Source organism: Thiococcus pfennigii, from assembly GCF_016583835.1.
Classification (GTDB): Bacteria; Pseudomonadota; Gammaproteobacteria; order Chromatiales; family Chromatiaceae; genus Thiococcus; species Thiococcus pfennigii.
This window is the reverse complement of the sequence record NZ_NRRW01000005.1, coordinates 1-57,671: the sequence shown is the minus strand read 5'-3', so window position 1 is coordinate 57,671 and position 57,671 is coordinate 1. Positions and strand designations below refer to the sequence as shown.

Annotated in this window: 46 protein-coding genes and 1 tRNA gene (1 of these 47 running past the window's edge); 20 read left to right on the top strand and 27 right to left on the bottom strand. The window is 67.4% G+C overall.

The genetic code is table 11. The features are described from left to right. A protein-coding gene (locus CKO41_RS02940; RefSeq protein WP_200381212.1) for an error-prone DNA polymerase crosses the window boundary here: on the top strand, positions 1–477 show its 3' end. The gene continues 2,634 nt to the left of window position 1, outside the view; the window shows 477 of its 3,111 coding nt (coding positions 2,635–3,111); the start codon falls outside the window, past its left edge; it ends in the stop codon at positions 475–477. Between the two features lie 76 nt (positions 478–553). On the opposite strand, the gene CKO41_RS02935 is transcribed toward CKO41_RS02940, so the two are convergent. Further along, positions 554–838, bottom strand: a complete 285-nt coding sequence (locus tag CKO41_RS02935; protein ID WP_200251278.1) for a hypothetical protein — start codon at positions 836–838, stop codon at positions 554–556. A 428-nt stretch (positions 839–1,266) separates the two neighbouring features. Then, complete coding sequence (locus CKO41_RS02930) at positions 1,267–6,723, bottom strand: PAS domain S-box protein (protein WP_200381211.1); 5,457 nt, start codon at positions 6,721–6,723, stop codon at positions 1,267–1,269. Between the two features lie 384 nt (positions 6,724–7,107). Between CKO41_RS02930 and CKO41_RS02925 the strand changes: the two genes are divergently transcribed. From CKO41_RS02925 to CKO41_RS02915, 3 genes are read left to right on the top strand one after another with little or no spacing between them, the layout of a single operon-like run. Beyond that, positions 7,108–7,791: a hypothetical protein gene (locus tag CKO41_RS02925; RefSeq protein ID WP_200381210.1), complete on the top strand. Its 684-nt coding sequence runs from the start codon at positions 7,108–7,110 to the stop codon at positions 7,789–7,791. Further along, positions 7,788–8,816: a hypothetical protein gene (locus CKO41_RS02920; RefSeq protein ID WP_200381209.1), complete on the top strand. Its 1,029-nt coding sequence runs from the start codon at positions 7,788–7,790 to the stop codon at positions 8,814–8,816. The genes CKO41_RS02925 and CKO41_RS02920 overlap by 4 nt, the downstream gene beginning before the upstream one ends. Beyond that, positions 8,771–9,916, top strand: coding sequence for a discoidin domain-containing protein (locus CKO41_RS02915; RefSeq protein WP_200381208.1), 1,146 nt, complete (start codon positions 8,771–8,773; stop codon positions 9,914–9,916). The genes CKO41_RS02920 and CKO41_RS02915 overlap by 46 nt, the downstream gene beginning before the upstream one ends. Here the strand turns inward: CKO41_RS02915 and CKO41_RS02910 are convergent. From CKO41_RS02910 to CKO41_RS02885, 6 genes are all read right to left on the bottom strand, one after another. Continuing rightward, positions 9,913–10,524: a hypothetical protein gene (locus tag CKO41_RS02910; RefSeq protein ID WP_200381207.1), complete on the bottom strand. Its 612-nt coding sequence runs from the start codon at positions 10,522–10,524 to the stop codon at positions 9,913–9,915. The two genes, CKO41_RS02915 and CKO41_RS02910, sit on opposite strands and share 4 nt — an antisense overlap. A gap of 307 nt (positions 10,525–10,831) precedes the next feature. Next, entirely contained in the window at positions 10,832–13,426 is a 2,595-nt protein-coding gene (gene clpB, locus CKO41_RS02905; RefSeq protein WP_200381206.1) for an ATP-dependent chaperone ClpB, read from the bottom strand. A gap of 219 nt (positions 13,427–13,645) precedes the next feature. Next, the gene (locus CKO41_RS02900) at positions 13,646–14,125 is read right to left on the bottom strand and encodes a hypothetical protein (RefSeq protein ID WP_200381205.1); all 480 of its coding nucleotides are present in this window, start codon (positions 14,123–14,125) and stop codon (positions 13,646–13,648) included. A gap of 501 nt (positions 14,126–14,626) precedes the next feature. Further along, positions 14,627–15,634 (bottom strand): RidA family protein, encoded by a 1,008-nt coding sequence (locus CKO41_RS02895; protein WP_200381204.1) that lies wholly within the window; start codon positions 15,632–15,634, stop codon positions 14,627–14,629. Positions 15,635–16,013: 379 nt separating this feature from the next. Beyond that, complete coding sequence (locus CKO41_RS02890; RefSeq protein WP_200381203.1) at positions 16,014–17,366, bottom strand: YncE family protein; 1,353 nt, start codon at positions 17,364–17,366, stop codon at positions 16,014–16,016. A 533-nt stretch (positions 17,367–17,899) separates the two neighbouring features. Further along, the gene (locus tag CKO41_RS02885) at positions 17,900–20,038 is read right to left on the bottom strand and encodes a molybdopterin-dependent oxidoreductase (protein ID WP_200381202.1); all 2,139 of its coding nucleotides are present in this window, start codon (positions 20,036–20,038) and stop codon (positions 17,900–17,902) included. 585 nt (positions 20,039–20,623) lie between these two features. Between CKO41_RS02885 and CKO41_RS02880 the strand changes: the two genes are divergently transcribed. The 8 genes from CKO41_RS02880 (at position 20,624) to CKO41_RS02845 (ending at position 27,498) form a co-directional block, all read left to right on the top strand. After that, positions 20,624–20,699 (top strand) — tRNA-Ala (locus CKO41_RS02880). Between the two features lie 276 nt (positions 20,700–20,975). After that, positions 20,976–21,788, top strand: coding sequence for an enoyl-ACP reductase FabI (locus CKO41_RS02875; protein ID WP_200250990.1), 813 nt, complete (start codon positions 20,976–20,978; stop codon positions 21,786–21,788). Continuing rightward, a complete protein-coding gene (locus CKO41_RS02870) occupies positions 21,785–22,519 on the top strand; it encodes an enoyl-CoA hydratase/isomerase family protein (protein WP_200381201.1) in 735 nt (244 codons plus the stop codon). The genes CKO41_RS02875 and CKO41_RS02870 overlap by 4 nt, the downstream gene beginning before the upstream one ends. Beyond that, complete coding sequence (locus CKO41_RS02865; RefSeq protein ID WP_200250988.1) at positions 22,504–23,193, top strand: 4'-phosphopantetheinyl transferase superfamily protein; 690 nt, start codon at positions 22,504–22,506, stop codon at positions 23,191–23,193. Before CKO41_RS02870 ends, CKO41_RS02865 begins: the two co-directional genes overlap by 16 nt. Beyond that, positions 23,190–23,564, top strand: a complete 375-nt coding sequence (locus tag CKO41_RS02860; protein ID WP_200381200.1) for an acyl carrier protein — start codon at positions 23,190–23,192, stop codon at positions 23,562–23,564. Before CKO41_RS02865 ends, CKO41_RS02860 begins: the two co-directional genes overlap by 4 nt. 203 nt (positions 23,565–23,767) lie before the next feature. Further along, positions 23,768–25,003 carry a beta-ketoacyl-[acyl-carrier-protein] synthase family protein gene (locus CKO41_RS02855; RefSeq protein WP_200250983.1) on the top strand — a complete coding sequence of 412 codons (1,236 nt, stop codon included), beginning with the start codon at positions 23,768–23,770 and terminating at the stop codon, positions 25,001–25,003. 99 nt (positions 25,004–25,102) lie between these two features. After that, positions 25,103–26,263, top strand: coding sequence for a 3-hydroxyacyl-CoA dehydrogenase family protein (locus tag CKO41_RS02850; RefSeq protein WP_200250981.1), 1,161 nt, complete (start codon positions 25,103–25,105; stop codon positions 26,261–26,263). Positions 26,264–26,409: 146 nt separating this feature from the next. Beyond that, positions 26,410–27,498 (top strand): sulfotransferase family protein, encoded by a 1,089-nt coding sequence (locus CKO41_RS02845; RefSeq protein ID WP_200250978.1) that lies wholly within the window; start codon positions 26,410–26,412, stop codon positions 27,496–27,498. Between the two features lie 100 nt (positions 27,499–27,598). Here CKO41_RS02845 and CKO41_RS02840 read toward each other — a convergent pair whose 3' ends face one another. After that, positions 27,599–28,471 (bottom strand): SDR family NAD(P)-dependent oxidoreductase, encoded by an 873-nt coding sequence (locus tag CKO41_RS02840; RefSeq protein WP_200250975.1) that lies wholly within the window; start codon positions 28,469–28,471, stop codon positions 27,599–27,601. A gap of 294 nt (positions 28,472–28,765) precedes the next feature. Between CKO41_RS02840 and CKO41_RS18885 the strand changes: the two genes are divergently transcribed. The 3 genes from CKO41_RS18885 (at position 28,766) to CKO41_RS02825 (ending at position 32,896) form a co-directional block, all read left to right on the top strand. Next, complete coding sequence (locus CKO41_RS18885; protein ID WP_274607558.1) at positions 28,766–29,593, top strand: LbetaH domain-containing protein; 828 nt, start codon at positions 28,766–28,768, stop codon at positions 29,591–29,593. Positions 29,594–30,312: 719 nt separating this feature from the next. Then, positions 30,313–31,506 (top strand): sulfotransferase family protein, encoded by a 1,194-nt coding sequence (locus tag CKO41_RS02830; protein WP_200250972.1) that lies wholly within the window; start codon positions 30,313–30,315, stop codon positions 31,504–31,506. Between the two features lie 244 nt (positions 31,507–31,750). Continuing rightward, positions 31,751–32,896, top strand: a complete 1,146-nt coding sequence (locus tag CKO41_RS02825; RefSeq protein WP_200381199.1) for a 3-oxoacyl-ACP synthase III family protein — start codon at positions 31,751–31,753, stop codon at positions 32,894–32,896. A gap of 281 nt (positions 32,897–33,177) precedes the next feature. On the opposite strand, the gene CKO41_RS02820 is transcribed toward CKO41_RS02825, so the two are convergent. From CKO41_RS02820 to CKO41_RS02785, 8 genes are all read right to left on the bottom strand, one after another. Continuing rightward, on the bottom strand, positions 33,178–34,029 hold the full coding sequence (locus CKO41_RS02820) for a hypothetical protein (protein WP_207143668.1): 852 nt from the start codon (positions 34,027–34,029) through the stop codon (positions 33,178–33,180). Between the two features lie 83 nt (positions 34,030–34,112). Beyond that, complete coding sequence (locus CKO41_RS02815) at positions 34,113–35,621, bottom strand: class I adenylate-forming enzyme family protein (RefSeq protein WP_200250966.1); 1,509 nt, start codon at positions 35,619–35,621, stop codon at positions 34,113–34,115. A gap of 25 nt (positions 35,622–35,646) precedes the next feature. Further along, positions 35,647–36,378 (bottom strand): enoyl-CoA hydratase/isomerase family protein, encoded by a 732-nt coding sequence (locus tag CKO41_RS02810; RefSeq protein WP_200381197.1) that lies wholly within the window; start codon positions 36,376–36,378, stop codon positions 35,647–35,649. 18 nt (positions 36,379–36,396) lie between these two features. Further along, a complete protein-coding gene (locus CKO41_RS02805) occupies positions 36,397–37,158 on the bottom strand; it encodes an enoyl-CoA hydratase/isomerase family protein (protein WP_200250962.1) in 762 nt (253 codons plus the stop codon). Between the two features lie 32 nt (positions 37,159–37,190). Then, positions 37,191–38,300 carry a 3,5-dihydroxyphenylacetyl-CoA synthase DpgA gene (gene dpgA / locus CKO41_RS02800; RefSeq protein WP_200250961.1) on the bottom strand — a complete coding sequence of 370 codons (1,110 nt, stop codon included), beginning with the start codon at positions 38,298–38,300 and terminating at the stop codon, positions 37,191–37,193. 17 nt (positions 38,301–38,317) lie between these two features. Continuing rightward, entirely contained in the window at positions 38,318–39,049 is a 732-nt protein-coding gene (locus tag CKO41_RS02795; RefSeq protein ID WP_200250960.1) for an enoyl-CoA hydratase/isomerase family protein, read from the bottom strand. Beyond that, positions 39,049–39,981: an ACP S-malonyltransferase gene (locus tag CKO41_RS02790; protein WP_200381196.1), complete on the bottom strand. Its 933-nt coding sequence runs from the start codon at positions 39,979–39,981 to the stop codon at positions 39,049–39,051. The genes CKO41_RS02795 and CKO41_RS02790 overlap by 1 nt, the downstream gene beginning before the upstream one ends. Positions 39,982–40,029: 48 nt before the next feature. Further along, entirely contained in the window at positions 40,030–41,226 is a 1,197-nt protein-coding gene (locus CKO41_RS02785; protein ID WP_338115530.1) for a beta-ketoacyl-[acyl-carrier-protein] synthase family protein, read from the bottom strand. Positions 41,227–43,104: 1,878 nt separating this feature from the next. Between CKO41_RS02785 and CKO41_RS02775 the strand changes: the two genes are divergently transcribed. The 3 genes from CKO41_RS02775 to CKO41_RS02765 are packed head-to-tail and all read left to right on the top strand — an operon-like array spanning position 43,105 to position 46,294. Next, a complete protein-coding gene (locus CKO41_RS02775) occupies positions 43,105–44,373 on the top strand; it encodes an efflux RND transporter periplasmic adaptor subunit (protein WP_200381193.1) in 1,269 nt (422 codons plus the stop codon). Further along, complete coding sequence (locus tag CKO41_RS02770; RefSeq protein WP_200253466.1) at positions 44,370–45,089, top strand: ABC transporter ATP-binding protein; 720 nt, start codon at positions 44,370–44,372, stop codon at positions 45,087–45,089. The genes CKO41_RS02775 and CKO41_RS02770 overlap by 4 nt, the downstream gene beginning before the upstream one ends. Continuing rightward, positions 45,089–46,294 (top strand): ABC transporter permease, encoded by a 1,206-nt coding sequence (locus CKO41_RS02765; RefSeq protein WP_200381192.1) that lies wholly within the window; start codon positions 45,089–45,091, stop codon positions 46,292–46,294. Before CKO41_RS02770 ends, CKO41_RS02765 begins: the two co-directional genes overlap by 1 nt. Before the next feature lie 22 nt (positions 46,295–46,316). On the opposite strand, the gene CKO41_RS02760 is transcribed toward CKO41_RS02765, so the two are convergent. The 9 genes from CKO41_RS02760 to CKO41_RS02720 all read right to left on the bottom strand — a co-directional run bounded on the left by CKO41_RS02760 (position 46,317) and on the right by CKO41_RS02720 (position 54,648). Further along, entirely contained in the window at positions 46,317–46,949 is a 633-nt protein-coding gene (locus tag CKO41_RS02760) for a V-type ATP synthase subunit D (protein WP_200381191.1), read from the bottom strand. 2 nt (positions 46,950–46,951) lie between these two features. Beyond that, entirely contained in the window at positions 46,952–48,334 is a 1,383-nt protein-coding gene (locus CKO41_RS02755; protein ID WP_200381190.1) for a V-type ATP synthase subunit B, read from the bottom strand. A gap of 15 nt (positions 48,335–48,349) precedes the next feature. Beyond that, a complete protein-coding gene (locus tag CKO41_RS02750) occupies positions 48,350–50,134 on the bottom strand; it encodes a V-type ATP synthase subunit A (protein WP_200381189.1) in 1,785 nt (594 codons plus the stop codon). Beyond that, positions 50,131–50,787 carry a hypothetical protein gene (locus CKO41_RS02745; RefSeq protein ID WP_200253476.1) on the bottom strand — a complete coding sequence of 219 codons (657 nt, stop codon included), beginning with the start codon at positions 50,785–50,787 and terminating at the stop codon, positions 50,131–50,133. Before CKO41_RS02745 ends, CKO41_RS02750 begins: the two co-directional genes overlap by 4 nt. Continuing rightward, positions 50,784–51,080 (bottom strand): V-type ATP synthase subunit F, encoded by a 297-nt coding sequence (locus CKO41_RS02740; protein ID WP_200253478.1) that lies wholly within the window; start codon positions 51,078–51,080, stop codon positions 50,784–50,786. The genes CKO41_RS02745 and CKO41_RS02740 overlap by 4 nt, the downstream gene beginning before the upstream one ends. A gap of 1 nt (position 51,081) precedes the next feature. Beyond that, positions 51,082–51,432, bottom strand: coding sequence for an ATP synthase subunit C (locus CKO41_RS02735; protein WP_200253480.1), 351 nt, complete (start codon positions 51,430–51,432; stop codon positions 51,082–51,084). A gap of 266 nt (positions 51,433–51,698) precedes the next feature. Further along, positions 51,699–53,540, bottom strand: coding sequence for a V-type ATP synthase subunit I (locus tag CKO41_RS02730; RefSeq protein ID WP_200381188.1), 1,842 nt, complete (start codon positions 53,538–53,540; stop codon positions 51,699–51,701). Beyond that, positions 53,540–54,298: a hypothetical protein gene (locus CKO41_RS02725; protein ID WP_200381187.1), complete on the bottom strand. Its 759-nt coding sequence runs from the start codon at positions 54,296–54,298 to the stop codon at positions 53,540–53,542. The genes CKO41_RS02730 and CKO41_RS02725 overlap by 1 nt, the downstream gene beginning before the upstream one ends. Further along, positions 54,295–54,648 carry a hypothetical protein gene (locus CKO41_RS02720; protein ID WP_200381186.1) on the bottom strand — a complete coding sequence of 118 codons (354 nt, stop codon included), beginning with the start codon at positions 54,646–54,648 and terminating at the stop codon, positions 54,295–54,297. Before CKO41_RS02720 ends, CKO41_RS02725 begins: the two co-directional genes overlap by 4 nt. A 218-nt stretch (positions 54,649–54,866) precedes the next feature. Between CKO41_RS02720 and CKO41_RS02715 the strand changes: the two genes are divergently transcribed. Next, positions 54,867–55,475 (top strand): hypothetical protein, encoded by a 609-nt coding sequence (locus tag CKO41_RS02715; protein WP_200381185.1) that lies wholly within the window; start codon positions 54,867–54,869, stop codon positions 55,473–55,475. 343 nt (positions 55,476–55,818) lie between these two features. On the opposite strand, the gene CKO41_RS02710 is transcribed toward CKO41_RS02715, so the two are convergent. After that, entirely contained in the window at positions 55,819–56,256 is a 438-nt protein-coding gene (locus tag CKO41_RS02710) for a Fur family transcriptional regulator (RefSeq protein ID WP_200254630.1), read from the bottom strand. Between the two features lie 650 nt (positions 56,257–56,906). Between CKO41_RS02710 and CKO41_RS02705 the strand changes: the two genes are divergently transcribed. Next, positions 56,907–57,515 (top strand): hypothetical protein, encoded by a 609-nt coding sequence (locus tag CKO41_RS02705; protein ID WP_200381184.1) that lies wholly within the window; start codon positions 56,907–56,909, stop codon positions 57,513–57,515. Positions 57,516–57,671: the final 156 nt, after the last annotated feature.

The window sequence follows — 57,671 nt, the reverse complement described above, 5'->3', positions numbered from 1 at the left end:
CCGGCGTTCGAACTCACCCCGCGCGAGCCACCGGTCGTCTTCGCCGCCCTCGATGCGAGCGAGACGATCCGCTGGGACCACCGCACGAGCGCCCACAGCACCCTCGCCCACCCGCTCGCGCCACTGCGCACGCAGCTGCGGTCGCGCGGCCTCCCCGACAGCGCCGAGGTCCGGGCGATGCGCGACGGCCGACGCACCCGCTACGCTGGGCTGGTGATCTGCCGCCAGTGCCCGGCCACCGCCTCGGGCGTCCTCTTCATGACGCTGGAGGACGAGCACGGCCTGGTCAATGTCGTCGTCTGGCAGCGGGTCCTCGAACGCCATGGGCGGCTGATCCGCGGCCGGAACTTCCTCGGTCTGAGCGGTCGCATCCAACGCCGCGATGGCATCGTGCACCTGATCGCCGAGTCCGTCTGGGATCCGCGGGGGCTGATCGCGAGCCGACCCGCGGCGACCCTCAGTCGCGATTTCCACTGAGAGGCCGCACATCGGCCCCGCGCCCGAGACCTGGCAGAACCGCCGCGGCTCGCCGGGCGATGCCGATCGCGGGCGCTTACGCCCTGGGTTCGGACAGCGAGCGATGACGACCCACCAGATCGACCAGATGGGCCACCAGGGACAGGACGAGCGGCAACGCGATCCAGATCCAGGACAGGTCGGCGATCGCCGCCCGCAGCGCCAGCATCAGCATGGCCCCGGAGGTCAACGTCGGCGCGACGGCGGCCAAGGTCAGGCCGCGCCCCGTGCGGCGTCGGTAGAACCAGACCAGCAACGCCTCGACGACGACCATGATGAGGATCAGGTCGATGATTCGGCCACTCGCGAACAGTTCCGCCATGGGACCCTCCAATCTTGGCGCAGACGCCGGTTGAGGAATGCGATACCTGGTCATCTGGGGGCACTGAGTCGAACTTCGCCCCCTGGGGGCCGCCCGACCGAAGCGTCCGACGCACGATCGGCGGACATCCTCACCCGCCACGGCGGATCCGTTCCGACCAGCCGGCCGGGTCAGGTGCGCCGTAACCCGACAGCGGCCTCCGCAGGCGCCGCCTTGCCGGCCGTCGGGTCATGCGCCACGGGGCTCACCCGACCGACGGCCCCGGCGAACATCGGCACGCCCCGTAGCCCCGTAGGTCGGGTTAGGCGCGCTGGCACGGCGGTCCTGACAAAACAAAGGATTGCGCGCGCCGTAACCCGACAGGGGCCTCGGCAGGCGCCGTCTTGCCGGCCGTCGGGCTACGCCCCAGGGGCTCACCCGACCTCGGCCTAGGGCCAAGTCCGATAGGTGGCCAGGCGTCCATCGCCGGCACGCCAGCCGTCGGCCGGAACCCCGACAGGGGCGACTCCAATGACCGAGAGGGGGTCGCCATCGGCGATCGCCTGGCCCAAGCGGGTATCGGCTGCCGCCAGTCGCTTGATCCCCGCGATCAAGTCATCGCTGGCGCGGTGGAGTTCGCGCAACGAGCGGTCTTTGCCCCGCGTATCGAGCAGGTCGGTGCTGCGCAACAACCGCTCGGCGGCCGCCTGCGCCCGCGCTTGGCTGTGACCGATCTCCCGAAACGCCTGCCTCCCGCCATAGCGCCGGGCGGCGGGCCCCTCGTACCAGCGCTGGAAGGGACTGCCCCCGGGTTCGAGGCAGGGGGGCCAAGAAGAGCCCGGCTGCGCGTTGGACTCGACGACCGAGTGCAGCCAGAAGAGATGATTCTGAACAGCGACCATGAGCGCGATCTCCTCATGCTGCGTCCCCTCGTCGAGGTCGCCCCAGCCATTCTGCCCGGACCAGCGCGCGAGCCACTCGGGCAGCGCCGAGGCCGGCATGGGCCGGGCGATGCCGCACCCCTGGGCCGAGCGACAGCCGAGCCAGGTCAGCAGTGCCGCATGCGCCAAGGTCTCGACGCCTTCGGCGATCACCGAGCGATCGAACGCACGCGACAGCTGCACCACGCTTCGCACGATGTCCATCGCGCACGGGTCATCGAGCATGTCGCCGACGAAGCTCTTGTCGATCTTGAGTACGTCGAGCGGCAGGAGGCGGAAGTAGGCGAGCGACGAATAGCCAGTGCCGAAATCATCGAGGGCGACGCGCACGCCGAGCGCCTGCGAGTCGGCCAACGCGCGCTGCGCCTGTTCGAAGTCGCTGAGCGCGGCCGTCTCGAGGATCTCGAGGGCCAGATCCCCGACCCCCACACCCGGGTGCGCAGCGATCAGATCCCCGAGACGGCGCGTGAAATCGGGCCGCAGCAGGTGGTAGGCGCCGATGTTGACGCTGACCCGCAGACGCCGTCCCGCGCGTCTCCACTGCTCGCATTGGCGCATCGCGTTGCGCAGCACCCATTCGCCCACTGCGACCTCGAGCTCGGTGCCTTCGCTGTCGGGCAGAAAATCCCCAGGTTCCAACAGGCCGGCGTCCGGATGCTGCCATCGCAACAGGGCCTCGACGCCGAGGACCTTGCGGCTGATCAGATCGACTTGCGGCTGGAAGTGGAGCCTGAGTTCATCCTCGCGCACGGCGCGCCAGAGCTCATCGACCCTCAGCCGGCGCACCCTGAGCAGGCGATCCTGTTCCGCATCGTAGAGATGATAGGCGTCCCCGCCGGTCTCCTTGGCCCGGTACATGGCCTGGTCGGCGTGACGCAACAGGCCATCCGGGTCGGGGACATCGGGCGGGCAGAGCGTCACGCCGATGCTCGCGGAGACGCGGTGATCGGCGTCCATCACCCTGATCGGCTCGCGCACCCTGGCGAGGATGCGGTCGAGCAGGCCGAAGCAGTCCTCGGGCCGCGCGAGCCCGGTCAGGAGCAGCACGAATTCGTCCCCGCCGAGGCGCGCGATCGTATCGCCTTCCCGCAGCGTCTGCCGCAGCGCCTTGGTCATGCGGACCAGGAACTCATCGCCGACGGCGTGCCCATAGCGGTCGTTGAGCGGCTTGAATCCGTCGAGATCCAGGTAGCAGACGGCCAAGGCGGAACCATCGCGATGGGTGCCCGCGATGGCCTGATCGAGGCGCTCCGTCAGCAGCCGCCGGTTCGCGGCCCCCGTCAGGTGGTCATAGTTGGCGATGTGATTGAGCTGTGCCTCGTGCGCCTTGGCCTCGGTGATGTCGGCGAAGACGCCGATATGGTTGTGCAGCCGACCGGCCGGATCGCGGACGGTCGAGATGGAGAGCATCTCCGGAAAGACCTCGCCATTCTTGCGCCGGTTCCAGATCTCGCCATGCCAGAATCCGTCGTCTTCGAGGGCCTGCCACATGGCCGAGTAGAAGGCCTTGTCGTGGCGACCGGAGGCGAGGAATTTGGGGTCGCGCCCGACGGCCTCCTCCTTGGTGTAGCCCGTGACCGCAGTGAAGCTCGGGTTGACGTCGAGGATGCGATTGTTGCGGTCGGTGATGATGATGCCCTCGATGCTGTGGGCGAAGACGTTCGCCGCCAGCCGCAGCTGCGTCTGCGCGCGCTGCTGCTCGGTGATGTCCTGCATGGATCCGAAGAGCCTGACGACGCGCCCGTCGTCACGGCGCTCCGGATAGCCTCGGGCGAGACAGACGCGCCGCGTCCCATCGGGTCGGATCGCTTGCAGCTCGAGCTCGTAGGCCGTCCCAGTATCGACTGCGGCGGCCACCGCTCGATCGATCCGCTCCCTGTCTTCCGGAGGAAACAGGGACGCCTGCTCCGCATAGGTCGGCGCGCCGGAACCGGCATCGAGGCGGAAGAGCCGGAAGAGCTCATCGGACCAGGTGACGGTGCCGGACTCGAGGTCCCATTCCCAGCTGCCGATGCGCGAGATGCGCTCGGTACGGGCCAACATGTCTTGCAGATGCCGTCGCTGCCCCTCGGCGCGTTTGCGCTCGGTGATGTCGCGGCCGGTGACGACCGAGCCGACGATCTGGCCGGTGGCGTCGCGAATCGGCGCCAGATTGTAGCTGCCGACCCAGGACTCGTTCGTGTCCTTGCGCCGCAGACGATACTCCTGATCCACGGCCGTCTCGCCTGCCAGCGCGCGCGGGATGGCCCATTGCGACAGGGGTGCCAAGGATCCGTCGGGCAGGGAGACTTCGAGTATGTCCGGATAGGCGTCGAGACGCTCGGCGCATTCCTGCACGCTGGCGAACCGATGGAAGGTCGCGAAGGCCTCGTTGACGTGAACCAGGTTGCCAGCCGCATCGCTGATGAAGACCGCGTCGCTCATCGCGGCCAGCGCCGACTCCAGCTTCGCGCGCATCGCCTGCGCCTCGGATTCGGCCTGCTTGCGGCCGGTGATGTCCTGGCACACCCCGAAGACCTTGGTCGCCCCGTCCAGCGTGCGCACGATCCAGCCATCCGTCTGGACATGGATGACCGCGCCGTCCTTGCGGATGAGACGGTATTCGTTCGAGTCCAGCGTCTCGGCCCCGGAGGCGATCGCCTCACGGAGCCATTGCATCACGCGCGCCCCGTCTTCGGGGTGATGGATGGCGGCGTTCACCGTAGCGAGGTCGATCGCCTCGCCGGGGGCGTATCCGAGCAGCCGGTACATCCCGTCGGACCAAGACACGCGCCCGGTCGCGACGTCCCATTCGAAGTCGCCCATCCGGGCGATGTACTGGGCCTGCAGCAGCTTCTGCCGGCTCTCGCGCAGATCGTCTTCCGCCTGCCTGCGCTCGGTCACGTCTCGGATGTAGCCGTGCCAGAGGACGCTCCCATCGGCTTGCCGCTCCGGCGAGGACTCCCCCTCGACCCAGATCGTCCGCCCGTCGGGCAACCGCGCGCGGTACTGCTCATGCCAGGTCGCGAGTGCCTTCATCGATTCCCCGATCGATGCCGTCACCCGCGCCAGATCCGCCGGGTGGATCGCACTGAACACCGGCGTCGCATCCTCGACGACCTCGCCCGGCGTGACGCCATAGATGGCCTCGATGCCCCGGCTGGCATAGGGAAAGGCGGCGCGCCCATCAGGCCATTGGCGATACTGGTAGATGACCCCGGGGATGTGCGCCGCGAGCTTCTCGATGCGCTCGTGCAGCTCCTCTCGCTCGGTGACATCCTCGCCGGCCGACAAGGTCCCGATGATCTGGCCCGCGTCATCGCGCAGCAGGCTGTTGCGCCAGGAGATCCGTCGTTCGCGACCATCACGGGTGCGAATCGAGGTCTGGTAGGGCAGCGAACCTTCGCCGTCGGCCCCGAGTGCCGCCTGATGGGCGGCGCGCGCCGTGCTCGGCGACAGTCCGCTCGGCGTGCTGACCTCGAACCAGTCCTTGCCGCGAAGCTCTTCGGCCGTGTGGCCCAGCGTCTGGCACCCCTTGCGGTTGATCAACTCGATGCGGCCATCGAGGTCGAGCGCCAGGATGAAGGCCTCGACGGTCTCGAGGATCGCGTGGATGCGGTCCCTTTCCCGCCGCAACGCCTCTCTCGCCTCGTGCTGCGGCCCGATGTCGCGCCCGATGCCTAAGATGCCGATCAGGCGCCCATCGGCATCGTGCATCGGCGTCTTGATCGTCTCGAGACGCTCTCGATGGCCATCGGCGGCGAAGGTGATGGTCTCCTCGTTGCTCGTCGGGCCGCCCGCCGACAGTGCATTCAGATCGTGCTGACGAAAGAGCGCGGCCTGCTCGGACGAGACGAAATCGTGATCGGTGCGACCCTTGATCCGCGCCTCGGTCGCGCCGAAGAAGCGCTCGAACCGCGGATTGCAGGCCAAATAGACCCCGTCCGGGTCCTTCAGCCAGACGAGGTCCGGAATGGCCTGGATCAAGGTCGCGAGAAAGCCGCGCTCGCGGGCCAGGGCGTCGCTGACCCTCTTGCGCTCGGTGGAATCCTGCATCGTCCCGCGCAATAGGGCGATCTCGCCCGAGCGCTCACGCACCGCCTCCCCGCGAACCGTCGCCCAGCGGCGGCTGTCGTCGGGGCGGATGACCTCGGCGTCGCACTCGAAGGCTTGGCCGTCGGCACGGGCCGCGTCCAGCGCGGCGGACAGGCGCGCCCAGCTGTCGGCAGTGAAGTAGCCGCTGACCTCCGGTGAGCGAGCCGGCGGCGAGGTCGGGTCTCGCCCGAGGAGGGCAACGATCTCCTTGGACCAGTGATGCGTATCCGCGCGCAGGTCCCACTCCCAGTAGCCGAGTCGCGCGATGCGCTGCGCCTCGTCGAGACGCGCCCGACTCTCGCGCAAGGCCAGCGCGGCGTCGATGCGCTGCTCCTGCATGCGCAGCAGCAGCCCGAGGAGCACCCCGAGCGAGGGCAGGACGACGAGAAACGGCAGTGCCACCTGGCTCAGCACCTGGGCGCGCGCGACCGCGGGCAGCACGGCCGTCCAGGCCATCGCCAGGACGTGAACAACCAGGCCGAGGGCGGCCAGGGTCCGGATGTCGATCTCGACCTTGCCGCGCTGGCGCAGCCGATGGAAGGCGGCGCCGAGGACGGCGGCGGTGACGATCGTCCCGACCCCCATCGCGGCACCGGCACCACCGAGCCAGCTGCGGTAGCCGGCTGCGATCAGGGCCGCGACCGCACCGGCGGCCGGACCACCGAACAGCCCGGCCATGGAGACGATCACGGTGCGCGCATCGAAGAAGACGCCCGGCAGCAAGGTCACCGGGTAGATCATGCCCACCACCGCGGTGGCACCGAACAGCGCCCCGCTCAGAAGCCGGGTGGTCAGCCGCCCGCGGGGCAGCCGCTCGACGAACAGGCTGTGCGCGAACACCAACGCGAGCAAGAAGGAGGCGTTCTGAATCAGCCCGCCAAGGATGGTCATGCCGTCGTGCCTCGGTTCTCGTCACTGCGCAACCGCCGGGGAGGCTCCATTCTATGCCGAGAACGGTGTAGCGGCTCGGTTGCGCGGTACGTCCCTACGGCGGACCCGTTCCGATCGGTCGGGGCATGCCGAAGAGGCCTATCGGCGAACCCTGCCGGCGCTCTGAATTCGAAGGCCGCACCCTTGCCTTGGATCCGAATGCACGAGTGCCTATATCACCGCCGAGGGAGTTGTCGACGACCCGACATCCCTCCTCAGGCGGCACGGCGGTCGCGGGCTGTCATTCGACCACGCGGGGCGTGGTTCACTGTCACATCGCCGATGTCTGCGGGCACGGCGCGCCACGAGGATCGCCGGCCCGACCCGGCATTCAGGAGACACGACATGCATCGGATCGTCTTCCTGTTCGCTTTCCCGCTCGCCGCCGCGGCCCAAGGACCCGGCACCGCGAGTCTGCTCAGCAACCCATTCGCAGAATCCTATCAGCCGGAAGTCTCCGTGAGCGGCAGCGTCATCGTCGGCATCATGGTGGGCGCCGCCGCCGCGGCCGTGGTCGAGGACGCGATCGCAGTGAACGCAACCGCACGGCGGGGAGAGGGCTTCATCTGCCTCGAGGCGGCCTCGCGCGACGGCATCTACACATCGAAGAACGAGTACCAGGTCCCCAGCGAGGCCGCGGGCCTCGTGCGGCTGCCCTACCGGTCGCAGCTCGGCGACGTCCTGCGCGAGTACGCATCCGAGCGCCTCGCACTGCTGGCCAGCGCCGGCCGCTGCGACAGCGGCAGCAGCGACTACTACCTCGTGCGCCCGTCGAGCCCAAACGCCACGGACGACGTCGCGATCTTCATCAACTCGTTCGGCGCGACCGACGTGTTCTACGCACTGGATGGCGACGCCGACGTCAGCGCCTGCGAATACATCTCGCAGGGACGCCGCACGACCTACGACTTCGTCTGCAGGCCAAGGATCGCCTCGACCGCGGATGCGGTCGGCGTAACGATCATTCGCGAGCGATTCGGCCGCGAACAGCCATCGGTGGCGATCAACATCATCGGTACCGGCGAATGACCGACGGGGCGACGGAGGACAGCACCGAGGAACCGCGCGCCCGGCTGTCGTGGTGGAAGGTGGCCGTCGCGACCATGATCGCGGCGATCGTCGCCTTCATCCTGTTCGCTGGCGGGCAACTCGTGCTGCCGACCAAATGGGAATTCAGCGTCGAGGTCGCGACCCAGATCGTCGAGATCCAGCTGCCACGAGGCACCGAGACGCGCTGGCAGGTCGATGGTGCAGTGCTGTGCGCGCGCGAGCGACTGGACCTCCCCGATGACAGTCGCGTGACGAGCGGCGCCAATCCCTGCGGCAGCCGTACTTGGCAGGCCTGGCGGTTCGAGGAGCCCGAGCAGGTCGTGCGGCTCGACGGCGACCTGGCGGTCATGCTCCAGACCAACCCGGGTGGCGGATTCGCGATCTCATTGCGGGCCAACCACGCCGGCAGTGTCGGCACCTTCTCGATCGTCGGGCTGATCGAGGACGCCGCGCTCGGTCCCGCCGTCAACTTGGTCTGGCCGACCGCACCGGTCGACACGCGGATCTTCCCGTTCTACGGCGCGACCACGCTCGGCCGCGCCGTCAGCTGGTCCGGCTCGCACATGCTGGAATCGGGCCGCGTGATCGTCTACACGGGCGACGAATCGGCCGACCGGCGCACGAAGGTCGACGAGGCGGCACTGATGCTGGGCGACCAGGTGCGACTCGGCGAGCCAGAGCCCGAGCCCGGGCACAGACAGCCCGGGCCCAAGGGTTTCGTGCGCGTCACCCCAGGGGGCAGCCTGATGCAGGTGGTTGCGTTCGGCCGCGCCGACAGCCTGACCATCGAACGCTACGGCGAGAGCGGCTACGACTTCCGGCCAGGGCCGCTCGCGAGGCTCTCGGCGAATCCGGCGATTGGGTTCTGGGGCTCGCTGCTCGCCGCCTACATGACACTGATCGTGAGCCTGCACCCGTTCGTCGGCAAGGATCACGATGCACCGCCGCCGGCCGACCTGTGGCGGCGCGTCATGCGCTGGTTCACGAAGGCACCAACATCATGAAGGCACACCGGATCGGCACCGCCGTGCTGGCCGCCTGTCTCGCCTTCCCACACGCAGCGGTCGCTCACCAGGCACTCGTGCGTTCCTACGACGACCCGGCGCTGGAGATCGGCCAGGCCTACCTCGCGCACTTCGGCGATCGCTGCCTTGCCATCCTGCCCATGCACGTTGCCGACGAGGCGGGTGACATGGCGGCCCTGCTCGGGGAAGGTAGGACGCCGCTGCTCGGCGAGGCCGCAGGCTACACGGATCTCGGCGACGATATCGCGATCGCTGACGTCGCCGGTGGCCTCCGTCAGGACTGCGGCTACAGCATCGTGGCGATCAGCCGCGCCGTGAACACCCACATCCGCGCCAACGCGATCGCCGGTATCCGCTCCGTAAATGCCGACGGCAGCATCGCGCAGCTATCGGTGGCGATCATCGACGACGATGGCGGAGAGTTCCTGCGGGTGCAGCCGACCCACGCCACGAACCAGCTGGTCAAGGGGCAAAGCGGCAGCCTGCTGCTGGCGGGCGACACGCCGATCGGCATGTTGCTGTCGGTCGATTCGCGCTTCGGTGTCGGCAAGGTGATCCGCCTCGACCGCCTGCTCGAGAAGGTCGAGCGCCGTTTGGGCAACAGCGCGCCGCTGGCTCCGGCGGCAGCCATGCGCGGCGCGACGGCGCCGGTGGCGGCCGATGCCGGCGCAGCGATCACCGGCTGGTCGGCGCTGCCCATCGATGCGACGCACCGCGCCGCGAACCTGGTCGCGAGCGACGACGCACCGCCGTGGATCGCCGACGTCGACGCCTGGCCGGTCGAGATCGAGCTGGAGCTGCTAGGCGGCCGCACCACGATCACCGGCATCGAGCTCGACGGCCGCGGCATCGAGGATCCCGGCGTCCTGCCGGCCGTCGTCGAGATCATGATCTCGGCGACCGGCGAAGGGCGCCGCTGGCGCAGCGTCGCCGGGGGGCCGATCGCGTTCGAGGATGGCGTGGCAAGGGTCTCGATCGCGCCGAGCTGGGCGCGACACGTCCGCCTGGCGATCAGCGCCCCCGCCGACGGCGGCCGGCGGGTCGGACTCGGGCGCCTGCGGGTGATCGAATCCCGCTAGCGGATCTTCGCCGTGGCGATGAAGCCACCGTTGCCGCGCTGGTAGATCCTGATTGGCCCGCGGATCGTCGTCTCGTCGACGAGTGCGAGCTGACCCGAGTCGTAACCGTTCTTGAAGGTCACCGTCGTGCCAGACACCTGGCCTGTATCGGAACCCCGGGTCTTGAACACGCCGGTCTTGCGGTCGCCCTCGACGATCGGCACCTCGTAGGACGAGCCGTCTTTTTGCAGGATCGCCTGTGCCCGTGCCTGGACCTCCTCGGGTTGGCCCTTGTCGACCTCGAGCGACATCAGGATGCGATTGAGACCCAGGATCGCCTCCTTGAACGCCATGCCCTGCAACAGCGCATCGGCGCTGGCCAGCCCGGCATCGATCGCGACCTGCCGCATCGCGTCGTCACCGCTCGTGACCATGACGTCGAAGGCGGCCAGCCGCATGTTCTGATCGGGACCGTTCAGTACCCGCTTCAGCTCCTCGATGTCTCGCGCCCTGGCGCGCGCCTGCTCCAACATCTCGGCGACGCTCGTCTGCGCGAGCGCGGGTGGGATCGCGGCGGCCGGCAGCAGCGACACGGCAGCGACGCTCGTCACGAGCAGCAACCTTCTCATGTCCAACCCCCTTTTCGTTTGATCTCGTCTATCGATCGCCGGCCGTCAAGCCGATGAGCCAACTCCCGCGAGATAACATACCGGCTAAATCGCGTAGTCAGCCTCCAGCCTCCAGCCTCCAGCCGCCGGCCCTCAGCTCAGACCGATCTGCGCCCCAATTCGGCCCTTGCGGCATGCCGCCCCAAGCTCCAGCTCACCCAGCGCTGAAGAGCGCCGCAGTTGCGCTTGGCCGTCCCATGGATGCAGGTCCTTGCATCGCCGGATCCTACGCCTCTTACCCACGGGATGGCGCAGGGCGCCATGGCCGTCAGACGACCTCGCCCTCGATCACCTGCTCGAACGTCAGGCCGTCGGCCCCGAGGTCGACCTCGATGATGTCGCCCGGGCCGAAGCGCCCGGCGAGGATGGCCTGCGCGAGCGGGTTTTCGAGCTGAGTGCGGATCGCCCGCTTCAACGGGCGGGCACCGTAGACCGGGTCGAAGCCGGCCTGGCCCAGGTGATCGAGGGCCGCGTCGCTGATCTCCAGGCGCATCTCGCGATCGGCCAGGCGCGCCTGCAGATAGCGGATCTGGATCCGGGCGATGGCGCGGATCTGCTCCGACTGCAACGGGTGGAAGACGACGATCTCGTCGAGCCGGTTGATGAACTCGGGGCGGAAGGCCTGGCGCACGCTCTCCATCACGGCCTCCTTCATCGCCGCATAGTGGGACTCGCCGGCCAGGCGCTGGATGATGTCCGAGCCCAGGTTCGAGGTCATCACGACGACGGCATTGCGGAAGTCGACCGTGCGGCCCTGGCCGTCGGTCAGGCGCCCGTCGTCGAGGACCTGGAGCAGGACGTTGAAGACGTCCGGATGAGCCTTCTCGACCTCGTCGAGCAGGATCAGGCTGTAGGGCCGACGGCGGATCGCCTCGGTCAGATAGCCGCCCTCCTCGTAGCCGACGTAGCCCGGCGGGGCGCCGATGAGGCGCGCGACCGAGTGCTTCTCCATGAACTCGGACATGTCCACGCGCACCATCGCCTCCTCGGTGTCGAAGAGGAATTCGGCGAGCGCCTTGCACAGTTCGGTCTTGCCGACGCCGGTGGGGCCCAGGAACAGGAAGGAGCCGATCGGGCGGGCGGGGTCGGCGAGGCCGGCCCGCGAGCGGCGGATCGCGTCGCTGACCGCGCGTAGCGCCTCGTCCTGGCCGACGACCCGACCCTCGAGCGCGGCCTCCATCCGCAGGAGCTTGTCGCGCTCGCCCTCGAGCATCCGCGAGACCGGGATACCGGTCCACTTGGAGACGATCTCGGCGATCTCCTCGGCCGTGACTTTGTTGCGCAGCAGCCGTGTCTCGCCCTGCTCGGCCTGTTCGGCATTGGCGAGCTGCCGCTCGAGCTCGGGGATGCGCCCGTATTGCAGCTCGGACATGCGGGCGAGGTCGCCGGCGCGACGCGCGGTCTCGTACTCGAAGCGCGCCCGGTCGAGCTCCTCTTTGATGTGGGCCGTGCCCTGCACGGCGGCCTTCTCGGCCTTCCAGATCTCGTCGAGGTCGGAGAACTCCCGTTCGAGCCGCTCGATCTGCTCCTCCAGGTCGGCGAGGCGCTTCCGCGAGGCCTCGTCGGTCTCCTTGCGCACGGCTTCGTGTTCGATCTTGAGCTGGATCAGGCGCCGGTCGAGGCGGTCCATCTCCTCGGGCATCGAGTCGATCTCGACGCGCAGCTGGGCGGCCGCCTCGTCGATCAGATCGATCGCCTTGTCCGGCAACTGGCGGTCGGTGATGTAGCGGTGCGAGAGGGTCGCCGCGGCGACGATCGCCGGGTCCGTGATCTCGACCGCGTGGTGGACCTCGTAGCGCTCCTTGAGGCCGCGCAGGATCGCGATCGTGTCCTCGACGCTCGGCTCGTCGACGAGCACCTTCTGGAAGCGCCGCTCCAGCGCGGCGTCCTTCTCGACGTACTTGCGGTACTCATCGAGCGTCGTCGCGCCGATGCAGTGGAGCTCGCCGCGGGCGAGCGCGGGCTTGAGCATATTGCCGGCGTCCATCGCGCCCTCGGCCTTGCCCGCCCCGACCATCGTGTGCAGTTCGTCGATGAAGAGGACGACGTTGCCCTCCTGGCGCGCGACATCGTTGAGGACAGCCTTCAAGCGTTCCTCGAACTCGCCGCGGTACTTGGCCCCGGCGATCAGGGCGGCCATGTCCAAGGCCAGCAGGCGCTTGGACTTGAGCCCCTCGGGCACCTCGCCATTGACGATCCGCTGGGCCAGGCCCTCGACGATCGCGGTCTTGCCGACACCGGGCTCGCCGATCAGGACCGGGTTGTTCTTGGTGCGCCGCTGCAGGACCTGGATCGTGCGGCGGATCTCGTCGTCACGGCCGATCACCGGGTCGAGCTTGCCCTGCTCGGCCCGCTCGGTCAGGTCGATGCTGAACTTCTGCAGGGCCTGGCGGGTGTCCTCGGCGTTCGGATCGCCGACCGACTGGCCGCCGCGCATGGTCTCGATCGCCTTCTCGATCGCACCCTTGCTGGCGCCGGCCTGGCGCATCGCCTGACCGAGTTCGCCCTTGTCGTCGAGGGCCGCGAGCACGAAGAGCTCCGAGGAGATGTATTGGTCCTTGCGCTGCTGGGCGAGCTTGTCGGTCTGATTGAGCAGGCGGTTGAGGTCGTTGCTGACGTGCAGGTCGCCGCCGGCGCCCTCGACGCTCGGCAGCCGGTCGAGGACCTCGCCGAGGCGCGAGCGCAACTGGTCGACCTTGACGTCGGCCTGGGCGAGGAGATGGCGGGCCGTACCGCCCTCCTGGTCGAGCAGCGCGACCATCAGGTGCGCCGGCTCGATGAACTGGTGATCGCGGCCGACGGCGAGGCTCTGAGCCTCGACCAACGCCAGCTGGAACTTGCTGGTCAATTTGTCCATCCGCATCGTACTTTCTCCGATGGAAACCGAGGTTATGCACCGAATTGGGGCATCACCGGGAAGCAATCAAGATGCCGACGATCCGACCGAGATGATCGTGGTCGCAGGCCGCAGCGGGCGGTCTCGTGAATTCCGCCGCCTCGCACTCGCGGCGGTGTCGGGGTGAGAGGATCGTCGACTCCCGGGCGGCGCCCATCGCAACCGGCGGGCGGCCGCCAGCCCGCGTCAGTCCCGGGACTGCGACGCCCCGGATCGGACGGTCTTGCAGATGCGATCGCGGCGGGCACGGTTCTCGTGGCTGTCGTCGTAGAGGACCGACACGGTCGCCTCGTGGCAAGCCGCATCGCGGAGCGCTTCCGGCTCCGACCAACGGATCTCGGCACCCGACCGAGGGTCCTGTCGTCCGCTCGGCGGGCGTACCAGGTCGGGCGCAACCGTTGGCTGACGGTCACCGGGGGCGACGGGCACCGTGGGCGAGTCGGTCGGCAGCGATGGGGGCGCCTCGCCGAGCGCCGACGCCGGCGGTGCGGTCTCACCGCGCAGCCATCGCTCGATCGGCGACGGCGTCGAACTCAGCCACCACAGGACCACGAAGAGCGGTGCCAGCAACAGGAGAACCAGCCCTATGGCCCGGACGAAGTCCGATACCGGCGTCTCGTTTCGCCGAACCAACGCGAGTTCCCTCCAGCGGGTCGATGGATCCATGCACGATGCCACCCTCGCCCGCCCGCGAGTCGAGCCCAACCGAGCGCGGCCTCCACATCATGCGGGCCTTGCACGAGCGCCGAGTGCAGCACTTCAGAAGTCCCGAGGCTGTTCGTTGTCGTTATCCTAATCGTAGTCCGATCGTCGATTACGACAACGACAACGATCGTCGTTGGAGGCGGTCTCGGAACATCCGCACTGCTGTACTAGGAGAGGCGCGAAACACGCGACAGCGGCTGGCTGGAGAACCGTTCGCGCCCGAATCTTCCGATGACAGGCTGCGACGTCGGGTATCCATGCCCCTCACGCGCATGCCGGCGTGGCGGCACCCCAAAAGATGGGGTGCATGCCCCACGGCGACCCGACGAATGCACCGGTCGTTCTCGGCCCGATGCGAAGGCGTCCCCTCTCCTGCCCGGCCGGGTCGATGCGGGACCCGTTTGCGGGCGGGCCTGAGACGGGCACAACGCGACGATACCCGGCCCGCCGCGGGCGGGCCGGTCAGCCGGCGTTCTTGACCGCCGTCACCTCCATCTCGCAGAGCCACTCGTCGCGGCAAACGTTGCAGTCGAGCAGCAGCACGCACCGTTCGAGCGGGAAACCATTGCGCGCGACGAGATCGAGACACACCTCCCTGTCCTCGCCATGCTTGAGCCACAGCATGGCCTGGGCGACGTTCTCGAACCCCATGCCCACGCCCTCGAGCAGGTCCCTGACCGAATCGAGCATGTGTTGGCACTGCTGGGCGACGTCGCCCAGGTACTTGACCTCGCCGCACTTGTCGGTCGAGGCAGTGCCGCTGATCAGCGCGATGCGGGTCTGCGGCGTGGAGAGCAGGATGCCCCGACTGAACATCTTGCCGTACTCGATCGGCTCGTTCTGCAGCGCACAGTGCATCTGCTCGATGGCGATGCCCGCCCCGTCGACCGCGAGGAACTCCAGCGAGAAGTGGCCCGCCTCGTTGATCCGGCTCTGGATCCCGGTACTGGCCGGGATGAAGCAATCCTTCGTGAACCATCTCCCGAACCACTCGTCCCGCACCTCATTGAGCAGGTCGTAGTCGCGCAGGATCTCCTTGACGAGGAACCAGGTCCGGACGATGTTGGTCTCTGTGAAGCCGGCCTGCCGGAGCAGGTCATCCAAGCCACGATAGACTTCGTTGAACGAGTCGAACGAGATCTCCCGCCCGGTCAGGAAGGGATAGCTGAACAGCATCCGGATGTCCTCGGATTCGAGAAGGACACCCGAGTCCAGCCGCTGAAACGCATCGAGGCCCGTCTTCTGGACGGCGACGACCGAGCGCTGCACGGGCAGGCGGTCGTCGTTGACGATGACCAGCGGATTGTCGCTGACCGGCTTGACCTCGCTCAGCTTGCTGGCCGGAGAAACGATCCGTTCCTGCAAGACGAGCAGATCCTTGTCGCATACATAATCGACCAAGTCGCCGCCGATGGCATCGGTATCGACGATGTATTCCAATATGAGGCGTTTGCCGACAAGACATTCCATACCGCTGAGTACCTCGAGAATCTGTTGGCCGGTCACCCGCGCATCGGGCGTCCATGGGCGACGAATCGGCCTCGACGCGCGCCCGTCGACATCGCCACCAGGCAACCTGGATGCGGCGGTGAGCGCGAGCCGGTCTCGGTGCCCGGGCGAGGCCCGATGGACCTGGCGAGACTGAGAGGTCGGTCGGCGCCGACCCGCCGGCCGCGCCGCGAGGATCGACCTGGCGAGGGCCGATCATTCGCTCTTCTCGCACGCAGGCGACCGGACAAGCCCTCATGCACGGCACAACCGATTTCGCTGGGCTCATCTGGCATGACGACACGTTACCCCGCCAGCCCCGAACTGGCAAGAAACCGCTGAATGAAGAGGAGATCTTCGATCAGTAAAAGTTATCCACCGTGATCGTATGGGCCGAGATGTGAAAGACGTGGCCCTTGCGCCGCTTCTGAAAATTGAAGGTCGCCTGCACCTTGCCGGTGTCGAAGTCGACGATGTAGAAATCGAAGAAGGAATTGCAATAGAACTGCTCGCCATCGGCCGAGACATGCAGGCCATAGAGCGGCTTGATGCCGGTGTCGATCTTCTTGTGCAGCGTCATCGTCTCCGCATCGATGATGACGATGTAGGGAGAGGAGATCGAGGCGATGTACTTTCGACCCTTGTTCTTGAATGCGAAATGCCAGGTCGCGCGGACGAAGTCCTTGCCGGCGGCGTAGGTGCCGAGCAACACCGGCCCTTCGGGTGTCATCCGGTACTTGTGAATCGAGGCGACGCCGACGACCCCGCCGATCTCCTTCGTCACGAACTTGAGCCGCGCGATCAGCGTCACGTCGGGGTTCTTGGCGACATCCTGCTCGGTGACCTCGTCTTTGACGACGATCCCGATCTGATGCTCGGAGATGTAGAAGACGTGCGGGTCGTCGGGGTCTGGCTCGACATGGGCCGAGGCCTTCAGCCCCGGGATCTCCCAGGTCTTGCGCGTCTTCAGATCGACGACATAGACCGCATTGGGATCGAACTGGCAATCCTCGTCGAGGGCGAAGCGCAGATCGCTGAAGATCGCATAGGATTGGTCGGCCGTCACGCGGAAGCCGTCGACCAACAGGCAGTTGATCTCATCGGTCCAAACCGTCGTGATCTCGTCTGTCTTGGTATTCCATTTCTTGATCGAAAAGCGGTTCTTGAACTGCGGGTCGACCAGGCTCAGCTGCAAATGGCCCTTGACTTCGTAGGTGAGGAAGAACACCTCGCCAGTGCGTTCGTCGTAGGAGACTTGAGGCCCCAGGATGATATCTTCGGTGTCCGGGACGACCGACGTGACCTGCCGCTTCTCCAGATCGCAGATCAACGCGTTGTGGGTACCGACGTTGCCGATCCAGAACCGTTTGTCGCCGATATATCTGACGTGGTGCGGAATGTTGGCACCGACGAGCAGGCCGTATTGCTTGATGGTGTAGGTTCCGTCCTGAAACAGGGTCCGCAGCCGCCGAAAAGATGTATATTGCTTGTGATTATTCCTTTCGACCACCTGGAGGCATTTGTGGAAATTCCCCAAGGTATAGAGATTGCTCAGCTCGACGATGTGGCACTGGGAATTCCATAGATCGACGATGAAATAGGTATGGGTCCTGAGCGGATTCCGCACGGCCCCATAGAACACCACGGAATTCAGCTTCTTGTTGTTCTCGAAATCGACGGTTCGGAAATTGGCCTTGATAATGCGTTTGTCCATCTCCAAGACTCAGATTTGAACGGATAGGAAAATCGACCGAGCGGGAGATGAAACCAAGAGGAGCGTAGGCCCGACGCGGGATCCGGGCGTCGGGTCGACCTCGGCGATGCGACACCGGCCGTGCGCGCCGCGTGTCCGGAGACCGGCCGGAGGACGGCGGTCGTTCCCGCGATCTCCAGGGGCGACATCCGCTACGGCGGTCGTCACGAGGCGCCGCCCTCCAGCACCTGCCCTCTCTTGGCCAGTCCCTTCGGCGTATCCTTCAGCACCGATTCCTCGCTCGGAGATCGCAGCCCCAATGCCCGACGCTCGCCGACGCGAGACCAGGGGGAGCTGGGTCCCACCACCCGATACCGGAAAACCCCGTTCGCAACCGGTCTGATCGAGTCGGGCGGCACTGTAAGTTGTCGACAAGTTTAGTGACTCGACCCGCTCGGTTGTCAAGCAGCATTTACGTTAAGCTGGATTGACAGATTCACCCAGGAGATCGACACGCGCTCAGCGAGTGCCCAGACCACCGCCCTGCGATGGCGTCAGTCGGCGGCCGTGACGGCCACCGCCGTGCCTGTGAGCACCGACGTCGTGCCGAGCGGATCGATCGCCGTCGGGTCGATCAGGCGGTTGACGTTGACGCCAGGACGCACCGCGGCGACCGAGAGCCGCACGCCCTCGCCGTCGTGGCCATAGCCGTGCGGCAGGCTCACGACCCCGGCCATGATGGCCTCGGTGATCTCCAGCGGTACCTCGACGGCCCCATGGGTCGAGCGCACCCGCACCCGCTCGCCTTGGCTCAGCCCGCGCGCCGCGGCGTCGATCGGGTGCATCAGGAGCGTGCAGCGATCCGCCCCGGTCATCAGCCGCGGCAGGTTGTGCATCCAGGAGTTGTTGCTGCGCAGGCTGCGCCGACCGATGAGCTGCAAGTCGAGCCCCTCGGCCACCGGCGGCTCGCGGGCGGCGGCGAGCCGCGCGAGTTCGGCGATGAAGTCGGTGGGAGCCGCATCGATGCGCCGGTCGGACGTGCACAGCCGCCCCGGCAGCCGCGGCGCGAGCGGCCCGAGGTCCACGCCGTGCACGGCCGCCGCGAGCCGGCGGAAGGTCAGGTGTTTCGAGGACGGGAGGAGTCCGGCACCACGGGCCTCGACCTGCAACGCCAGCGCAAGCAGCCGGCGCGGCCCGAGACGCCCGAGGAGCGCGGCCCCCGCCCGCTGCCGCCAACCCTCGGCGAGACGCCGATGCAGCCCGCTCAGGATCTCCCAATCGCCCAAGGCGCCGGCCGGTGGCGCGAGCACCGGCGGCGACCATTTGGCGACGTTGCGGATCGCCAGGATGTTGAAGACGAGATCGTAGTGATCGCGCTCCAGCGGCGAGACGGGCGGCAGGATGATGTCGGCATGGCGGGTCGTCTCATTTAGATAGAGGTCGACGCTGACCATGAAGTCGAGCCCGGCGAGCGCCCGATCGAGGGACTCCCCGCCGGGCATCGACAGGGCGGGATTGCCGGCGATCGTCAGCAGCCCCCGCACCTGGCCCTCGCCCGGGGTCTGCATCTCCTCGGCCAGCACCGCCACCGGCAGCTCGCCGCAGAACTCGGGCAGCCCCCGCACGCGACTGCGCCACTGCCCGACCGTGCCCGGCTTGGACAGGCGCAGGATCCCGAGCGGGTCGACCGCGGGCGAGGTGAACTGGATGCCGCCGGGGCGATCGAGATTGCCCGTGACCAGGTTGAGCAGCTGGATGAGCCACTGGCAGAGGACACCATGCACCTGCACCGAAGTCCCGATGCGCCCGTAGACGACGGCCCGCTCGGCCGCGGCGAGCTCGCGCGCCAGCGCCGCGATCGCCTCGGCGGCGATACCGGTCGAGGCCGCGACGCGCGCCGGCGTGAAGGGTGCAACGGCCGCGCGCACCGCCTCGAGCCCGTCGGCGAAGGCGCCGAGCCGCCCCGGCCGCTCGAGCCCCTCGTCAAAGATCACCTGGAGCATGGTGGCCAGCAGCCACGCATCGCGACCGGGGCGAATGAACAGATGCCGGTCGGCGAGCTCGGCCGTGCGCGTGCGGCGCGGATCGACGACCACGAACCGACCGCCGCGCTGCTGGATCGCCCGCAGGCGTCGTCCGACCGCGGGCGCGGTCATCGCCGAGCCGTTCGAGGCGAGCGGGTTGGCGCCGACGATCAGCAGGAAGTCGGTCCGATCGAGGTCCGGCACGGGCATCAGGAGCTGGTGGCCGTACATCCGCAGGCCCACGAGCATATGCGGCAACTGGTCCATCGAGGTCGGCGAATAGATGTTGCGCGTGCCGAGCGCGCGAATCACCCCGTGACCGAAGAGGAGCAGGCCCAGGTTGTGGGCGTTCGGGTTGCCTCGATAGACGGCGACGGCATCGGGTCCATGCGCCCGCTTGACCGCGCGCAGACCCGCGGCGGCGCAGTCGAGCGCGGTCGGCCAGTCGATCTCCTCCCAACCCGTCGTGGTTCGACGCAGCGGCCGCCGCAGGCGGTCGGGGTCCTCGTGCAGTTCCGGCAGCGCCGCCCCCTTCGTGCACATGAAGCCGCGGCTCAGCGGGTCATCGCGATCGCCCCGCACCCGGGTGACCCCGTCCCCCTCGACGGTGAAGAGCAGCCCGCAGCAGGCCTCGCAGAGCGGACAGGTCGCCTCGACAGTGCGGCTCATACCGCGGACTTCGCCTCTCGCATCACGGAACTCCCCTGCATTCCGGCGACCACGAGCCGGCAGCGCGGCACAAGGTCCCCACAACAGGCGGCTAGTTACGCGACGGGAGTCGACCTGTCAACTCGCTGCCTGGACCGCATCGCGGAGGGACCGCTTTGAACAGCAGGAGGGCTTAGACGAGGTGCGCCGGCTGCCTGCGGCGGTGGAGAGGGGCGCAGAAACGACCGACACAAGCGCGGGGAATATAAGAAACGACGCAATACACGGCAGTCGCGAAAAACAGAGGATAATCCTATGCGTATTGAGTTTTTTCGCGTGATTCGCGTATTTCGTAGTTCCAAGTAGTTCCAAGGAGATGTGCCGGTTGTCCTCGAGTCATCACCAGCCTTCCGCTTGCGGGCGATCCGGGCCGGCGATCCGGGCGACGCCCATCGCCGGCAAGCCGGCTCCTACGGCGCGCGTCAGCCGCCCAGGACGTGGCCCAACGAGAACGCGACTGGGGATTGCGCGAACCCGGGGGGCCGGTGCTAGAATAGTTGGTCTGCGATGGCCGGATCGCTCGAAACGATCCGACACCGTGGCAATGGGGCCGTAGCTCAGCTGGGAGAGCGCCGCGTTCGCAATGCGGAGGTCAGGGGTTCGATCCCCCTCGGCTCCACCAAAAAAGGCATCCTCGCCATGAAAAGGCCCGCCCTCGCGCGGGCCTTTTTTCGTCGTCTGCCGGCGGTACCGACCCGCCGCTGGCCGGGCACGCGAAGCGCGGCGCGCGACGACGGACCTATCCTACCAACCCGGTCTTCGGTTAGATTTCCCGCCTGGGCGCTGGCCGCGTGGTTGCGTGGCCCAAGGGGGCGTGCTCTAATGCCGCCCGCCGCGGCGCGGCGATCTTTCCGAGGAGCGTGGAACGGGCTCCCGGCAGGCGTGGGGAGCGCGTTTCATGAAACTTTTGGATGGCAAGAAGGCGGTCGTCGCCGGGGTCGCGAACAGGCGCAGCATCGCCTGGGGTGTCGCGCAGGCGCTGCACCAACATGGCGCCGAGGTCGCGCTGACCTGCGTCGAGTCGACGATGCGGCGCGTCAAGAAGCTCGCCGACGAGATCGAGGCGACCCTCGTGGTACCGTGCGACGTCCGCGACGATACGGCGATCGAGGCGGCCTTCGCTCAGATCGGCACGGCCTTCGGCGGCCAACTCGACGTCCTCGTCCACTCCATCGCCTTCGCCCGCCTCGAAGACATGGGCGGCGAGTTCATCGCCGTGCAGCGAGAGGGCTGGAACCTCGCGCTGGAGGTCAGCGCCTACTCGCTGGTGGCGATGGCCCGCGCCGCCAGGCCCCTGATGGTCAATGCCGGTGGCGGCTCGATCCTCACGATGTCGTTCGCCGGCGGCGAGCGCGTGACGCCCGGCTACAACCTGATGGGCATCGCGAAGGCGGCGCTCGAGGCGAGCGTGCGATACCTCGCCTACGACCTCGGACCCGACCGCATCCGCGTCAACGCGCTCTCGCCCGGCCCGGTCGTCACCACCTCCTCGATGGTCGTGGACCGTTTCGACGGGGCCCTCGAGATCACCCAGCAACGCGCGCCCCTCTTGCGCAATGTCTCGCCAGAGGACATCGGCGACGTCGCCGCCTTCTACGCCTCCGACCTCTCGCGCATGGTCACCGGCTATACATTACGCATCGATAGCGGGCTCGACATCCTGTCGGCCGGCTGCCAGGCCCATCCACGCGCCCCGAAGGAGTCCCGATGACCCTCGAACGCCCGGGCTCGTCGTCAGCACTCGTGGGCGCACCGGCCGGCCGCCTGATCACCTTCTCGATCTGCAACCCCCCGGACAACCGGATCACCCCGGCGATGATCGAGCGGCTCGACGCCACGCTCGACGACTTGCAGGACCCATCGGTCGACGCCCTGCTGATCACCGGCGATGGGCGGACCTTCTCCAAGGGCTTCGACATCGCCGCCGTGAGCGGCGATCCGGATCGCGCCAACCTCAGGCGGATGCTGGTCGAGTCCAACGCGGTCTTCACCCGCCTCGCCCGGGCACCGAAACCGGTCATCGCCGCGATCAACGGCGCCTGTCTCGGGGGCGGCCTGGAACTCGCGCTGGCCTGCCACTTCCGGCTGTGCATCGAGAAGGCCCGACTCGGGCTGCCAGAGGTGTGGGGCGGCATGGTACCCGGGCTCGGCGGCCTGCACCGCCTCGCGCGGGTCGTCGGACAGGCCAAGGCGCTGGAGCTCGTGGCGCTCGGCGACCTCGTCACCAGCGACGAGGCGCTGCGGCTCAATCTGGTCAATCGGGTCTTCCCGAAGGACGGTTTCCGCGACAAGGTGGAGTCGTTCGTGAAGGCACTGCTCACGGCCGACGCGCTCGTCTTGCGTGAGATCCTTCGCCTGTCCCGCTGCCCGACCGAAGACGACGACGGCATCCGCGAGGGGATGGAAAGCTTCGCCCGGTTGGCGCCGTGGATCAGGGCATAGAACTCGTCGAGCTCAGCGCCCTGACAGCCCCAGGCGTCGAGATCGCCCTCATCGACATCGAACGGCATCCGCACCTCGAAGACGCGGCCGATCAGTTCCTCGAACCCGACGAACGCGCGAGGTTCGTCACGCTTCGCAGCCCGCATCGCCGGCGCGAATGGCTGGCCGCCCGCGTCTGTGCCAAGTTGCTAGCCGCCCGCAAAGGATTGATCGCCGGCCCGCACGAGGCCCGCATCGCCCAGGATCGGTCCGGCCGTCCGGCGCTCGTCGATCCCGCCGGGCGGGCCGTGACAGGCATCACCGATTGCTCGCTATCGCACAAGGGCCGCTTCGCCTGCGCCTGCCTGGGACGGCCGCCCATCGCCCGGGTCGGTATCGATATCGAGACCGTGTCCCCTCGCCTGAGATCGCTTCGTGACGCCTTCGTCAACCCCAGCGATGCGATGGAATTCCACGTCGACACCGATGCGGACCTCGCCCTCCTCTGGTCGCTGAAGGAGGCCTATTCCAAAGCGATTGGCGCAGGCCTCCACATCGGGCTGAAGAACATAACATCGAACAGGAACCCGGCAACCAATTCCCTACGTGTTCGAACCCTGGCAGGACGCGTCGCGCACGCCCGCCACGTCGTTTACAGCAACTGCGTGGTTGCGGTATGTTTCATCGCTCAATGATCGGCGCAACACGGCATTACGAGATCGATATCGACAAGGTGGATCACATGAGCAAACAGCTGACGGAAGAAGAAAAGAGTCAAATCTACGACGACATCAAGGAATTCCTCTCCGAGGAATTGGATGTTCCGGCCGATCAGATCACCCCGCAGAGCAAGATCATCGACGACTTGAATGGCGATTCGATGATCTATCTCGAACTGGTCGAGATGTTCAAGAAGCGGTTCGACGTCAACGTGGAGGTCCGGTTGATCGGGCAGTACTTCCAGCGTCACCCGATCTATACCGTCGGCGAGACGGCGCAGGCGGTCTACGACATCGTCGAGCGCGGCGACAACCTGCTTGCCGACGAAGACAAGGCATCGGTCTAGCGGGGCACGACGACTGGCGCGTCGCCTCGGAGAATGATGAGGCGGCTGTCATGGCGGACGTCGCTCGCCCTCCGGCCGCACCCGCAAGGCGCGCAACCGGGGCTGGGCAGCTGCGACACTTCCAGGATGGCGATCCCGGGCGAGACGGGCGCGACCGTCGATGCAGAGGCGGTCGCCGACCTGTCGGCGATAAAGAGGCAACCATGCTGAAGCGAGAGAAGAAGGTCGCGGTCACGGGGATCGGCATGATCACGGCGCTGGGCTGCAGCGCCCCGGAATGCTGGGGGGGGATGCTCGCTGGCACCTCGGGCATCGCGCGCATTCGCCGCCTCGACGTGTCGGACTGCATCACGCAGATCGGCGGCGAACTGCCGGATCGCTACTACGAGATGGAAGAGCAGGCCTTCTCGCGCCGCCTCTTCAAACAGACCGAGGTGACGACCCGACTCGGGATCCTCTGCGGCCGCGAGGCCATGGCCGACAGCGGGTTCTCCGTCGAGGGAAGGGATCCCCTCGCCTGCGCCGTCATCAGCGGCTCGGGACAGACCGGATACGAAGAGACCTTCGATCTCAACGGCGAGCCGGGCAAGTTCGCGATCATCCAACAGATGGCGAACGCCCTCAGTGGCTGGCTCTCGATCGAATATGGCTTCCAGGGCCCCTCGTACAACGTCGCCACCGCCTGCGCGTCCGGGGCCTTCGCGGTCGCCGCCGCCTATCGCCACATCGCGAGCGGTGCTGGCGAGGCGGTCCTCGTCATCGGGGTCGACGCGATGGTCTCGCCGCGCGCGATCAAGGGATTCAACCAGCTCGCAGCGCTCTCGGAGCGCAACGACGATCCGCAGGCGGCGAGCCGCCCGTTCGACCTCGAGCGCGACGGCTTCGTGCTCGCCAACGGCGGCGCCGCGCTCATGCTGGAGTCCGAGGCGGCCGCGCGGCGGCGCGGGGCGCGGATCTACGCGCTGATCTCGGGGGCCGGACTCTGCTCCGAATCCTACAACATCGTCGCGCCCGAACCGTCCGGCACGGCGATGGCACAGGCCATGACCCTGGCCATGCAGGACGGGGAGATTGCACCGGAACAGGTACAGTACATCAGCGCCCATGGGACCTCGACGCCGCACAACGACGCGGCGGAAACGGCCGCCATCAAGAAGGCGTTCGGAGAGCAGGCCCGGCGCTTGGCGGTCAGCTCGCAGAAGTCGATGACCGGGCACACGATCGGCGGCGCCGGCGCGATCGAATGCGCGACCACGGCCCTGTGCCTGCATCACGGGGTCATCACCCCAACGATCAACTACCGCACCCCGGACCCGAGGTGCGATCTGGACTATGTACCGAACACGGCTCGCGAGGCCAAGGACCTGACGTTCGCGTTGAGCAACTCGTTCGGCTTCGGCGGACACAACTCGACGATACTCATCGAAAAGGTTCGTTAGTCACCACCCTTCACCACGCAGCATGCTCGCGATTTCGTGCGCCCCGACTCGATCGCCCGACCAGGTCCAGCCAGGGTGTCCGCCGCAGGATCCAACAACATGAAAATCGGCATCGTCGGCTACGGCAAGATGGGGCGCGGCATCTTCAGCCTGTTCTCCGATGCGGGCCTACCGGTCAAGGTCTTCGTCCGCGATCCGGCCAAGGCCGCGCAGGCCGCCGCGCGCCTGGAGAAGCGGCTCGCCCGGGCGTTGCGCGACGGCGCCCTGACCGAGGCCGATATCGAACGACAAGGCCTCGCCTTCTGCTCGGATCTCGAGGGGCTGCGCGACAGCGATCTCGTCATCGAGACGATCGCCGAGGACTTCGAACTGAAGGCCGACCTCCTGCGCCGCCTGGAACCCCTCCTCGCGCCGGAGGCGCTGATCGCCACGAATACCTCGAGCCTGTCGGTCACCGACCTCGCCGGCCTCCTGCAACGCCCCGAGCGTTCTTGCGGCCTGCACTTCTTCCATCCGGTCCAGCTCACGACGATCGTCGAGATCATTCGGGCGAGGCAGACGAGCGACGCGACCGTCGGCACCGCTGAGGAGATCGCCCGCGCCGTCGGCAAGCGACCGATCGTCGTCAGGGACCTCCCGGGGTCATGCGTCAACATACCGTTGTCGTTCCAGATCTGCGAGTCGCTCTGCATCCTGGAACAGGGGCTCGCCCTGCCCTCGCACCTCGACGCCCTCGTCGAGGAGGTCGTGCGCGTCGGACCCTGCACATCGGCCGATGTGGTAGGACTGCCGCTCGTGACCGCCGCGACCGAGCGCTCACTGCGGGCCCTGCCCACAGCGTTCGCCCTCCCCGAACTGGGCCGAAGGCTGGTCGCCGACGGTCGTCACGGCAAGGCCGCGGGTCGCGGCATCTTCCGCTACCGGGAGGACCGCCCGGTGGACGACGACTCGACCTACTATCGCAATCCCGATCAGTCGCATTCCCGTGGTGGTCGCGCCAGCGACGAGGCCCTGCGCGAGCGCATGCTGGCTTCCATCTATTACCCCGTCCTCTTGATGGCGAACCTCGGGCTCGGCTCGCTCGAAGACCTGTGTGCCGGGATCGCCGATGTGATCGGGCTGAAATTCGACCCGCTCGTCGAGATGCGGCGGCTCGGCAGCACGGGGATGCGCGCCCTCTTCGAGCGACTCGCCGCGGAACTCGGCCCACGCTACGACTGCGGCCCGGTCCAAGGGATCCTGACCAGGCTCGATCGATAAGGACGCGCCCCGAGCCAACCCAGACCGCGATACCGCGCACGCCTTCCGAGATCACCGGATCTCCGGACTTCAAGGCTCGGCTCGCGGCCCATCCGCCCAATCGATCCGAAGCCGGCGCACAACGAACTATTTTCGAAGGGTTAAAGATGGAAACGACCGTAACGTATCCGAACATCCAATCGCGCCTACTGATGCACCGGGTGGCCCGGAGTCAGCCGACCGCGCCTGTTCAACCCTCCCCGAAGGTCCTCGCCGTGACCCGCTGGCTGGAACGCAAGCTGTTGGGCCTCGACACGACGGTCGTTCCGCTCGATCGTCCCGTGTTCCTCCTCTCGATGCCACGCTCCGGCACCACGATGCTACAGGACACCCTCTGCGCCCACGAGGGGATCGCCTTCGTCAACAACGTGATGAACCGATTCCCGACGACCTTCTGCCTCGTCGAGTCGATGCGCAAGGGGCTCGGCCTGGATTTCGAGGCCCAGCGTTACATCGGCGACAGCGTCACCGTCTCCCCGGGATCACCGAGCGGCGGACTCACCTTCTGGGGCGATTGGTTCCATCTGGATCCGTTCTCGCTCGCGTATCGACCGATCCAGGCCAGCGACTTCAGCGACAAGGACATCGAACGCATCCACGACATGGTCAAACAGGTGATCTGGTCTTACGGCCAGCCCTGGCGGCGATTCTTCATGAAGATGATCGCCGTCTACCCCTATGCCGAGCTGATTCCGCACCTCTTTCCGGATGCCCGCATCCTGCATGTCGTGCGCGACGGCCGCCAAGCCGCGAACTCGATGTGCAAACAGCTCGACAGATGGATCGAACATCAGAAGGCCAACGGCCTGTACAGGCGCGACCCCGTCCATGGCGACCAATTCTTCGTGCCCTACCCGCGATTCCCCAAGCTGGCCGAAAACGCCGAGCGCTTCGGGCTCCATGACGTGCGCACCGCCGCCCATCTGTGGAATGACGCCGCCAACCACCTCCGCACCGTCCGCGACGGCTTCAGGCATTTCTACCAGGTGCGCTATGAAGATATACTGGCCAACCCGGAACACGAATTGAACGGCATCCTCGAGTTCCTAGAGTTGCCACCGGCATCGCCCGAAAACCGCAACTTCTGGGACCGAGTGAAGCGCATCGGACACGTCCAGCACGTCAATCGGTACGCACAATTCGACGTCGTCGAGGAGATCTGCCGAGATAACCTCGAGTATTACGGCTATCTGTAGTGGACCTTTTCCATCGTTTCGGCGATTGACGCGAAGCGGAAATCGCATTTTCGCTTCGCGTCTTGAAAAATTGCCCGGATGGCAATTTTTCAAGCCCCCCTCAGGCGTCCCCGCGTGCCTTGACCGACGCCCGTATCGCCCAATCGATGAGAGAGTCGGGGACATTACGCAACAGGGCGGTGAGCGCCCATATTCCCCAGCCCGCATAATAAATGCCGCGCGGGCGCTCCGCCTCGACGGCCCGCACGATCAATCCCGCCGAGGCCTCTGGCGATACGCTGCGGGCCTCGCGACGCCGCATGATGGCGATCCCCTTATCGAGCATCGGACCGTACTGCGCCTTCCCGTACTCGGGTATCGCCTCGATCATCGCCTGCGCCTCGCTGAATCCCTTGTCCCACATTGGGGTCCGCGGTACCAAGGGCTTGACGATCGTGACCGGAATTCGCCAGGCGACCAATTCCCTTCGCAGTCCGATCGAGAGGACATCCTGCGCCGATTTCGCCGCCTGATAGCTGGCGACGAACGGGGCCGCGAAGGTATTGCCCGACGTGCTCACGTTGATGATCCGGCCCTGCCCTCGACGCAGCAGCGGCAGGAAGGCCTGGGACATCGCCACGGGCGCGATCGTGTTCACCTCGAAGAGTTGACGCAGGCGCTCGATCGGAATGAATTCCAACGGGCCCGGCGTGATGATGCCGGCATTGTTGACCAGGGCATGCAACCCACCCTCTGGCCCCAGGCAAGCGCCGACCTGACGCACCGCTGCAGCGACCTGATCGGCATCCGTGACATCGAGCAGTATCGGAGTGATCCGTCCGCCACTCTCCGCTACGATATCCAGGGCGTCCTCGTCACGCCTTACGCCGGCAAAGACGCGGAACCCCTTGTTTGCCAAGATCAGGCTCGCGATCCGACCGATGCCGGTAGAGGTTCCGGTGACGACCACCGCGCGCCCCTTGGGAATGCTCATCTTCTTTTCCTCTGATCGATGTTCGAAGCTCATCGCGGAATACGGTCGGCGAGAAGCCCACGTTTGTCAACACGAAAGGAGTCGGATAGACTTCCAATCCGAATGGGCGCCTTGACGAATCGCCTTCCTGCCAACCTCCCGACGCAGCGCCGATCCCGCATGGCTGAAGGGGACCTTGAGAAAATTGCCATCCGGGCCGTTTTTCAAGATGGGGAATCCGAGCCCCGCACGGGCATAGCATCTTGTTCGAGATGCCCTGAATTTCAAACCGCATTGCCAGTCGAGGAGGCCCGCATGGAGTGTCCGTCCAGCAATAACGAAGACGCAACCGCCACCTTCGGCGTCGAGGACATCCTGTCGGCTCCGCCCGGAAAGACCTGGGACAGCGGACGCAGACTGGTCCTGCTCGTGTTCCTCGTCGTGCAATTGACGGTGATCGGTGTCGCCTTATGGCCGACCTGTTGGCTCCTGATGGAGTACGCCGCTTGGGCCGAGACGCCAACGCGCTGGGTCTTTCTGATCCTCGGGGCGATCCTCGTCTTCAATTACGCATATCTTCTTGCGCTGCTGGCACTGCGTCTGGTGATCCCCAAGCCTCGCGAGGGCCTCTTTCCGATGGAACCCGACGGCGCTCCGCCGCGCGAGGCGACCGTCTATATGCTCAACATCCTGCTCTCGAAGGTGCGTTTTCACACACCCTGGGCGGGCATGTTTTCCTCGGTACTGGTCAGCCTATTCCCTCTCAACCTGATCTACCCACGGGTCTTCGGACCCAAGACCACGTCCAACAACATGGGCGACAGCGCCTTCATCATCGATCCCTATTTCGTCGAGGCCGGCAAGAGCGTCACGTTCGGATTCGGCTCCATCGTCGCCTGTCATCTCTTCGATGGGCGACGACTGTACATTCGACGCGTCAAGATCGGTGACTATGTCGTCATCGGGGGAGGTGCCGGAATCGGCCCAGGGGTAGTCATTGGGCATCATGCCGTCATCGAACCAGGTGCCCTCGTCGCGCCCAATACCGTGATTGGCCCCTACGAGTACTGGGGTGGCACACCAGCACGGAAGATCCGGGACCTGCCGCGACGAAAGGTGATCGCCGGCAAGCCGGGTCATTGACGAAGGCGCGTGTCGAAAGCCCCCGAAGGACCACAGCAACCCCGGTCGGGTCCTGGGCATCTCCAGGGCTCGCTCGCCGGCGGGGCGAACTGCATTCCGCCAAGACCGGGGTTCGCCACGAACCGGGAACCTGGTGGCGTCCTTTCGCGCCCGCAGTGCCTTTGAACCTAAAAACGGCAGTTGACCGCTTCATCATTGATTCAAGTGGTTGAAATCGCGCGGAGGCTCTACGTGAGTCCTGCTCACCCGCTCGGTGAAGGCCGCTACGGCACCCGATGCACGTCGCGCGCGACGCCCGGCGGTGTTACAAGTCGTTGCAATAGCCTGGTTATTGCGCCTACTTGTGCCTTGCCGGACACCCCGCGCGGCGCACCTCGGGCACCGTCCAACTGCCGCTTTCAGGTTGAATCCTGTGCTCTGGATGCGAACGAGGCAGTTCGCGGCGACGAGGGGCCGCGAGACTCGCGAAAGGCGCGTAGACTAGGCGACCGCAGATCAACACCTGGAAACGACCGACCAGCCCCTGCGTCCGTGGTTCCATCTCCGCCACTCCCCGGCGACTGGTCGGGCACGGTTCGTCGGCCACCGCCTCCACCGACGTTCGCACATTTCCTGATTGCTCGTCGACAGACTACATGATGTAGAGGCCGCAACCCCACAGTGTCCTTGCCTCGAACCCGCAACCGACCTTCTCCAGTAAAAGCCAGAAGAGACCCCGTATGGACCGCGCCGCACCGAACAAGGCCAAGACCGATTCATCCGAATCGTTCCCCCAAACGATCCCTACCGATGTCATTGCCCGCTATTCGAGCCTTGGCCTGTACTGGCGCGCAATCGCGGCGACCTGGCGCACGTTCGGCCTCGGCAAGGTCTTCGCGATCTCCGTCGTCAGACAACCACTCTGGTCGGGCATCAATCGCCTGGCCATGGCGCTCGACAACCTGCTCTTTCCCGAATTCCGGCGGGTCGAGGTGAAAAACCCGATCTTCATCATTGGCCATCCGAGATCGGGCACGACCTTTCTTCATCGCCTGCTGAACACGACGAACGAGTACTGCGTATTTCGCATCTGGGAGATATTCACTCCCGCGTTGACCATGCGCCATCTCGCGCGCCCGGTCGTGCGCCGCTGGAAGGCCAAGAGCAAGTCCGTTCTGTTTCCAAAAGAGACGGGGCACCAGGCCGATCTGGAGGATATCGAAGAGGAGGAATTGCTGTTCATCCACACGGGAAATACCCAGTTCTACGCGACCATCACGCCCTTGGCCTTCAGCGAAGCGGGCTTTCCCGAATTGGTCTGGTCGGATCATCAGCCGCCAGCTGTCAAAAGGCGGGCCATGGCCTATCTCAAGGGCTGCATACAACGCCAGATCCACGACACGGGGAAGACCCAGGTGGTCGCCAAGATGAACTATTCGGGCACACGGATACGTTCGATGCTCGAGGCGTTCCCCGACGCGCGTTTCATCTACCTGATCCGCTCTCCTCTGGAGACCATCCCGTCGCACCTGACCCTCGACCGCAACACGTTCGATCACATTTGGTCGCTCCATCGGATACCAGAAGAGAAGCTCCGGCGCTATTATGAGCTTCGCTACCACTACGACGTTGCCTATTATCGCTATATGGAGGACGTCATCGACAGCGACACGATCCCTGGGGACCGGCTGTTGGTAATACCTTATGGCCAGCTCAGGAGCGACTTGGCGCCGACGATCGAGCGGATCATCGAATTCACCGGCTTGCAGCCCAGCCCCGCGCTACGCGAGAAGATCGCGGCACAGAGCAACGAGCAGAAGAGGTTCGTCCGAACACACCGGAACCTGCCGCTGGAGACGTTCGGCTTGACCGAGCAGCGGGTCACCGAGGATTTGGGCTTCGTCTTCGATAAATACGGTTTCCCGCACGGATGACACTGGGGGCCCGCGTCCGGCATGAGCCCGGCAATCGCCGCAAGGGCCGTAGTGCTTCCAGGTCGTCGCTCGGTTGTCGCAATGTCGTCGCGCGTCGGGCATCGCGATCCGGATGTCGCGTCCCAATCGAGACCCTACTGGAGCGCCCCGGTGGTCGCTGCCGCGCCACCGCCTGCGATGGTCGGGCCGAAACTGGTTAGAACAGGCAAAAGCACCCCCGGTATACGGGTATTTGGAGTTTACGATGCAAAGCTATCTGGCAAACGGCCAACATGACGTCTATGTCGCCGGCCTGGGGTCCTTCCTTCCCGGTGATCCGGTTCGCTTCACGGAGATCGAGAACGTGCTCGGCAAGCTCACCGAGGCACCTCCGAAGATCTTGAGCTGGATCGAGCGCATGCGCCCGATCATGGAAGAGATGCTCGGCATCGAGACTTGTCATTACGCGCTCGATCCGGTGACCCGCGAACCGACCGAGGACAATGTGACCATGTCGGTGAAGGCCGCCGAGAAGGCGATGGCCATGGCCGGCATCACCAAGGACGACATCGACCTGATCGTCTACGCCGGCGTCGTCATGGAGAACATCTGCCCGCCGACGACGGTGCTGATCCAGGAGGCGATGGGCATCCCACAGGTCGCCGAATATGCCATCCACTCCAATTGCACGTCGATCTACAAGGCCATTCAACTGGCGGCCGATCAGATCGCCCTCGGCCGCTACGAGACGGCCCTGATCATGACCTCGCAACTCTCCTCGCCGATGCTGCGCGCCGAACACTACAATCAGCAGGTACTGACCAAGCCGCAGGTCCTGCTGCGCTGGTTCCTCACCGATGGTGCCGGCGCGATCGTGCTTACCCGCAACCCTCGTCTCGGTCAGAAGCGCATGCGGATCATCGAAACCTATACGGAATCGATCGGCTTGGGCGAAGGGCCGGACATGTATTGTCCGATCGGCGGCCATCGCATCAACATGCTCGAGGCCTACGAGAAGGGTTGGCACCACCTCACGCAGAACTTCGATCGAGTCGCGCGTCTGGCCCTGGACCTCGGCAAGCGGGCCGGCGACCGCATGGTCGATCGTCTCGGCATGGACTGGACCAGCATTCGTTACTTCTTCATGAATGTGCCGACGAAGCATATCGCGGATCAGATGCTGACCGATATGCGTCGCGACAAGAATCTGCCCAATCTAGAGTTCTACACCAAGCTCTCGGAGCACGGTTACCCCGGCCCCTGTGCCATCATTCACGGACTCGACGGGTTCCTCCAGGAACGCACACCGCAAAAGGGCGATATCATGTTCAGCGTCGTCGCCGAATCGAGCAAATGGATGTACGCCGGCTTCGTCTTCGAGTATCTGGGTCCGCCAAGCGAGGTGGGATAGAAGACAGGAACGGGCACCTCGAAACCTCGAGGTGCCCGCGCGGGGCGAGGAGGCTCCGCCATTTTCAGCCGCCTAAGCGACTAACAATGAAGCGAAGCGGGAGTCGTATTTTCGCTTTGCGTCTTGAAGAACTGCCCGAATGGCAATTTTTGGAGGTCCCCTTGCGTTCGGTATACAAGGCATGCCGAGGTGGCAGCACCCCCGGAAAATGAGCGAGGCATCTTTCGCGGTGATCCGACGAGTGCACCGTCCATTCTTGGACCATCGCTATCGAAGGCCCGTCACCGCGTCGGCTGCGGGATGAAGTAATCGACCAGATCGAGCGACTCGCCACCCTGTCGGGGGCCTTGCGAATCGAGGTGCACGAGCCCGACGCCCTCGGCCAGATACAGCGTCCGATCGAGCGGGACCGCCAACTCGCGAACGAGCCCGGGCCGGAGCGCCGCCCGGCTGCGGCCCTGAATGCTGAACGCAAACCGCTGATCGACGACCCAGGTATCGATGAACTGCCCCGCGGGGACGTCGACATCGGCGAACCCCGCGACCATGGCATCCATCGTCACCCCCAGCTCAATGCGCGCCTTTTCATCCTCGCCGCGCAGGATCGTGACCTCAACGACGTAGTCTGCCTGCCAGGAGTGCCCTAGTGCCATCTCCTCGAATGGCGGCAACAACACCCCTTCCTGCGACTTCAGCACGATATCGATGACCAGGTCCCCGAACGGCAACGGGATCGACACCTGGTCCGCCGAAGCAGGCCGAATCCCGTCGGCGCTGCACAGATACGCGGTCGGCACCGCCAGGGCGTCACCGTCCGACTCGCTCGCCACCGTCGTCGCGAGCAATGCGAGCGCGGTGTCGCGCGCAACGGGGACCACGGACTCGGTCTCCCGCTCGAGCGACGCCGCCTCCGATCCCGTTGCCGCGTAGGACCAGGCGCTACCCCCGATCATGGCATCGATACGCAACGGCAAGAGGGGGTGATCGCAGAACTGCGTCGGGCTGATGACCTGGGCACTGGCGGGCGCGGCGCCAACCAGCAGAAGGATCGGCAACAAGCGACGCGTGGATTTCTTTCGCATGACGATTCTCCGTTGTCGAGGGTTCGGTGACGCGCGCCCGTCAGAGGTCATCGACGCGCAGTCCTCGCCGAAGGGCCCAATCCGACGACGCCGGCGCCCGCCGGCCCCTGCGGCGCCAGCCAGCATCCGAGGCATCAGACAACCGTAATCCGACGCGGGATCTTGTACGACGACACCATCTGTCGGCACCACTTGCGGAACGCGCGTTCGGTGATGCTCCTCCCCGGTTTCGGCTTGAGGTCGCAGACGACGAGCGCCCCGTAGCGGTCATGCTCCTCGGCGTAGACCCGCACCCATTCGACGTCCGGGTGGGTGCCGAGCAAGCGTTCGACCTCGCGCGGATACACCTTCAGGCCGAAGACGTTGATCATATCCTTCTTCAGCCCCTTCCATGTGAGATAGCCGTCCCGATCGAGGATGCCGAGGTCACCGGTGCGGAACCAGCCATCGGGACTCAAGACCCGAGCGGTCTTCTCCGGTTGGTTATAGTAGCCGCGAAACAGATTCAGGCCCCGCACCAGGATCTCGCCTTCCCTGTCGATACCGACGTCGACGCCCTCGTCGTCGACGATCTTGAGCTCGCAACAGGGTAGCGGCAGGCCGGCCGTGCCGGGGCGGGGCGGGCGATCGCTGGGGTTCCAGGTCACCACCGGGCTCGCCTCCGTCAGACCGTAACCTTCGAGCAGATCGAGCCCGAGACGCTCGCGATAGCGCTCGATGAGCTCCATCGGCGTCTGCGCCCCCCCGGTGATGCAGTTCTTCAGCCGGGCGCAGAGATCGGGGCGTTCCTCCAGCGAGCGCGCCAGGGTCGCGTAGACGGCCGGGACCGATACGATCTGGGTGATGTCGCGTGCCTCGATGACGGCGATGATCTCGTGGGCCTCGCGGAAGGCATCGATCGGATAGGTCGGAACGGCCGCCGCCAACGGGGCGAGAAAGCCGCTCGTGAAGCCGTGGCAGTGATAGAGGGGCAGCACGCAGAGGGCCGCCTCGCCCGCCGTGTTCGATAGATCGAAGCAGGCATCGGCTAGCCATACGGCGTCGTGGAAGATCGAGCCGTGCGTCAGCTCCGCGCCCAAGGCATAGCCCTCTCCGGCCGCCGTATAGACGATCATCGCCAGGTCGTCCTCGTCCATCCGCGCGCAGTGCTCGCAGGGCCGCGCCGAATCGATATCGCCGAGGTGGATGGTCAGCGGGATCTCGGGCTCGATCGTCACCAGCGTCGGGATCGACACGCTCGGTACGAGCTTGTAGGTCTTGAAGAACCGCGGCAGGCTGCGCGCCTCGACGAACGCGAGCCGCGGCCGCGTCTCCATCGCCATGTGCACGAGTTCGTGGGGCCGCACCCCGGGATTGACCGGCACCAGCACAGCCCCGACACGAAAGACAGCGTGGGCGATGACGGCGAAGCCCAGGCAATTGTGGGCCATCAGCAGCACGCGATCGCCACGCCCCAGGCCGAGATCGAGCAGGCCCTGCGTCAAGCGGCAGACGCGCTCGTGGAACGCACGGAAGCTGAGGACCTCGTCGGCGAAACCGATCGCCTCTCGGTCGGGAAAGCGCTCCATGGCGCGATCGAGCAGGAGGCTCAAATTGCCCTGATACGGGATCGATCCGGCCTTCAACGGCGTCTTCTGGTTCATCTTCGCTGCGGCCCGCCTATTCTGATCAATACCGTATTCGATCGCCGAGGATCGCCTCGAGCGTTGCCGTCAGGCACTCCCCGTCCCCACGCCGTTCGGCCAGGGCCGTCAGCTCGATCGCCTCCCAGACCCGCCGGCGCTCGACCGACAGGACCGAGCGAACGAAGGCCTGGACCGCCGGGGCGAGGCCGTCCTGGGGAACGACCCGATTGACCAGCCCGATGCGCAGCGCCTCCGCAGCGCTCACCAGATCGCCACCGACGAGGAGTTCGAGCGCCTTGGACCGACCGACCAGGCGCACCAACCGGTGAATGCCGCCGAGGCCCGGCAGGAGCCCCAGGGCCAGCTCCGGCAGCCCCAGGCGCGCCCTCTCCGAACAGAAGCGCAACTGGCAGGCGAGCGCCAACTCGAGCCCGCCCCCCAGGCAGGCACCGTGGATCGCGGCAATGGTCAGTTTTCTGCTCGCCGCGAGCCGGCTATAGACATCGTTCCAGGCGACGAGGGAGGCCCGCTGCGTCCGACTGCGCGCCGCCGCAGCGATGACCTGCTCGTCGAACCCCTTCGAGAAGGATCGCCCCGACCCGGCCAGGACCAGGACGTCCGGCCCATCATCGGCCTCGAGCCGATCGAGGGCACCGGCGATCCCGCGGAGCATCCCCGGCGTGATGCGGTTCTCGGGCGGATGATCGAGGGTGAGGCGTAGCACCCGCCCAGCCTCGGCACATTCGACGCGTAACCGTTCGGGTCCCTGCCCCATCGTCGCACACCCCTGGCTCTACCCGCCCTGCTTGCCCCCAGCCTCCTCGACCAGTCGCCGGAAGGCCTCGGAGTGGATGCAACGGTGCTGCGCGGCCAGATAATGGCCGAGAAAGTCGTCGTAGCTGGCCGAGAAGCTCTCCATCAGGAGCCGCCGGGCCATCTCCAGGGCGACCGGATGGAAGGGCAGCAGGCTCTCGATGGTCCGCGTCAATAGATCCTCGAACTCGGCCTGATCGCAGACCTGATCGAGGATCCCCCAATCGCGCGCCTCGGCGGCCCGAATCGACCGGCCGGTGAGGATCAGGTTCTTCGCCCGCCCCAGGCCGATGTACTTCGCCAGGCGGAAGGTCGCCATCCCGGGCAGGAAGCCCTTCTCCACCTCGTCGAGGCGGAACACCGCATGCGACTCGGCGATGCGGGCGTCGCAGAGCAGGGCCAACTGCAGACCGCCCCCGGTGCACTCGCCCTGGACTGCGGCGACCGTGAACTTGTTCATCCGCTCCAGATCCCGGCACATGCGTTCCCACTTCTGCAGGCCGTAGATGTCGCGCGGTTTCTCCACGGGGAAGTCGCGCAGGTCGATCCCGCAGGTGAAGACGTCCGCATTGCCGCGCAGGACGAGGACCGCGACATCGCTGGCATCCTCGACCTTGTCGATCAGATCGCTCAAGTCCCTGACCATCTGCATGTTGATCGCATTGCGGCCGTCGGGACGATCGAGGAATGCGGTGACCACGTTGCCGTCGCGCTTCACCTTGAGGGTCTTGTACTGGTACATGCTAAATCCCCTTGTGAGCCATTGCCGAGCGCCTACCAGGCAACCAGAGCGGTCTCGATCGAGGTACCGGGCCCCATCGCGATCACCACCCCGACATCGCCGCTGCGAATCAGGCCTTCACGCGTGAGCTCCTTATACGAAAAGAGGATCGATCCGGACGAGAGATTTCCGTAATTGCGCAGGATGCCGAGCGTGTGGCGCATGTCGTAGTTCGTCAGGCCGATATTGTACTCGATCGCATCGATGACCTTTTTGCCACCCGAATGCACGATCCAATGGTCGACGTATTTGCCCTTGAGGCCATGCCGGCCCAACAGGCGACCGACGGGCTTCTCGACATTCGCCCCGATCACGTATGGGATATCGCGTTCGAGGAAGAACGACAGCTTGGTATTGTCGAGATCGTAGCGCATCGCCCGCAGGGCCTCGGGGATGATGTGCGATTCGAAATCGATGACCCTGGGCCCTTGCTGCCAGGTGTCCGCCGGGTCCTGCCGCACGAGCACGGCCGCCGCGCCATCGCCGAATAGCGAATTGACCACGGCCGTCGACAGGCTGCGGTTGTCGACATAGGCCGCCGAGCAGATCTCGACGCACAACAAGAGCCCGAGCTTGCCTGGATTGGCCGCCGCGTACGAGGTGACGGTCTGCAGGCCGTTCACCCCGGCATTGCAGCCCATGCCGAGGATGTCGACGCGCCGCACGCTCTCGCGGAAGCCCATCTTCTTGATCAGGTGGGCCGTGATACCTGGACACAGGAAGCCGGTCGTGCTCAGCGCACAGAAGAAATCGACGTCATACGGCTCCAGCCCGAGCGGCCGCAGGCACTCCTCGATCGCCTGGCCGCCGATCTCGAGGGCACCGTTGAGGTGCTTGTCCAACAACTGCTGATTGGATTCCTGCGGCAGCGCCCCATCGACCGGCTCGGGCAGGTACAGATAGCGCGACTGGATATGCCCCCCGAGAAAGACGCTGCGGATCTTCGGGCTGGACTCCTGAAACAGCTCCAGGACCTCCTCCTGGGTGTATTTGCAGGGCGGCGTCGCGGTGCCGACGGACAGGATGCGTGGCGCGACCTCGGGCACCGTGAAGCCCGCCTTCTGGCGCCAGTCGTGATTCAGGCTCGAAATTGGCTTGTACAAGGTGCGAGACCCCCCGATTACCGGTTGCTTCTCTTCTCGTAGAGCAACGCCTCGGCCAGCACGGCGAGCTCATCGGCCGGGGGCGCGGCCCGCCCCATCACACGCTTGGCGAGCGTCAGGGCCAGCGCATCCTTCATCGCGATCGCCTCGCCCCAGGCCAATGCCCGATCGAGCAGCGCGGCGCGCGGCACCACCTGGCTGACGAGGCCGTGGCGCAGGGCCGCCGCGGCCGTCCACTCCAATCCGCCCAGGATGATCTCCTTGGCCCGCCCGACGCCGACGATCTCCGTCAAGCGGCGCATGCCCCCGGCCGCCGGGATCAGCCCGATGCCCGGTTCAGGCAACGCGAAGCGCGCCCCCTCGGCGGCGATCCTGAGATCGCAGGCCAATGCCAACTCCATCCCGCCGGCGACCGCAGCGCCGTTGATCGCCGCGATACAGACCTTGGGGTAGCCCTCGAGGCGACGGAAGAGCGCGGCGCTCGCGAGCGCGAGCGCATCCTCGCCGCGCCGAGCGCCGATCTCGCCGAGGTCGGCCCCGGCACAGAAGGCGCGCTCGCCAGCGCCCGTCACGACGAGCACTCGGACATCGCCGGCCGCCTCGAGGCGCTCGAGCACGGCCGCGAACGCGGCCAGCATGGCCGCGTCGTAGGCATTGGCCCGCTGCGGCCGGGCCAACTCGACGACGGCCACGGGTCCGCGCCGCCATTCGCGCAACCCGTCGTCCTGGCGAGGGCTTGTCGCTTCCATCAGGCCACCAGCGAGGCGCGTTCGACGAGACGACCGAAGATCTTCGGATGATAGACCTGTGGTGCCGGGTCGAGCCCCTTGGCGAACTTGCAGAGGCTTTCGCTGAAACCGCACTCGACGACCGTGCCCACGCCAGCGTCGACGAGGACCTGCATCGTGCGCAGCCAGTGCAGCGGAGAGACGATGTTTTGCGCCAACTCCCGCGCGACCGCAGCGGCATCGGTCATGACCACCTGATCGACGGCGGAGACCACCCTGCAACGCGGGGCGCGGATGCGCAGCCGGGGCAGGAACTCGCGAATCCTCGGCCCCGCGGGCGCCATCCACGATGAGTGAAAAGGCAGCACGATCGGCAGCATGGTCGCGTACAGCGCGCCGGCGCTGGTCGCCGCCGCGAGCGCCCGATCGACGTCGGCGCACAAACCGGCCAGTACGATCACCCGCTCGGCACTGACATCGGCGACCTCGACACCCGGACCCGTGTCGCGCACGATCGCCTCGACCACCTCGAGGTCCAACCCGATCACGGCCCCCATGCCGTAGTCCCGCTCGTCGACGACATCGTGGGCGACCCTGACGACGTGTTCGATGAGGTGCAAGCCGTCCTCGAACGAGAGGGCGCCACAGTGCGCCAGCGCGGCGAACAGGCCCATGCTGTAGCCGGCCGCCAACGCGCAGGGCAGGCCCGAGCGCGCGACGACGGCGGCCAGTGCGCAGCTGTCGATGTAGGAGAGATGGTGCTCCCGCAGGCTGTTGCTCAGGGGGTCCGCCGCGGACGCGAGACCGGCCGCAGCGACATCGACGGCGACGATGCCGCGCGCGACGGCGAGCAATCGCTCGCGCTCCTCGTCGAAGCCGACCGGCCACCGCTCGAGCGGCCCCCGGTAGCGCATGCCGAAGGCGGGAAACAGATAGGCGACAGACCGAATCATCTTGGCTCCGAGTCAGGCTCGTTCGAAAGAGGCCGGTGTCGGCACGCGCTAGGCGTCGTATCGGCCGAGGACCAGCGTCGCATTGCAGCCGCCGAATCCGAAGGCGTTCGACAGGGCCACGTCGACCCGTTTCTCACGGGCCTGGTTGGGTACGAAATCCAGATCCAGATCGGGGTCCGGTTCGTAGTTGATCGTCGGCGTCAGGATCCCGCGCGTGATGGTCAAGATCGTGATGATCGCCTCGATCGCACCGCAGGCACCCGCGGTATGTCCGATCATCGATTTCGCCGAGGACACGGGGATCTGCCGTGCCGCCTCGCCGAACACGGACTTGATCGCCGTCACCTCGTAGCGGTCGTTCAGCGGCGTCGAACTGCCATGGGCGTTGATGTAGTCGATCCGCTGCGGCGCGATCGCGGCCTCGCTCAGCGCCTGCGCCATGGTCCTGGCCATGCCCTCGCCGTCGGGCAACGGCGCCATGATGTTGTACGCCTCGCTGGTCATCGCATGGCCGAGGACCCGGGCGTGGATCCGCGCCCCGCGACGCCGCGCCGACGACTCCGACTCGAGGATCGCGACCCCGGCCCCCTCGCCGATCACGAAGCCGTCGCGCCCCGCCGAGAACGGCCGGCTGGCGCCCGCCGGGACATCGTTGCGCACCGAGAGCGCCTGAAGCTCGTTGAAGCCATCCAGGTGCTCGGGATTGAGGATCGAACTGGTCCCACCGACGATGACCAGATCGGCGCGCCCGAGCAGGATCAGATCGAAGGCCTGGGCAAACGCGTACGCCGACGACGCACAGGCGGCCGATACCGTGTAGTTCGGGCCGCGCAGACCGTACTCCATGGCCAACCAGGCCGACGCCCCATGCGGCATCGTCTTCATGACCCAGTACTTGTCGTCGTCGAGGCGCGAGTGGCCGGTATCGGCCCCACCGAAGACGACCGCGCACCGGCTCGGATCGACCTGCGCGAGGTCGATCCCCGCGTCCTCCACGGCGCGCTTGCCGCAGACGTAGCCGAAGCGGATGGCACGGCCCATCTGTCGTAAGGCGCGACGCGCACCATAGGCCGCGGCGTACTCGTCGAACCCGTCTGGGACCTGGCCGCCGATCTGGGTCGCGTGGCCGGTCGGGTCGAAGCGCGTGATGCGACGGATGCCGGATCGGCCGGCAACTAGGCCCTGCCAGGTCGACTCCAGGTCCAGTCCCAGCGAGGTAATGAGGTCCATCCCTGTCACGACCACCGACCTATTCAAGGCACTCTCCTCTTACATCCCCGGCAGGTTCGGCCTGCGCCGATCACATTGTCGCAAGAGGCCGGCTCGAAGAACTCGCCGTCCATCGGCAGAACGACGCCTGACGTCGTCCACCCGACGCCGCCGACCCGGTCCGAGAAGAACCGCCGTCGCGACTCGCCAACCCCGCACCCACGGGGCGCCACGCAGCCCGCGCCCTCCAGGGACTCGACCCATCGGCTCGGTATCGCCGCCCCGCCTCGCTGTGAGCATCGGTCCGATGCAGCGAAATTCCCAGTGTGGCAGTCCGATATCGGGAACGACTGCGCGCCGATCCGCCTGACCTCGGCCGGCGAACTCGCCCGGCAACAGGCCGATGCGCCAGGGCCGATCGCCGCGGGGCGACCAACGCCTCCGGCACCCTGGCCCCGGACGAAGGGGTGTAGCCGAACGCCGTCATCGCATCGACGCCATTCCAGCGAATTCTGGAGGACCTCACCATTGGCGTCGGAGGAATCAAGAAACAGATTGCAGCGAAAAAGACAAGCGGCCTCCGAGCGAGCGAGCCGACGCCTACCCCGGCCGTCAGCGAACGCCTACAGCGAAGACCGAAGAATCGACACACCCGCCCCTCGTGCCGCCGCCGCCCGGCGGCGCAAACCTAGCGGAGGAGGACGTATTCGGAGGGAACGGAACACCCACGCCAGGCCGCAACAAACAAGACATCAATTCGCCATGCCCTTCGATGGTTATCGTACCGGCCTGCCATGATGGATTCATCGAGCGCGACACGAAACGACGACGCCCCACTGGCGCGGCATCGCCGCCTGCCTCGGCGGGCGGCAGTCTACCGCCTCGACCCTGCCGCCGCAACGCGGAAGCGAACAGGTGAAGAGCCCCGAGCATTGACCCTGGCGACCCGCCTTTGCTAGCGTGTCGGCGCGCGGTCGAACGGCTCATCCGGGGCAGCGGGCTCATCCATTCACAGGCCGGACGGCATCGCCAGGCGTGCGAATGGAGGCTCATGCGCGCTCGGCGAGTGCCAACGAGGCGAAGCCGCCAGCGCGGCGTACCGGAGGCGTCGCCGGGGAAACGAACCTTCAGCCTCGAAACGGCAATCGAGTGCTTCGCCATGGAGTCAAACCACGGCAATGGCGAAGATTTTGCTTTTTTCGAATTCGCCGCGCTCGTCTCCTGGCAGAGGCCCGCTCCGGCCGCCGACGCACGCCCCGCGCGGCGACGGCGCTATCGCGAAGCACCGCAATCGGCGGGCATGGCGTCTCCTCGTGCCTTGCCGGACACCCCGCGGGACGCACCTCGCTGGCCGTCGGACCGCCGCCCCTGGGCCCGAGACCCCAGTGGCAATTCGCGCGCCGCCCGCGCCACCCGCCACCTTCAGCCGTCTAAACGATTGAAAATGAAGCGAAGCGGAAATCGCATTTTCGCTTCGCATCTTGAAAAACTGCCTGGATGACAATCGTTCGCGGCCCCCTAGCCCCTCCCCGGCCGGGCCATCCGTGGCCAGCCTGCGGCCAACCGCGCCCCGAAGTTCGAGATACCGATGCAACAGGCCGGGTGGACGGGTTCCGACCCCAAATGCGAGGGCCGATTGGAGCACCCGGAGCAAACATTCCACGCGCCCGATCGACCGCCATCCGAGGAGCGCGATGATGATACCCGCCACGCGCAACGCCGGCGGATCGGCCTTTCGCTTACCGTGAGACAGGCAGCCTCATTTTTCGGGGTGCCGCCACTCGTGCATGCTCGTTAGAATGCCGGCGCGTCCGCCCCGCCGGTGTCGGGGTCGGCGCTCGAAGGGACATCGCCAAGCGATGGGCCGGGGTCCGCCGACGATCCGGTTCAAATCTTCATTATTGAGAGAACGACGTGACAGAGGAAATCTCCCAGGTGTTGGAAGACGCGAAGAAGCGGACCAACCGCAATCGCGTCTGGCGCAATCTCGGCGTACTCGTCGGCGTGACGCTCATCGTCCTCGTCGTCGGTCGCTATTTCCGCACGGACCACACCGCGATCACCTACACGACGGACGCGGTGACACGTGGCGACCTGACCGTCACGATCACCGCCACCGGCTCCCTGAGGCCTGTCAACCAGGTCGAAGTCGGCACCGAGGTATCGGGCACCATCGAATCGGTGAACGCCGACTTCAACGACCGCATCACAGCCGGGCAGATCCTGGCCGAACTCGACACCGATCAGTTGGAGGCAGGCTTCCGCCAGTCCTCGGCAGCCCTGGCCCTCGCCGAGGCGCGGGTCGTCGAGGCCCAGGCGACCCTCACCGAGACCAGCAACCGACTGCGCCGCGTGCAAGATCTGATCGCCAAGAAGCTCTCCTCGCAGGAAGAGCTGGACAGGGCCACGGCGGCGGCGGCGCGCGCCGAGGCCGGCCTCGCCGTCGCCCAGGCCGAGGTCGCCCAGGCGCAGGCACGGCAGGACTCCGACCGGCGCGCGCTGGAGAAGGCGATCATCCGCTCGCCGATCGACGGCATCGTCCTGGAGCGACGAGTCGAACCGGGTCAAACGGTCGCGGCCGCCCTGCAGACGCCCGTGCTCTTCAGACTGGCCGAAGATCTTGGCCACATGGAATTGCACATCGACGTCGACGAGGCCGACGTCGGTCTCGTCGCCATCGGACAGCCGGCGGTCTTTTCGGTCGACGCCTACCCCGACCGCACCTTCCCGGCCAAGATCGAGGAGGTGCGTTTCGCGCCCGAGGTCGTCGCGGGGGTGGTCACCTACAAGACGATTCTCGCCGTCGACAACGAGTCGCTGCTGCTGCGCCCGGGCATGACGGCCACGGCCGAAATCACCGTCACCCGACTCCAGGACGTCGTGCTGGTCCCCAACACGGCGCTGCGCTTCAAGCCACCCGCGGCCACCGAGGAGGAGGAATCGTCCGGCGGAGGCGGCGGCCTGGTCGGGATGTTCCTGCGTCCGCCGACGAGCACGACCAAGCCGGTGACGCGACCCGACGCCGACGGGGGATCCCAGGTCTGGCTCCTCGAGGACAGCCGCCCCAAGGCCGTCACCGTGCAGACAGGCCCGACGGACGGCATCGTCACGCAGATCATCGACGGCGATCTCGCACCCGGCACCCCGGTGGTGGTCGACGCCGTCAGGACGGGAAGCCAATGACCGCCGTCGGGCGCACCGATCCGCCGCTCATCGAACTCGTGCAGGTGACGAAGGTCTATGGCAGCGGCGCGGCCGCGATGCACGCGCTGCGCGGCATCGACATCACCATCGAGCAAGGCGAGTTCGTCGCCGTCATGGGCCCAAGCGGCTCCGGCAAGTCGACGACGATGAACATCCTCGGCTGCCTCGACACCCCGACCTCGGGCAGCTACCGCTTCCGCGGCGCCGAGGTCGGGCATCTGACGCGCGACGAGCGCGCCCTCTTGCGCCGCCAGTACCTCGGATTCGTCTTCCAGGGCTACAACCTGCTCAGCCGGACCTCGGCCATCGAGAACGTCGAGCTGCCGCTGATCTACCGCCGCGAACCGGCCAGCGAGCGCCATGAGCGCGCCCGCCAGGCCCTGAAGGCGGTCGGCCTGATCGGCTGGGAGACCCACACCCCGGCCGAACTCTCCGGCGGCCAGCAGCAGCGCGTCGCGATCGCCCGCGCGCTGGTGACCGAACCCGCCGTGCTCCTCGCCGACGAGCCGACCGGCAACCTCGACTCGGCCCGCAGCCGCGAGATCATGGACCTCCTCACGGACCTCAACCGCACGCGCGGGATCACCATCATCATGATCACCCACGAGCCGGACATGGCCGAATACGCGAACCGCTCGATCCACTTCCTCGACGGACTGGTGGAGAGCACCGTCCCGGGAGATGGGGGCCGCTGATGCTCTGGAACAGCTTCCTGCTCGCCTTCCGCGAGATCCGCCGCAACGTCCTGCGCTCATTCCTCACCGTGCTCGGCATCGTGATCGGCGTCGCCGCCGTGATCGTGATGGTCTTCCTCGGCAGCGGCGCAACCATCGAGGTCCAGCGCCAGATCGAGAGCCTCGGCAGCAACCTCCTCATCATCCGCCCGGGCCAGCGCGTCGGCCCGGCCATCATCTCCGAGGCCAGGCCCTTCGAGGTCGACGACGCCGTCGCGATACGCGACCAGATCGGCGGCCTCGTGGCCGTGGCGCCCGTCTCCTCGCAGCGCATGACGGCGATCGTCGGCAACCGCAACTGGGCGACCAACGTCGTCGGCACCGAGAATGCGTATCTGACCGTGCGCAGCTGGCCGCTGTCGGCCGGCCGTGAGTTCTCTCGGACCGAGCTGAGCACCGGCAAGGCCGTCTGTCTCGTCGGCGCCACTGTCCAACGGGAGCTGTTCGGCAGCAGCCCACCGATCGGCCAGCGCATCCGGCTGAACAACATCGCCTGCCAGGTGATCGGCCTCGTCGAGCCCAAGGGGCAGAGCAGCGTTGGCATGGACCAGGATGACATCGTCATCATCCCGCTGCGCACGATTCAAAGACGCGTGACCGGCAGCCAGAACATCAGCCTGATTTACGCCACGATGCGCGATAGCGCATCGACCGAGGAGGTCAAGGAGGCGATCGCCACCCTGCTGCGCGAGCGCCGGCGCATCGCGCCCTGGGAGCAGGATGACTTCATGGTGACGGACCTCCAGGAGGTCTCCGGGCTGCTGACGGCAACCACGGAGATCCTGACCGCCTTGCTCGGCGCGGTCGCCTCGGTCAGCCTGCTGGTCGGGGGCATCGGGATCATGAACATCATGCTGGTGTCGGTCACCGAGCGCACCCGCGAGATCGGCATCCGCCTCGCGATCGGCGCCCAGGAACGCGAGGTACAGACCCAGTTCCTCGTCGAGGCCATGGTCCTCTCCTCGCTCGGCGGCCTCATCGGCATCGTCCTCGCGATCGTCTCGTCGCTATGGCTGTCGCAGGCCCTCAAGGTCCCGTTCGTATTCGACAGTGGCATCGTCACGCTGGCCTTCGTCTTCTCGGCCGTCGTCGGCGTGGTCTTCGGCTATGTCCCGGCCCGCCGAGCGGCCCAACTCGACCCGATCGAGGCCCTGCGTCACGAGTGATTGGCGCCCGCCCTGGGCCCGGTCAGGGCGGGCCGACCCGGGGCATGCGCGCCCGCAGCGTCTCCTCGCGCTCTTGCTCCTCGAGGGCCGCGGCGACGGTGCGCAGGGCCTCGTCGAGTTCCGGCAGCAGCACGTCCTCCATCGCCCGGGCACGGCGTGCGGTGCGCGTGTACTCGCGGCGCAGCCGCTCCAGGTTGCCGACCAAGACCGCGAGCCGCTGCGCCAGCGGCACCAAGGCCCGAAAGGCGGCCCGGGCGGCGTCGCCCTCGGGGCTCGCGTCGACGGGCGATGGCGGCGGCCCAGTCTCATCCTCAGGCGTCTCCCCCGGCGCCTCCGGCACCTCCTCGAGGACCACTCCGAGCACCGAGCGCGTCGTCGGCGCACCGAGGGCCGGCGGTGCCGGGCTCGCCGGATAGAGGCTCAGCCCCTCGAGACCGTAGCGGGCGACCGCCCCCGCCAGGGCCGCGCGCGCCTCGGCGGCGCGCCTCCGATATTCGCCCATCAGGCGCTCGTGGCGGGCCAGTTGGTCGAGGATCTCGGCGGCCAGGATGAGGCGCTTCTCGTCGAGGAAGCGGTAGCCCTCCTCCATGCCGAGGCGCTCCTCGCGTAGCGCGAGGTAGGCGCTGTGGGTCGCCTTGACCTCGTGCAGCGGCACGCTCAGGCCCCCAAATGGGCGGCGATCTGGGCGTCGCTCAGGCGATGCAGCTCCGCCCGCGGCAGGCCGCGCAGGACCCCCCAGCCGGCCTCGAGGCTCTCCGCCAGGCTGCGCGCCTCGTCCTGATGGACGAGGTCGCCCTCGAAGGCCTCGCCGAACGCGAGGTAGCTGCGGTCGACGGCGGACAGGCCCTCCTCGCCGACGACGCTCGCGAGCAGGCGCGTCTGCTGGGTGCGGGCATAGGCGGCGTAGAGCTGGGCGGCGAGCGCCGGATGATCGGCGTCGGTGCGGCCCTTGCCGGTACCGTCCTTCATCAGCCGCGACAGGCTCGGCAGGACCCGCACCGGCGGGTAGATGTCGCGCCGGTGCAGGTCGCGGTCGAGGACGATCTGGCCCTCGGTGATGTAGCCGGTCAGGTCCGGGATCGGGTGGGTGATGTCGTCGTTCGGCATCGTCAGGATCGGGAGCTGGGTCAGCGAGCCGGGCCGACCGCGGATCCGCCCGGCGCGCTCGTAGAGGGTCGCGAGGTCCGAGTACATGTAGCCGGGATAGCCCTTGCGGCTCGGCACCTCGGCGCGGCTCGCCGAGACCTCGCGCAACGCCTCGCCGTAGTTCGTGAGGTCGGTCAGGATCACGAGCACATCCTTGCCCTCGCTGAAGGCCAGGTATTCGGCGGCGGTCAACGCGAAGCGCGGCGCGAGCAGGCGCTGGGCGCTGGAGTCGCTGGCCAGGTTCAGGAACAGGACGGTGCGCGCCAGCGCCCCGCTGCGCTCCATCTCGCTGCGGAAGAGCTCGGCGCTGTCGTGCGGGATGCCGATCCCGGCGAAGACGATCGCGAAGTCCTGCTCCCTGGCGCGTCCGCCCGGCAGGCGGGCATGGCAGGCGATATCGACGGCGATGCGGTCGTGCGGCAACCCCCCGCCCGAGAACAGCGGCAGCTTCTGACCGCGCACCAGGCTGTTGAGCAGATCGATCGCCGTGAAGCCGGTCTCCAGGAACTCGCTCGGGGCCTCGCGGGCCGACGGCTTGATCGGCAGCCCGTCGACCCGGTAGGCGCGCGCCGCCGGCAACGGCGGACCGCCGTCGAGCGGCTGGCCGATGCCGTTGAAGATGCGCCCGAGCAGGCCGGGACCGACATGGAAGCGCAGCGGCTCGCCGAAGAAGCGCACCCGGGTCCCGGCGAGCGCCAGGCCCGCGGTGTCATCGAGCATCTCGACCGTGATCGTCTCGGTATCCAGCGCGGCGATGCGCCCGAGCCGCACCCGCCCGTCGGCGTCCTCGACCTCGACCGCCTCGTTGAGGCCGACGTCGACGCGCCGATGCAGGAACAGGAGCGGCCCGGCCGCACGCTGGGCCAGCTCTTCGCCGACGAGTCTCGCGTACATCGTCCCCGCCTCCTGTCAGCCCGCCGCCGGCGGGGCCGCGGCGCCCGCGCCATCCGCCGCGCCGCTCTCGAGCTCGCGCAGCCCCGCCGTGAGGGCCTGATCGAGCTCGGAGAAGCGCTCCCAATCGCCCTCGGCGATCTCCTCGCCCATCCGCATCAGGGCACGGAAGACCGGCAGCGCGGCGAGCCGCTCGGGGGCCACGCCCTGGGCGAGCAGCGCCTCGGCGCCGTCGATGAAGCGCCCGATCAGGCGCATCATGACCGCCTGGCGGGCCGGCGTCGCGTAGCGGTCGATCGGCGAGAAGGCCGACTGGCGCAGGAAGGCCTGCTCGACGAGCTGGGCGCACAGGAGCGTCAGGCGCTGGCGCTCGGGCATCGCGTCGCGACCGATGATCCGCGCCATCCGCTCCAGGCGCGCCTGCTCCTCGATCAGGGTCAGGAAGCGCCGGCGCAGACCCTCCCAGCGGGTGCAGCCCTGTCCGTGCCACCAGCGGGCGAGACCGGTGGCGGCCAGGCTGTAGGATTGCAGCGGATGGATCGCCGGGTAGAAGCGCGCCTGGGCGCGCTGGGCGTCGAGCACCCAGAGGCAGCCGACATAGCGCCGCGTGTGGTTGGTGACCGGCTCTGAGAAGTCCCCCGACGGCGGGCTGACGGCGCCGAGCACCGTCACCGCCCCCTGGTTGCCGGCCAGCGTGCGCACCCGCGCGGCCCGTTCGTAGAAGTCCGCGAGCCGGCTGCTCAGATAGGCCGGATAGCCGGCCTCGCCGGGCAGCTCGCCGAGGCGCCCCGAGACCTCACGCAGGGCCTCGGCCCAGCGGCTCGTCGAGTCGGCCATCAGGGTGACGTCGAGGCCCTGATCGCGGAAGTACTCGGCGACCGTAATGCCCGTGTAGATGCTCGCCTCGCGCGCCGAGACCGGCATGTTCGAGGTATTGGCGATCACGACGGTGCGCTCCAGCAACGGCCGGCCGCTGCGCGGATCGACGAGTTCGACGAACTCCCCGAGCAGCCCGGCCATCTCGTTGCCGCGCTCGCCGCAGCCGACGTAGACGATGACGTCGGCGGCGCACCACTTGGCGACCGTCTCCAGGAGGACCGTCTTGCCGGTGCCGAAGCCGCCCGGGATCGCGCCGGTGCCGCCGCGGGCGATCGGGAACAGGCAATCGATGATCCGCTGGCCGGTCACCATCGGCTCGTCCGACGGCAGCCGAGCCGCAACCGGCCGCGGCAGGCGCACCGGCCACTCGTGGCACATGGTCAGGTCGCGGCTCGCCCCGTTGGCCGTGCGTACCCGGCAGATCACCTCGTCGTCGCGGTACTCGCCGGCCCCGGCGACCTCGGCGACGGTGCCGGGTACCAGGTCGGGCGGCGCCAGGCACTGCTGGACCGCCCCCTCGACCAGCCCGATCTCGCCGAGCGGCTGGCCGGCGGCGAGGGCGTCACCCGGCGTGCAGAGCGGGCGGAAATAGAAGGTCGAGGCGCTGCCCTCGCCCAGCCCCGGCGTCACGTACGGATCGGCCGGATCGCCGAGCGGGCGCAGCAGGCCGTCGAAGATGCGCCCGAGGAGGCCCGGACCGAGCCGCACCGACAGGAGCTGCCCGCGCCCCTCGACCGGCGTGCCCGGGCGCAGCCCGCTCGTGTCCTCGTAGACCTGCACGACGATCTCGTCGCGGGCGATGCGGATGACCTCGCCGAGCAACCGCTGCGGCCCGACCGCGACCGCCTCGCGCAGCCGGAAGGTCCCATCGGGCCGCGCCCGCAGCACCGGCCCATTGATCCAGGTCGTCGTCGCCGTGCTCATCGCGAGGTCCCGGGCGGCCCGATCTCGGCGGCCCGCTCGGCCGCCTCCCGCAGGGCCAGCAGCCGCGCCTCCAGGCGCACCCGATCGCGCAACAGACCGGCCAGGCTCGCATCCAGGATCGCCCCGCCGCAGGCGATCGTCAGCCCGGCGACGAGCCCGCCGTCGGCGAGGAAGCGCGGCCGGTGGCCGAGCCCAAGCCCGAGATCGACGGCGAGCGCGCGCCGTTCGGGCTCGCTCCAGTCGGGTGCGTGGCGGATCACCCAGTGTCCATCCGGTCCGGGCGGCGGGAGCCGCTCGCGCGCCGACCGCAGGTGGTGCTCGGCCCAGGTGCGCCGCCCGGCCGGCGTGCGCCAGCGCCCGCGCAGCGCCGCCTCCAACCGCGGCCAGGCCGCGGCGAGCCGGCGCGCGCTGCGCCGCTCGCCGCGGTGGCGCAGGCGGGTCTCGCGATCGGCATGGATCGCCTCGATACGGGTGCGGGCGCGGTGGCGTTCGGCCTCGATCTGGGCATGCAGATGGGTCCGCTCCTCGGCGAAGGTGCGCCGCAGCAGCGCCCCGGCCTCGGCCCGCGCCTGGGCGAGGCGCCGCCGGCACTCGGCCTCGCGATACTGGGCGACGAGATCGAGCAGCCCCTGTTCGCGCTCGGCGAGTCTCATTCGCCCATCCCCAACTGGCGGCGCAGGGCCGCGGCGACATCGGGCGGCGGGTGCTGGCCGCGGATGTCGGCGACGACCAGGACCAGCGGCCGGGCGGCCTGCAACGCCGCGCGCAGCCGCCCGGCCGGCAGCCAGTCCGCGACCTCCGCCGTCAGTAGGATCAGCTCCGCCTCGCCGCAGAGGGCCTCGAAGAGCCCCGGCAGGGCCGCCGGCGTCGGCACATGGACGGCGACCCCGGCCAGGCGAAAACCAACGGCGCTCACCTCGTCGCCGATGAAGGCGCAGGCGCCCATCTCAGCCGAGCCGGTTGAGGATCAGCACGGAGACGATGACCCCGTAGATCGCGATCCCCTCGGCGAGCCCGACCAGGATGATCGCGCGGCCGAAGAGCTCCGGCTTCTCGGCCAGCGCGCCGACGGCCGCGGTGCCGACGGCCGCCACCGCGTAGGCGGCACCGAGCGACGAGATGCCGGTCGCGAGCGCGGCGGCGACGAAACCCCAGCGCATCACGACGGGATCGAGCCCGCCGCCGGCGAGGGCCTCGGCGGCCTGCGCCGGGGACTGCCAGAGGAGCAGGCTGGAGAGCCCGGCCAGCAGCGCAGTCATGGCGACCAGGGAGGCGACGAACAGGCCTTTTCTTGTCATCGGCGATCTCCGAACGCAAGGCGATACCTAGTGACGCCTGAAGTACAAGCGGCACATCTTCTTGGACGCACCGAAACACGCGAGAAACGCGAAAAGGCCAAAGATCATTATCCGCTGTTTTTCGCGACTTTCGTGTATTTCGTAGTCTCCCTTCCTTCCCCTCGCTCGTGTTGGTTGTTTCTGCACCCTTCCTGAGGGGACTCAAGGCCGGCATGGGTGCGGTTCGTCCCTCACCACACCCGACACGGCGGACCTTCACATTGATCTCAGGCCACGCCGACCATCGCCGGCGGTGGCGGCAGCGGCCGGAAGACCCGACCACCGCCATGCAGAAACCGATTGAAGAACTCGAAGAGTACCAGCCGCGTCGTCTGGATCGAGACGACCAGGCCCTCGAGGGCGATGATCACCAGGTTGCCGGCGATCAGGATCGCGAGGCCGGCGCCGGCCGGCGCCGCCGCGGCCATCGTCACGATCGCCGCCGACAGCGCGGCATGGGCGAGCGCGAAGGCCCCGATGCGGGCGAACGACAGCGTGTTGACGAGGAGCTGCAGCGCCCGCTCGACGAGTTCGCCGAGCGCCGCGAGCCGCACCGACCAGCGACCCGACAACGTCAGGGCCCCGACCAGATACCAGGCGAGCCCCGGCCACACGAGCCAGGCGGCGCCTGGATGAAGCAGCCAGCCCAGGAGCCCGAGATAGACGAGCAGCAGCCCCGCATCCAGGCGCAGCCAGCGACCGAACTCGCCGCCCCGCTCGGCGCCGAACCCGGCGAGGACCTGGCCCAGGCTCAACAGGCCGACGCCGAAGGCGAGCGGCACCGCGAGCACGCGGACCGGCTCGTCGAGCGGGTGGAGCCAGAGGGCCGGGATCAGGTCCTCGCGGCCGAACAGGCTGCCGAACAGGACGCCGAAGGCCATCGACGCGAGGCCGCAAACGAGGATCAGGCGGGCGAGCGGCCGGGCCGTCTCGCGCCGCCCGCGAAACCGCCGGTCCAGCCACCCACCGAGCAGCGCGAGGACGAGCCCCTGGCCGAGGTCACCGAACATGTAGCCGAACAGCAGCGGCACGACGACGGCCAGGATCGGCGTCGGGTCCGCCTCGTCGGCGTCGGGGGCGCCCAGGGCGCGCGTGAAGAGCTCGAAGGGTCGCAGCCAGCGGGGATTGACGAGGATCTGCGGCGCGCGGACCGCGGGCGGGGGCTCGGCGAGGCGCAGCAGGGCCCGCGTCTGCGAGTGCGCGAGTGCGTCGATCAGGGCGCCACCGTGCGGGTCGTCCGTCCAGCCGGTGATCCAGACCAGCTGATCGCCGGCCCGCTCGAGCGCCCCGACGTGGCGCGCGAACCAGGCCAGCCAGGCCACCTCGCCGAGGACGTCGCCGAGCGCGAAGTCCTCGAACAGGGCATCGAGCTCGGCGTAGCGATGGACGATCCCGGTCGCGAGGGCCTGGCAACGTGCCCGAAGCTGCAACCCGGCCTCGGTGGCATCGCCGCGCAGCCAGGCCGGGCGTTCGATGATCCGACCCTTCACGGCCTGGACCTGACGCTTGGCCGCGGCGATGCCGGCCGCCGGGCCGAGGATCAGGAGGCACTGTTGGTCATCCCAGGGGACGCGCCGGGCGATCACCGAGGCCGGCAGCCGCGGGTCCGCCTCGCGCGGCAGGATTGCGCAGGAGGTCGCGAGCACCGGACCGCACTCGCTCACCAGCCGGTAGTCGAGCTGTCCGGCGGTCAGGTGGGCGATGATCTTAGTCAGCCAGCGCAGGTGGGCGAGTTCCTCCTCGTCGGCCTGCAAGGCGACGATGAGCGGATCGGCCTCGCGACGCCAGGCGCCGAGCCGCCCCAGCGTCAGGTCGAGCAGCGCATCGGGCGAGCCGACCAGTGGCGACTGGCGCAGTCGGCCGCGTTCCCAGTAGCGGCCGTAGCGCGCGTGCAGCCGCTCGTACTCGGCGAGCCCGGCGGCCAGGTGGCGCAGCGGCTGCTCCGTCGGCGCGGCGCGGCGCAGCTCGACCTCCAGGGCGCCGGTCGCCGCGAGCGTCGCAACGGTGCGCACCCCATCGCGACGGCTGCACAGGACCTCGAGCCAGCGGGCGGCCTGCGGGCGCAACATCAATCGGCCTCCGCGACGAACAGGGCACGCCCGATCAGCTCGGCGCGCAGCCGCTCCAGGTCCAGCGCGACCAGGGCCAGGAAGATGAAGGCGGTCACCGGCTGCAACGGCGACAGGTGGAAGCGGTGCTGAAGCTCGCCCCGCAACGCGCGGCGCAACGGCCAGGCGGCGCTCGGCGGCGCGGCGCGAAAGGCCGTGGCGTGCGCCCCGAGCAGCGCCAAGAACCCCGTCAGGCCGGCGCGCGTCGCGCCGCCGCAGCGCGGCCAGCGCCCACGCCACTCGCGCAGCCAGGCCGCCGCGACCTCGTCACCGTCAGCGAGCAGCGGCCCCAGGCCGGCCTGCGCCAGCGCCGCCGGACGGGGCTCGCCGGCCTCGTCGAGCAAGGCGGCGAGCAGGTAGTCCTCGCGGGCCCAGGGCGGCGGCGTCCCGCCGCGGGCGAGTGCCGCGAACAGCGGCAGACACGGCAGCCAGCGCGTCCAGGCGACGGCCGCGCGCCACCCTTCTGGCACCCAGTCGGCAAGGGCATCGACGGCGTCGCGAAAGTGCAGACGCAGGCCGCGTTCCAGCTCGTGCACCCCGCTGTGGCGCGAAAACCCCTTCACCCACGGGCCGAAACGCAGCACGCGCGCCTCGGCCAGGCAGGCGGTCAGCGTGCGCGTCGCCGCGAGGCGGCCCCAGGCCGCCTCGTCCGGCAGCGCCGCGCAACGCGCCTGCATGCGGGCCTGGGCGTAGGCGAACGGACGGGCGGCGACGATCATGGCGCGGGGCCGACCATCTCGTCGAGGAGGCGCGCGATCGCCTCGTCCATCGCGACATCGGGGGGACCGGTCGGGACCGGTGTCGCGGCCCCGTCCTCGTCCGGGTCGATCGGGATCGCCGCAAGATCGGCCAAGACCTGCTCCAGGCACCGATCGGCGATCCGATGCACGAGTTGGACGCGCTGCTCGGTGCGGGCACGGACCCGTTCCGCCCGTGCCTGGGCCGCGGCGAGGATCGCCTCGGCCTCGGCCGCGCACTGCGCGACGCCGGTGCGTGCATCCCGCTCGGCGGCGAGGATGCGGTTGATGGCCTGATCAATGGCCGCAGTATCGGAGGGGTCGGAGACCATGGCGTAGCTCGGGATCGACGACGGACGACACAACGAGGCGGGAAACGCGTCAGACCCGGCATGGCCAACCGTCGGCCCCTCGCCTAGAGTCTTAGCATAGCCCGTCGCCGGCCGGCGGCCCGCCCCGCCATTGACCGGGGTCAAGACGATCGCGAACCATGGCCGAGCGGCGCCCCGACGACCCTGCCGGCCCGGCACCCGACCTCGGAGACACCCGCATGGCCACGCCCCCCGCCCCGTCCGTCACCTCTCGACCCGCGCCCAAGCGCCGGCGACGCCGCGCGCCTGCGTGCCGGCCGGCATGCCTGCTCGCACTCTCGACAACGCTCGCCGCCCTACCCGCCGGCTGCGCCTTCGACGGCCCGCCGGCCGCGACCGGGCTGTCGCTGACCGTCACGGCCCCCATCACGATCCCGCCCGGCAGCGCGCACGTGGTCCTCCAGGACGGGCGGCTCGCCTCTGCGGGCAACAGACTCGAACCCTACTGCGAGCTGGAGGTGCGCACCGTCTCCGGCGACCAGCCGCAACGGATCACCAGCGGCGAATTCCGCGTCAGCCGCGCCAGCCACCGTCCCCTGCGCGACCCCACCACGCGCATCCCCGCCCTGCTCGGCCTGCGCAGTTGCGCCGAGCCGATCTTCCAGGAATTCACATGGTGGCTCGCATCGACCGCGCCCAGCGACGTCATGTACCTGCGTTGCCTCGCCCCCTACTACAACTGCGACTTCGGCCCGCCGCTCTCGCCGGCCCAGGTTCAAGCGCAGGTGGGGCGCTATCTGACGATCGGCTCGTCGCCGACCCCGCCCGATGGCGGATCGGCGCCATGAGCCCGGGCGTCGGCCGCGACGAGGCCCTGACCAACGTTCAAGACGAGCCCGCCCGTGCGCGGGTCATCGCCGAGGCATTCGCAGGTTTACCGCGAGAGTCCGCGGCATCGTAAGGATGTGGCGAGGAACGAACTGCGCCCGAAGCGACCTCGCGAACGGTGCGGTTCACAAGCTCACCGCACCTGGTCAGCCGTGCCGGGACACCCTGCGCGCCCCAGAAGCGAAGCGGAAATCGCATTTTCGTTTCGCGTCTTGAAAAATCGCCCGGATGGCAATTTTTCAAGGTGCCCTTCAGGAAATCTCCCGACTTGTGGGTGATCGGTATGGATACCCGGTGCGTACCCTATTCATGTCGCTTCGCGCTGCACTGCGCACAGGTGCCCAGCACCTCCACGACCGGTCGCTTCGCACGGAATCCAATGGCCTTGCCAGCCGCCTTCAGGCTCTCGGCCACGCGGAGATCCTCGACCTCGGCGACTTCGCCGCAGGCATCGCAGATCAAGAACTGACTCGCGTGCGGATGATCCGGATGCGCACAGCCGACGTAGGCATGCAGGCTCTCGAGCTTGTGCACCAGTCCCTGTTCGAGCAGAAAATCCAATGCGCGATAGACAGTCGGCGGCGCGGGATTCTTGACGACACCACGCATTCGCTCCAGTAACTCGTAAGCGGTCAGCGGTTTGTCCGACAGGCACAACATGCGCAGAACCGCCTTGCGTTGATCGGTCAAGCGCACGCCGCGTGCGCGGCACAGCCCTTCGGCACACTCCATCACCTGCATGAATTCTTCATTGTTCACGGACTCATCCTCGCAACATGCCCCGCGAGACGGCCCGTCGGCCGCGGCGGCGATCAAGGATCAGGGCAACGATCGCAGACACGATAAAGACCCCGCCCGCGAGCGGCATGATTGACCGGCCAACCGACGAGTCATGACCACGCGATAAGGTCAAGCCGACGACGCTCACTGCCGCTCCCAGCGGGAGGGCGATCCACCTCGTGCGCACAAGGGAATGCGGATAGTGCCCGGCCAAGACAGAGATCGACCGTTGGGTAGCCGCGGAGTTCGTAGACCACCTCCGCCAGCAGCGCCAAGCCCCGATCTGCGCCTCCCGCTCGGGGCACCCGGTCGACCGGCGCATCAGTGAGCCGACCAGCAACTGGCACATGATACGTCGGTCCTCGGCTGCACCTGGGTGCAGCCGGCATGAAACCCCGACAACCGTCGTCGGGTGCCGTCGCTGCCGCGGCCATCGATTCAGGATCGATCAGGACCATGACGCATGACGAGCCGGCACATCGTCTGCAGGATGCTGTTATGTTATATCGTTACGCTATGTTATAACATATTTTTCGCAAGACCCATCCATGCCTCGGCGCGCGGTGCATCCCGAGGCGGGGTCCCACACCCAGCGACGGAGACTATCGACGATGAAGAGATCGCTATTGGGCTTCGCAGTCGCGGCGACACTGGCTGTCCCAGCGGCGGCGACGGCGGCTGACGGCACCGAGATAGCCGAAATCAAGCGCATGATCGAGCAGATGAAGGCCGACTACGAGGCAAAGATCGATGCCCTCGAACAACGACTGAAGGCTGCGGAGCGCACGGCCGAGACGGCCGCGACCGCGCAACGGGCGAGCGCGTCCGAAACGGTCGAGCGCAAGCCCAGCGGCATGGGTTCCCTGACCTCGGGTACCGCATTCAACCCGCAGATCTCGGTCATTCTCGATGGAAATTACTACCACGACGATATCGACGGCGAGGGTAGCGAACTGCTCGGCATGGCCGACGGCATCAGTCATGCGCACGGCGCTGGCCATGACCACGGTGGCGGGCACGGGCACGCGCACGGCAGCGCAGAGCAGGGTTTCAACTTCCGCAGCGCCGAGATCGCCTTTTCCGCCAGCGTCGACACCTATTTCGACGCAACCGCCCTCCTGGCCATCGATGCGGATGGCGGAGTCGATCTCGAAGAGGCCTGGTTCCAGACCCGCTCGCTACCCAATGGCTTGAAGCTGAAGTTTCTCATTTCCGCATAGCGAGATCATAATATAAGCAAACACTAATGAACGCGCATATTAGTGAAAGCTTATTGACGAATGCCATGCGGCGGCAATGACAAAAAGGGTGTGACAAGCGCGGGCAAATCGGCGAATAAACAAGCAGTTAAAGGTGAATACGGGCTCGCTTCGGCG

What these genes read in the sequence shown, in the direction of transcription:
- CKO41_RS02930 (WP_200381211.1), bottom strand. Translation starts at nt 6,723, where the DNA reads ATGACCATCCTTGGCGGGCTGATTCAGAACGCCTCCTTCTTGCTCGCG.
- CKO41_RS02920 (WP_200381209.1), top strand. Translation starts at nt 7,788, where the DNA reads ATGACCGACGGGGCGACGGAGGACAGCACCGAGGAACCGCGCGCCCGG.
- CKO41_RS02725 (WP_200381187.1), bottom strand. Translation starts at nt 54,298, where the DNA reads ATGATCGTCGCCGCCCGTCCGTTCGCCTACGCCCAGGCCCGCATGCAG.
- CKO41_RS02790 (WP_200381196.1), bottom strand. Translation starts at nt 39,981, where the DNA reads ATGATTCGGTCTGTCGCCTATCTGTTTCCCGCCTTCGGCATGCGCTAC.
- CKO41_RS02770 (WP_200253466.1), top strand. Translation starts at nt 44,370, where the DNA reads ATGACCGCCGTCGGGCGCACCGATCCGCCGCTCATCGAACTCGTGCAG.
- CKO41_RS02895 (WP_200381204.1), bottom strand. Translation starts at nt 15,634, where the DNA reads ATGGAATGTCTTGTCGGCAAACGCCTCATATTGGAATACATCGTCGAT.
- CKO41_RS02740 (WP_200253478.1), bottom strand. Translation starts at nt 51,080, where the DNA reads ATGGGCGCCTGCGCCTTCATCGGCGACGAGGTGAGCGCCGTTGGTTTT.
- CKO41_RS02850 (WP_200250981.1), top strand. Translation starts at nt 25,103, where the DNA reads ATGAAAATCGGCATCGTCGGCTACGGCAAGATGGGGCGCGGCATCTTC.
- CKO41_RS02845 (WP_200250978.1), top strand. Translation starts at nt 26,410, where the DNA reads ATGGAAACGACCGTAACGTATCCGAACATCCAATCGCGCCTACTGATG.
- clpB (WP_200381206.1), bottom strand. Translation starts at nt 13,426, where the DNA reads ATGCGGATGGACAAATTGACCAGCAAGTTCCAGCTGGCGTTGGTCGAG.
- CKO41_RS02830 (WP_200250972.1), top strand. Translation starts at nt 30,313, where the DNA reads ATGGACCGCGCCGCACCGAACAAGGCCAAGACCGATTCATCCGAATCG.
- CKO41_RS02900 (WP_200381205.1), bottom strand. Translation starts at nt 14,125, where the DNA reads ATGGATCCATCGACCCGCTGGAGGGAACTCGCGTTGGTTCGGCGAAAC.
- CKO41_RS02860 (WP_200381200.1), top strand. Translation starts at nt 23,190, where the DNA reads ATGATCGGCGCAACACGGCATTACGAGATCGATATCGACAAGGTGGAT.
- CKO41_RS02765 (WP_200381192.1), top strand. Translation starts at nt 45,089, where the DNA reads ATGCTCTGGAACAGCTTCCTGCTCGCCTTCCGCGAGATCCGCCGCAAC.
- CKO41_RS02890 (WP_200381203.1), bottom strand. Translation starts at nt 17,366, where the DNA reads ATGGACAAACGCATTATCAAGGCCAATTTCCGAACCGTCGATTTCGAG.
- CKO41_RS02795 (WP_200250960.1), bottom strand. Translation starts at nt 39,049, where the DNA reads ATGGAAGCGACAAGCCCTCGCCAGGACGACGGGTTGCGCGAATGGCGG.
- CKO41_RS02715 (WP_200381185.1), top strand. Translation starts at nt 54,867, where the DNA reads ATGGCCACGCCCCCCGCCCCGTCCGTCACCTCTCGACCCGCGCCCAAG.
- CKO41_RS18885 (WP_274607558.1), top strand. Translation starts at nt 28,766, where the DNA reads ATGGAGTGTCCGTCCAGCAATAACGAAGACGCAACCGCCACCTTCGGC.
- CKO41_RS02840 (WP_200250975.1), bottom strand. Translation starts at nt 28,471, where the DNA reads ATGAGCATTCCCAAGGGGCGCGCGGTGGTCGTCACCGGAACCTCTACC.
- CKO41_RS02885 (WP_200381202.1), bottom strand. Translation starts at nt 20,038, where the DNA reads ATGAGCCGCACTGTCGAGGCGACCTGTCCGCTCTGCGAGGCCTGCTGC.
- CKO41_RS02730 (WP_200381188.1), bottom strand. Translation starts at nt 53,540, where the DNA reads ATGTTGCGCCCGCAGGCCGCCCGCTGGCTCGAGGTCCTGTGCAGCCGT.
- CKO41_RS02750 (WP_200381189.1), bottom strand. Translation starts at nt 50,134, where the DNA reads ATGAGCACGGCGACGACGACCTGGATCAATGGGCCGGTGCTGCGGGCG.
- CKO41_RS02935 (WP_200251278.1), bottom strand. Translation starts at nt 838, where the DNA reads ATGGCGGAACTGTTCGCGAGTGGCCGAATCATCGACCTGATCCTCATC.
- CKO41_RS02815 (WP_200250966.1), bottom strand. Translation starts at nt 35,621, where the DNA reads ATGAACCAGAAGACGCCGTTGAAGGCCGGATCGATCCCGTATCAGGGC.
- CKO41_RS02720 (WP_200381186.1), bottom strand. Translation starts at nt 54,648, where the DNA reads ATGGTCTCCGACCCCTCCGATACTGCGGCCATTGATCAGGCCATCAAC.
- CKO41_RS02735 (WP_200253480.1), bottom strand. Translation starts at nt 51,432, where the DNA reads ATGACAAGAAAAGGCCTGTTCGTCGCCTCCCTGGTCGCCATGACTGCG.
- CKO41_RS02805 (WP_200250962.1), bottom strand. Translation starts at nt 37,158, where the DNA reads ATGTACCAGTACAAGACCCTCAAGGTGAAGCGCGACGGCAACGTGGTC.
- CKO41_RS02910 (WP_200381207.1), bottom strand. Translation starts at nt 10,524, where the DNA reads ATGAGAAGGTTGCTGCTCGTGACGAGCGTCGCTGCCGTGTCGCTGCTG.
- CKO41_RS02810 (WP_200381197.1), bottom strand. Translation starts at nt 36,378, where the DNA reads ATGGGGCAGGGACCCGAACGGTTACGCGTCGAATGTGCCGAGGCTGGG.
- CKO41_RS02825 (WP_200381199.1), top strand. Translation starts at nt 31,751, where the DNA reads ATGCAAAGCTATCTGGCAAACGGCCAACATGACGTCTATGTCGCCGGC.
- CKO41_RS02855 (WP_200250983.1), top strand. Translation starts at nt 23,768, where the DNA reads ATGCTGAAGCGAGAGAAGAAGGTCGCGGTCACGGGGATCGGCATGATC.
- CKO41_RS02820 (WP_207143668.1), bottom strand. Translation starts at nt 34,029, where the DNA reads ATGACCTCTGACGGGCGCGCGTCACCGAACCCTCGACAACGGAGAATC.
- CKO41_RS02870 (WP_200381201.1), top strand. Translation starts at nt 21,785, where the DNA reads ATGACCCTCGAACGCCCGGGCTCGTCGTCAGCACTCGTGGGCGCACCG.
- CKO41_RS02875 (WP_200250990.1), top strand. Translation starts at nt 20,976, where the DNA reads ATGAAACTTTTGGATGGCAAGAAGGCGGTCGTCGCCGGGGTCGCGAAC.
- CKO41_RS02745 (WP_200253476.1), bottom strand. Translation starts at nt 50,787, where the DNA reads ATGAGACTCGCCGAGCGCGAACAGGGGCTGCTCGATCTCGTCGCCCAG.
- CKO41_RS02755 (WP_200381190.1), bottom strand. Translation starts at nt 48,334, where the DNA reads ATGTACGCGAGACTCGTCGGCGAAGAGCTGGCCCAGCGTGCGGCCGGG.
- CKO41_RS02705 (WP_200381184.1), top strand. Translation starts at nt 56,907, where the DNA reads ATGAAGAGATCGCTATTGGGCTTCGCAGTCGCGGCGACACTGGCTGTC.
- CKO41_RS02710 (WP_200254630.1), bottom strand. Translation starts at nt 56,256, where the DNA reads ATGCAGGTGATGGAGTGTGCCGAAGGGCTGTGCCGCGCACGCGGCGTG.
- CKO41_RS02925 (WP_200381210.1), top strand. Translation starts at nt 7,108, where the DNA reads ATGCATCGGATCGTCTTCCTGTTCGCTTTCCCGCTCGCCGCCGCGGCC.